52 protein-coding genes and 6 pseudogenes (2 of these 58 cut by a window edge) are annotated in these 55,450 nt (G+C 72.0%); 29 read left to right on the top strand and 29 right to left on the bottom strand.

Annotated features, from left to right (window positions below; translation table 11 throughout):
* The 4 genes from OG286_RS33735 to OG286_RS33720 form a co-directional block, all read right to left on the bottom strand.
* Positions 1-182, bottom strand: the 5' end (the start) of a protein-coding gene (locus OG286_RS33735) for an aldehyde dehydrogenase family protein (RefSeq protein ID WP_396321101.1). Its footprint begins 1,192 nt before the window's first position; 182 of the gene's 1,374 nt are visible here — the first part of the coding sequence; it begins with the start codon at positions 180-182; its stop codon lies beyond the left edge, outside the window.
* Positions 179-907: a gamma-glutamyl-gamma-aminobutyrate hydrolase family protein gene (locus OG286_RS33730; protein WP_396321099.1), complete on the bottom strand. Its 729-nt coding sequence runs from the start codon at positions 905-907 to the stop codon at positions 179-181. The genes OG286_RS33735 and OG286_RS33730 overlap by 4 nt, the downstream gene beginning before the upstream one ends.
* 62 nt (positions 908-969) lie before the next feature.
* Positions 970-2,328 carry a glutamine synthetase family protein gene (locus OG286_RS33725; RefSeq protein WP_405358911.1) on the bottom strand — a complete coding sequence of 453 codons (1,359 nt, stop codon included), beginning with the start codon at positions 2,326-2,328 and terminating at the stop codon, positions 970-972.
* Entirely contained in the window at positions 2,325-3,776 is a 1,452-nt protein-coding gene (locus tag OG286_RS33720) for an amino acid permease (protein ID WP_396321096.1), read from the bottom strand. The genes OG286_RS33725 and OG286_RS33720 overlap by 4 nt, the downstream gene beginning before the upstream one ends.
* A 334-nt stretch (positions 3,777-4,110) precedes the next feature.
* On the opposite strand from OG286_RS33720, the gene OG286_RS33715 reads away from it, so the two are divergent.
* The 4 genes from OG286_RS33715 to OG286_RS33700 all read left to right on the top strand — a co-directional run bounded on the left by OG286_RS33715 (position 4,111) and on the right by OG286_RS33700 (position 8,268).
* Positions 4,111-4,860 carry a FadR/GntR family transcriptional regulator gene (locus tag OG286_RS33715; RefSeq protein ID WP_396321095.1) on the top strand — a complete coding sequence of 250 codons (750 nt, stop codon included), beginning with the start codon at positions 4,111-4,113 and terminating at the stop codon, positions 4,858-4,860.
* Between the two features lie 102 nt (positions 4,861-4,962).
* Positions 4,963-5,322, top strand: a complete 360-nt coding sequence (locus OG286_RS33710; RefSeq protein WP_405358913.1) for a zinc ribbon domain-containing protein YjdM — start codon at positions 4,963-4,965, stop codon at positions 5,320-5,322.
* A 212-nt stretch (positions 5,323-5,534) separates the two neighbouring features.
* Positions 5,535-7,595, top strand: coding sequence for a discoidin domain-containing protein (locus OG286_RS33705; protein ID WP_396321093.1), 2,061 nt, complete (start codon positions 5,535-5,537; stop codon positions 7,593-7,595).
* Between the two features lie 82 nt (positions 7,596-7,677).
* Positions 7,678-8,268 carry a TetR/AcrR family transcriptional regulator gene (locus OG286_RS33700; RefSeq protein WP_396321092.1) on the top strand — a complete coding sequence of 197 codons (591 nt, stop codon included), beginning with the start codon at positions 7,678-7,680 and terminating at the stop codon, positions 8,266-8,268.
* A 131-nt stretch (positions 8,269-8,399) separates the two neighbouring features.
* Here OG286_RS33700 and OG286_RS33695 read toward each other — a convergent pair whose 3' ends face one another.
* A complete protein-coding gene (locus OG286_RS33695; RefSeq protein WP_396321091.1) occupies positions 8,400-9,920 on the bottom strand; it encodes an MFS transporter in 1,521 nt (506 codons plus the stop codon).
* Between the two features lie 711 nt (positions 9,921-10,631).
* On the opposite strand from OG286_RS33695, the gene OG286_RS33690 reads away from it, so the two are divergent.
* The 3 genes from OG286_RS33690 (at position 10,632) to OG286_RS33680 (ending at position 14,173) form a co-directional block, all read left to right on the top strand.
* Positions 10,632-11,198 (top strand): TetR/AcrR family transcriptional regulator, encoded by a 567-nt coding sequence (locus OG286_RS33690; protein ID WP_396321090.1) that lies wholly within the window; start codon positions 10,632-10,634, stop codon positions 11,196-11,198.
* A 100-nt stretch (positions 11,199-11,298) separates the two neighbouring features.
* The gene (locus OG286_RS33685) at positions 11,299-12,765 is read left to right on the top strand and encodes an MFS transporter (RefSeq protein ID WP_405358916.1); all 1,467 of its coding nucleotides are present in this window, start codon (positions 11,299-11,301) and stop codon (positions 12,763-12,765) included.
* Between the two features lie 55 nt (positions 12,766-12,820).
* A complete protein-coding gene (locus OG286_RS33680; RefSeq protein ID WP_405365981.1) occupies positions 12,821-14,173 on the top strand; it encodes a carotenoid oxygenase family protein in 1,353 nt (450 codons plus the stop codon).
* Positions 14,174-14,224: 51 nt separating this feature from the next.
* Here OG286_RS33680 and OG286_RS33675 read toward each other — a convergent pair whose 3' ends face one another.
* Positions 14,225-14,929 carry a TetR family transcriptional regulator gene (locus OG286_RS33675; protein ID WP_405363664.1) on the bottom strand — a complete coding sequence of 235 codons (705 nt, stop codon included), beginning with the start codon at positions 14,927-14,929 and terminating at the stop codon, positions 14,225-14,227.
* Between the two features lie 104 nt (positions 14,930-15,033).
* On the opposite strand from OG286_RS33675, the gene OG286_RS33670 reads away from it, so the two are divergent.
* Positions 15,034-15,969, top strand: a complete 936-nt coding sequence (locus tag OG286_RS33670) for an oxidoreductase (protein WP_396321087.1) — start codon at positions 15,034-15,036, stop codon at positions 15,967-15,969.
* A 131-nt stretch (positions 15,970-16,100) separates the two neighbouring features.
* On the opposite strand, the gene OG286_RS33665 is transcribed toward OG286_RS33670, so the two are convergent.
* Positions 16,101-16,622 carry a DinB family protein gene (locus OG286_RS33665; protein ID WP_396321086.1) on the bottom strand — a complete coding sequence of 174 codons (522 nt, stop codon included), beginning with the start codon at positions 16,620-16,622 and terminating at the stop codon, positions 16,101-16,103.
* A gap of 113 nt (positions 16,623-16,735) precedes the next feature.
* On the opposite strand from OG286_RS33665, the pseudogene OG286_RS33660 reads away from it, so the two are divergent.
* Positions 16,736-17,166: pseudogene (locus OG286_RS33660) on the top strand (sensor histidine kinase); the annotation flags it as partial.
* Positions 17,166-17,544, top strand: a pseudogene (locus tag OG286_RS33655) (response regulator transcription factor); the annotation flags it as partial. The pseudogenes OG286_RS33660 and OG286_RS33655, both read left to right, overlap by 1 nt.
* 324 nt (positions 17,545-17,868) lie before the next feature.
* On the opposite strand, the gene OG286_RS33650 reads toward OG286_RS33655, so the two are convergent.
* Positions 17,869-18,738 carry a nuclease gene (locus OG286_RS33650; RefSeq protein ID WP_396321084.1) on the bottom strand — a complete coding sequence of 290 codons (870 nt, stop codon included), beginning with the start codon at positions 18,736-18,738 and terminating at the stop codon, positions 17,869-17,871.
* Between the two features lie 750 nt (positions 18,739-19,488).
* Between OG286_RS33650 and OG286_RS33645 the strand changes: the two genes are divergently transcribed.
* Entirely contained in the window at positions 19,489-19,818 is a 330-nt protein-coding gene (locus OG286_RS33645) for a hypothetical protein (RefSeq protein WP_396321083.1), read from the top strand.
* An 802-nt stretch (positions 19,819-20,620) separates the two neighbouring features.
* On the opposite strand, the gene OG286_RS33640 is transcribed toward OG286_RS33645, so the two are convergent.
* Positions 20,621-20,953 (bottom strand): hypothetical protein, encoded by a 333-nt coding sequence (locus OG286_RS33640; RefSeq protein ID WP_396321082.1) that lies wholly within the window; start codon positions 20,951-20,953, stop codon positions 20,621-20,623.
* A gap of 175 nt (positions 20,954-21,128) precedes the next feature.
* Between OG286_RS33640 and OG286_RS33635 the strand changes: the two genes are divergently transcribed.
* Positions 21,129-21,422 (top strand): winged helix-turn-helix domain-containing protein, encoded by a 294-nt coding sequence (locus OG286_RS33635; RefSeq protein WP_209414818.1) that lies wholly within the window; start codon positions 21,129-21,131, stop codon positions 21,420-21,422.
* A gap of 22 nt (positions 21,423-21,444) precedes the next feature.
* On the opposite strand, the gene OG286_RS33630 is transcribed toward OG286_RS33635, so the two are convergent.
* Positions 21,445-22,800 carry a tetratricopeptide repeat protein gene (locus tag OG286_RS33630; RefSeq protein WP_396321081.1) on the bottom strand — a complete coding sequence of 452 codons (1,356 nt, stop codon included), beginning with the start codon at positions 22,798-22,800 and terminating at the stop codon, positions 21,445-21,447.
* Between the two features lie 244 nt (positions 22,801-23,044).
* Between OG286_RS33630 and OG286_RS33625 the strand changes: the two genes are divergently transcribed.
* The 3 genes and pseudogenes from OG286_RS33625 to OG286_RS33615 all read left to right on the top strand — a co-directional run.
* Positions 23,045-23,200 (top strand): hypothetical protein, encoded by a 156-nt coding sequence (locus OG286_RS33625; RefSeq protein WP_209414820.1) that lies wholly within the window; start codon positions 23,045-23,047, stop codon positions 23,198-23,200.
* A gap of 116 nt (positions 23,201-23,316) precedes the next feature.
* Entirely contained in the window at positions 23,317-24,243 is a 927-nt protein-coding gene (locus tag OG286_RS33620) for a hypothetical protein (protein ID WP_405358920.1), read from the top strand.
* Positions 24,244-24,317: 74 nt separating this feature from the next.
* A pseudogene (locus OG286_RS33615) lies at positions 24,318-24,683 on the top strand (tetratricopeptide repeat protein); the annotation flags it as partial.
* Positions 24,684-25,169: 486 nt separating this feature from the next.
* Here OG286_RS33615 and OG286_RS33610 read toward each other — a convergent pair.
* The 6 genes and pseudogenes from OG286_RS33610 to OG286_RS33585 all read right to left on the bottom strand — a co-directional run bounded on the left by OG286_RS33610 (position 25,170) and on the right by OG286_RS33585 (position 29,910).
* Entirely contained in the window at positions 25,170-26,996 is a 1,827-nt protein-coding gene (locus OG286_RS33610; RefSeq protein ID WP_396321080.1) for a recombinase family protein, read from the bottom strand.
* Between the two features lie 94 nt (positions 26,997-27,090).
* Positions 27,091-27,177 (bottom strand): annotated as a pseudogene (locus OG286_RS33605) (VOC family protein); the annotation flags it as partial.
* 12 nt (positions 27,178-27,189) lie between these two features.
* Positions 27,190-27,582: a hypothetical protein gene (locus OG286_RS33600; RefSeq protein WP_396321079.1), complete on the bottom strand. Its 393-nt coding sequence runs from the start codon at positions 27,580-27,582 to the stop codon at positions 27,190-27,192.
* Positions 27,575-28,438 (bottom strand): heavy metal-binding domain-containing protein, encoded by an 864-nt coding sequence (locus OG286_RS33595; protein WP_396321078.1) that lies wholly within the window; start codon positions 28,436-28,438, stop codon positions 27,575-27,577. Before OG286_RS33595 ends, OG286_RS33600 begins: the two co-directional genes overlap by 8 nt.
* A 1-nt stretch (position 28,439) precedes the next feature.
* Complete coding sequence (locus OG286_RS33590) at positions 28,440-29,312, bottom strand: heavy metal-binding domain-containing protein (protein WP_396321077.1); 873 nt, start codon at positions 29,310-29,312, stop codon at positions 28,440-28,442.
* Positions 29,313-29,547: 235 nt separating this feature from the next.
* Entirely contained in the window at positions 29,548-29,910 is a 363-nt protein-coding gene (locus tag OG286_RS33585) for a hypothetical protein (protein ID WP_396321076.1), read from the bottom strand.
* A 328-nt stretch (positions 29,911-30,238) separates the two neighbouring features.
* Between OG286_RS33585 and OG286_RS33580 the strand changes: the two genes are divergently transcribed.
* Positions 30,239-30,742: a hypothetical protein gene (locus OG286_RS33580; RefSeq protein WP_405358923.1), complete on the top strand. Its 504-nt coding sequence runs from the start codon at positions 30,239-30,241 to the stop codon at positions 30,740-30,742.
* 164 nt (positions 30,743-30,906) lie between these two features.
* Here OG286_RS33580 and OG286_RS33575 read toward each other — a convergent pair whose 3' ends face one another.
* Positions 30,907-31,434 carry a hypothetical protein gene (locus OG286_RS33575; protein ID WP_396321074.1) on the bottom strand — a complete coding sequence of 176 codons (528 nt, stop codon included), beginning with the start codon at positions 31,432-31,434 and terminating at the stop codon, positions 30,907-30,909.
* A gap of 69 nt (positions 31,435-31,503) precedes the next feature.
* The gene (locus OG286_RS33570) at positions 31,504-32,190 is read right to left on the bottom strand and encodes a hypothetical protein (protein WP_396321073.1); all 687 of its coding nucleotides are present in this window, start codon (positions 32,188-32,190) and stop codon (positions 31,504-31,506) included.
* Positions 32,191-32,439: 249 nt separating this feature from the next.
* Between OG286_RS33570 and OG286_RS33565 the strand changes: the two genes are divergently transcribed.
* Positions 32,440-32,967: a hypothetical protein gene (locus tag OG286_RS33565; protein WP_396321072.1), complete on the top strand. Its 528-nt coding sequence runs from the start codon at positions 32,440-32,442 to the stop codon at positions 32,965-32,967.
* A 144-nt stretch (positions 32,968-33,111) separates the two neighbouring features.
* On the opposite strand, the gene OG286_RS33560 is transcribed toward OG286_RS33565, so the two are convergent.
* From OG286_RS33560 to OG286_RS33545, 4 genes are all read right to left on the bottom strand, one after another.
* Positions 33,112-34,386, bottom strand: a complete 1,275-nt coding sequence (locus tag OG286_RS33560; RefSeq protein ID WP_405365980.1) for a cupin domain-containing protein — start codon at positions 34,384-34,386, stop codon at positions 33,112-33,114.
* A 28-nt stretch (positions 34,387-34,414) separates the two neighbouring features.
* Positions 34,415-35,995: a lanthionine synthetase C family protein gene (locus tag OG286_RS33555; protein ID WP_396321070.1), complete on the bottom strand. Its 1,581-nt coding sequence runs from the start codon at positions 35,993-35,995 to the stop codon at positions 34,415-34,417.
* Complete coding sequence (locus OG286_RS33550) at positions 35,992-39,165, bottom strand: lantibiotic dehydratase (protein WP_396321069.1); 3,174 nt, start codon at positions 39,163-39,165, stop codon at positions 35,992-35,994. The genes OG286_RS33555 and OG286_RS33550 overlap by 4 nt, the downstream gene beginning before the upstream one ends.
* Before the next feature lie 208 nt (positions 39,166-39,373).
* A complete protein-coding gene (locus tag OG286_RS33545; protein WP_396321068.1) occupies positions 39,374-39,484 on the bottom strand; it encodes an FDLD family class I lanthipeptide in 111 nt (36 codons plus the stop codon).
* A gap of 283 nt (positions 39,485-39,767) precedes the next feature.
* Between OG286_RS33545 and OG286_RS33540 the strand changes: the two genes are divergently transcribed.
* Complete coding sequence (locus OG286_RS33540) at positions 39,768-40,997, top strand: MFS transporter (RefSeq protein WP_396321067.1); 1,230 nt, start codon at positions 39,768-39,770, stop codon at positions 40,995-40,997.
* Positions 40,998-41,099: 102 nt separating this feature from the next.
* On the opposite strand, the gene OG286_RS33535 is transcribed toward OG286_RS33540, so the two are convergent.
* A complete protein-coding gene (locus tag OG286_RS33535; RefSeq protein ID WP_396321066.1) occupies positions 41,100-41,576 on the bottom strand; it encodes a rhodanese-like domain-containing protein in 477 nt (158 codons plus the stop codon).
* 135 nt (positions 41,577-41,711) lie between these two features.
* Positions 41,712-42,272 (bottom strand): hypothetical protein, encoded by a 561-nt coding sequence (locus OG286_RS33530; RefSeq protein WP_405358929.1) that lies wholly within the window; start codon positions 42,270-42,272, stop codon positions 41,712-41,714.
* 432 nt (positions 42,273-42,704) lie between these two features.
* Between OG286_RS33530 and OG286_RS33525 the strand changes: the two genes are divergently transcribed.
* Entirely contained in the window at positions 42,705-44,018 is a 1,314-nt protein-coding gene (locus OG286_RS33525; RefSeq protein WP_405358931.1) for a cytochrome P450, read from the top strand.
* 64 nt (positions 44,019-44,082) lie between these two features.
* Here the strand turns inward: OG286_RS33525 and OG286_RS33520 are convergent.
* A pseudogene (locus OG286_RS33520) lies at positions 44,083-44,288 on the bottom strand (coagulation factor 5/8 type domain-containing protein); the annotation flags it as partial.
* 199 nt (positions 44,289-44,487) lie between these two features.
* Positions 44,488-44,985, bottom strand: a complete 498-nt coding sequence (locus OG286_RS33515; RefSeq protein WP_405358933.1) for a MarR family winged helix-turn-helix transcriptional regulator — start codon at positions 44,983-44,985, stop codon at positions 44,488-44,490.
* A 111-nt stretch (positions 44,986-45,096) separates the two neighbouring features.
* On the opposite strand from OG286_RS33515, the gene OG286_RS33510 reads away from it, so the two are divergent.
* Complete coding sequence (locus tag OG286_RS33510) at positions 45,097-45,972, top strand: NAD(P)H-binding protein (protein WP_405358935.1); 876 nt, start codon at positions 45,097-45,099, stop codon at positions 45,970-45,972.
* A gap of 34 nt (positions 45,973-46,006) precedes the next feature.
* Positions 46,007-46,420: a MarR family winged helix-turn-helix transcriptional regulator gene (locus OG286_RS33505; protein WP_405358937.1), complete on the top strand. Its 414-nt coding sequence runs from the start codon at positions 46,007-46,009 to the stop codon at positions 46,418-46,420.
* Between the two features lie 85 nt (positions 46,421-46,505).
* Here OG286_RS33505 and OG286_RS33500 read toward each other — a convergent pair whose 3' ends face one another.
* Positions 46,506-48,074, bottom strand: a complete 1,569-nt coding sequence (locus tag OG286_RS33500; RefSeq protein ID WP_396321059.1) for an APC family permease — start codon at positions 48,072-48,074, stop codon at positions 46,506-46,508.
* A gap of 363 nt (positions 48,075-48,437) precedes the next feature.
* Between OG286_RS33500 and OG286_RS33495 the strand changes: the two are divergent.
* The 7 genes and pseudogenes from OG286_RS33495 to OG286_RS33465 all read left to right on the top strand — a co-directional run.
* Positions 48,438-48,704 (top strand): annotated as a pseudogene (locus OG286_RS33495) (muconolactone Delta-isomerase family protein); the annotation flags it as partial.
* A 33-nt stretch (positions 48,705-48,737) separates the two neighbouring features.
* Positions 48,738-49,097, top strand: a complete 360-nt coding sequence (locus OG286_RS33490; RefSeq protein WP_396321296.1) for an SgcJ/EcaC family oxidoreductase — start codon at positions 48,738-48,740, stop codon at positions 49,095-49,097.
* 75 nt (positions 49,098-49,172) lie between these two features.
* A complete protein-coding gene (locus tag OG286_RS33485; protein ID WP_396321058.1) occupies positions 49,173-49,679 on the top strand; it encodes a carboxymuconolactone decarboxylase family protein in 507 nt (168 codons plus the stop codon).
* 225 nt (positions 49,680-49,904) lie between these two features.
* Positions 49,905-51,014 carry a serine hydrolase domain-containing protein gene (locus tag OG286_RS33480; protein ID WP_405358940.1) on the top strand — a complete coding sequence of 370 codons (1,110 nt, stop codon included), beginning with the start codon at positions 49,905-49,907 and terminating at the stop codon, positions 51,012-51,014.
* Between the two features lie 100 nt (positions 51,015-51,114).
* Positions 51,115-51,717 (top strand): TetR/AcrR family transcriptional regulator, encoded by a 603-nt coding sequence (locus tag OG286_RS33475; RefSeq protein WP_405365979.1) that lies wholly within the window; start codon positions 51,115-51,117, stop codon positions 51,715-51,717.
* A 38-nt stretch (positions 51,718-51,755) separates the two neighbouring features.
* Positions 51,756-52,334: a dihydrofolate reductase family protein gene (locus OG286_RS33470; protein ID WP_405358944.1), complete on the top strand. Its 579-nt coding sequence runs from the start codon at positions 51,756-51,758 to the stop codon at positions 52,332-52,334.
* A gap of 330 nt (positions 52,335-52,664) precedes the next feature.
* Positions 52,665-53,438: a MerR family transcriptional regulator gene (locus OG286_RS33465; RefSeq protein ID WP_396321054.1), complete on the top strand. Its 774-nt coding sequence runs from the start codon at positions 52,665-52,667 to the stop codon at positions 53,436-53,438.
* 32 nt (positions 53,439-53,470) lie between these two features.
* Here the strand turns inward: OG286_RS33465 and OG286_RS33460 are convergent, their stop codons facing one another.
* Positions 53,471-53,974 (bottom strand): ATP-binding protein, encoded by a 504-nt coding sequence (locus OG286_RS33460; RefSeq protein ID WP_405358946.1) that lies wholly within the window; start codon positions 53,972-53,974, stop codon positions 53,471-53,473.
* Between the two features lie 202 nt (positions 53,975-54,176).
* On the opposite strand from OG286_RS33460, the gene OG286_RS33455 reads away from it, so the two are divergent.
* On the top strand, positions 54,177-55,445 hold the full coding sequence (locus OG286_RS33455) for a transcriptional regulator (protein WP_405358948.1): 1,269 nt from the start codon (positions 54,177-54,179) through the stop codon (positions 55,443-55,445).
* Here OG286_RS33455 and OG286_RS33450 read toward each other — a convergent pair.
* A protein-coding gene (locus OG286_RS33450) for an HAD family hydrolase (protein ID WP_405358950.1) crosses the window boundary here: on the bottom strand, positions 55,426-55,450 show its final stretch. 635 nt of this gene lie beyond the right edge of the window; the window shows 25 of its 660 coding nt (coding positions 636-660); its start codon lies off the right edge, out of view; its stop codon occupies positions 55,426-55,428. The two genes, OG286_RS33455 and OG286_RS33450, sit on opposite strands and share 20 nt — an antisense overlap.

Below are 55,450 nucleotides of genomic sequence, written 5' to 3'. Positions count from 1 at the left end.
GCGGAGGCGAAGGCCCGCAGCAGGCGGGCCCGGTCGGCGGGGGCGACCTTGCGCCAGGTGTCGAAGGCGGCCCGGGCGCGGGCGACGGCGGCGTCGGTCTCGGCGACACCGGCCAGTTCGACGGTGGTGATCACCTCCTCGGTGGCGGGGTTGACCACCGTGTAGAGGTCGGGGTCGGTCATCGGGTTGTCTCCCTGTCGCTGGCAGGAACGAAGCTGGCGTCGACGAGTGCGTGGAAGAGGCGGTGGTCGTCGGGGTCCGTCTCGGGGTGCCACTGCACGCCCAGCGCGAAGCGGTGGCCGGGCAGTTCGAGCGCCTCCACCGTCCCGTCGGCGGCCCAGGCGGTGGCGCGCAGCCCGGCTCCGATCCGGTCGGCGGCCTGGTGGTGGTAGCAGGAGACCTCGGCGGCGGGCCCGAGGACGGTGGCGAGCCGGCTGCCGTCGTGGACGCCGACCTGGTGGCGGACGAATTCGGCCGGGACGATCTGGTGGCTCCGCTCGGGCAGGTGCTGGCGCAGGGTGCCACCGAGGGCGACGTTCAGGAGTTGCATGCCGCGGCAGACGCCGAGCAGCGGCAGGTCACGGACGAGGGCTCCCCGTAGCAGCTCCAGCTCCCAGTCGTCGCGGGCGTGGTGCGGCGGGCCGGTGCGCGGGTCGGCGGCGGCCGCGTAGCGGGCCGGGTCGATGTCGGGGCCGCCGGACAGGACGAGGCCGTCCAGCGCGTCCAGCAGGTGGCCGACGCCGCCGGGCTGCGGCGGCAGCAGCACGGGCGTGCCGCCGGCCACCGCGACGGCGTCCACGTAGGTCTGCGGGACGAGCGAGGCGCGCTGGCGCCAGACGGACCAGGCGGCCTCGTCCTGGTAGCTGGTGATGCCGATCAGGGGGCGTCGGCGGTGGTCACGGGTCACGGTTGCTCTCTGGGTTCACGGTCACGGCAGGTCGGGCGTCGGTCGCGGAGTTCGTCGTGGCTTCACAGCCGTTCGAATCCGCGGCGCCGCTCCCAGTCGGTCACCGCCCGGTCGTAGGCGGCGAGTTCGACCCGGCCGGCGTGGGCGTAGTGGCGGACGACGTCCTTGCCGAAGGCCTCGCCTGCGGCAGCGCTCTGTTCGAAGGCGGTGACCGCGTCGCGCAGGGTGGCCGGCACCCGCGGGGCGTCGGAGGCGTAGGCGTTGCCGGTGAACTCCGGTTCGAGTTCGAGCTGTTGCTCGACGCCGTGCAGCCCGGCCGCGATCAGGGCGGCGACCGCGAGGTACGGGTTGACGTCGCCGCCGGGGACGCGGTTCTCGAAGCGCAGCGACGGGCCGTGGCCGACCACCCGCAGGGCGCAGGTGCGGTTGTCCCGCCCCCAGGCGATCGCGGTGGGCGCGAAGCTGCCGGGCACGTACCGCTTGTAGGAGTTGACGGTGGGGGCGAAGAACAGCGCGAAGTCGGCCAGGCAGGCGAGCTGTCCGGCCAGGAAGTGCTCCATGGTGCGGGAGAACCCGTGCGGGCGGTCCCCGGCGAACACCGGCGCGCCCTGCTCGTCACGGAGGCTGAGGTGGACGTGGCACGAGTTGCCCTCGCGTTCGTCGTACTTGGCCATGAAGGTGAGGCTGTAGCCCTCCTGCGCGGCGATCTCCTTGGCGCCGGTCTTGTACACGGAGTGGTCGTCGCAGGTGGTGAGGGCGTCGGCGTACTTGAAGGCGATCTCGTGCTGGCCGAGGTTGCACTCGCCCTTCGCCGACTCGACGGTGAGGCCGGCGCCGGCCATCCCGTTGCGCAGCCGGCGCAGCAGGGGTTCGATCCGGCCGGTGCCGAGGACGGAGTAGTCCACGTTGTACTGGTTGGCCGGGGTGAGCCGGGTGTAGTCCTTGTCCCAGGCCTGCTCGTAGGTGTCCCGGAAGACGATGAACTCCAGCTCGGTGGCGGCGTGGGCCTGCCAGCCGTACCCGGCCAGCCGCTCCAGCTGGCGGCGCAGGATCTGGCGCGGGGAGACGGCGACGGCGGTGCCGTCGTGGTGGGTGATGTCGCACTGGACCATGACGGTGGCCGGGTGCCAGGGCACGGTGCGCAGGGTGGCAAGGTCGGGGCGGAACACGAGGTCGCCGTAGCCGCCCTCCCAGGAGGAGATCTCGAAACCGTCCACGGTGTTCATGTCGACGTCGACGGCGAGCAGGTAGCCGCAGCCCTCGGCGGCGTTCGGGACGACGTCGGTGAGGAAGTACCCGGCGGCGACGCGTTTGCCCTGGAGGCGTCCCTGCATGTCGGTCATCGCGAGGACGACGGTGTCGACGGAGCCGTCGGCCACGCGGCTGCGCAGCTCGTCGAGGGTGAGCCTGGGGCTGTTCAACGGATCTCCAGTTCGGCGTCTTCGGCGTCCGGAGCGGCGGGCCCCGGCGGTGTCTCGTGGAGGCGGGGGCCGGTGAACCAGTGGCGGGCGGAGGCGAGCCACCAGATGCCGGCGAAGCCGACGACCACGGCGACGGCCACGGGCGTGTAGTTGAAGCTCTCGGCGGTGATCGGGTTGACGGTGGGGAGCATGAACAGGACGGTGATCACGGCCGTCCAGCCGACCGCGACGATGCCGATCATCCGGCTCCAGCGGCCCAGGTGCCAGGGGCCACGCGGGAAGGCCTCGCCCTGGCGCAGCCGCAGGTAGACCGGGATGACGTAGGAGATGTACAGGCCGATCACCGAGATCGAGGTGACGGCGGTGTACGCGGTGGAGTTCCACAGCGCGGGCAGGCCGAGCAGCAGGGCGCCGCCGGTGGCCAGCCAGACCGCGTTGGTGGGGGTCTGGGTGCGCGGGTCGATTCGGTGCCAGAGGGAGGACCCGGGCAGTGCGCCGTCCCGCGAGAAGGCGTAGATCATGCGGGAGTTGGCGGTGACGGAGGCCATGCCGCAGAAGAACTGGGCGCCGATGACGATCAGCAGGAGCAGTTCGGCGCCGTTGGTGCCGATGGCGTCGATGAAGATCTGCGCGGGCGGCACCTTGGTCTCGCTGTCGAGCGCGCCGTCGTAGTCGCGGATGGCGAAGGTGATGCCGAGCAGCAGGATCCAGCCGGCCACCAGGGAGACGGTGATGGCGTTGACGATGCCGCGCGGGCCGGAGCGGGCGGCGTCCTGGGTCTCCTCGGTCATGTGGGCGGAGGCGTCGTAGCCGGTGAGGGTGTACTGGGCCATGAGCAGGCCGAGCATGGCCACGTAGAGCTGGTTGTGGAAGCCGGTGTTGTTGACGAACTCGGTGAACACGAAGGAGGCGGAGGCGTGTTGGTCGGGCAGCAGGACGAGCGCGCCGACGATGACGGCGACGCCGACCAGGTGCCACCAGACGGACAGGTTGTTGAGGAAGGCGACCAGCCGTACGCCGCGGGTGTTGAGCAGCCCGTGCAGCGCCAGGATGACGGCGAAGATCTCCACGGTGTGCGCGGGGGTGGCCGCGAAGCCGAACTGGAGAGTGAGGAAGGCGTTGGCGAAGAAGGCGGCGCCGTAGTCGACGCCGGCGGTCACCGCGACCTGGCCCAGGAAGTTGAACCAGCCGGTGAACCAGCTCCAGGCAGGGCCGCGGCTGCGGGCCAGTTTGGCGGACCAGTAGTACAGGCCGCCCGCGGTCGGGTAGCTGGAGCAGATCTCGGCCATCGCCAGCCCGACGCAGAGCGTCAGCAGGCCGACCACCGGCCAGCCCCAGATGATCATCGCGGGCCCGCCGGCGTTCATCCCCGTCCCGTACAGGGTGAGACAGCCGGACAGGATCGAGACGATGGAGAAGGAGACGGCGAAGTTGGAGAAACCCGACATCGAACGGGCGAGCTCCTGGGTGTATCCCAGCTCGCGGAGCCGTTGTTCGTCGGCGGAAACGGGGGATGTGCCTACCGGAAACACCGGCGGGGAAGGGTGGTCGGGTGAGCGTTCGTCGGTCATGGGCACCCCTGGGGGTTGAGGTGTGCCGGGGCGGTGCGCGGCCACGTCGGTGTGGCGCGCCTCCCCGGCGGGCGAGACGGTCGGGCGGCTCTTCAATGGCCTGCATTCAGACCATTGGGGTGGTGAGCAGCATCGTTCACCCCCCGCCGGGGCCGCGTCAAGAGTGGTGCGGGGGGCGGTTGCGGGGAGCGCTCATAGGTACGATTCCGGCGTGGACGTCGACGAAGCACGCGAGCAGGCCCGCGTGGACTGGCAGGCCGGGGCGATCTTCCGGCCCGTGCGGACCGGCAACGCCTTCGAGGAGACCGTCGAGCGCCTCCTCCAGGCGATCAAACTGGGCGTCTTCGGCCACGGCGACCGCCTGCCCGCCGAACGCGACCTCGCCGCCCGGCTCGGGGTCAGCCGCGAGACCCTGCGCGAGGCGCTCCGCACGCTCCAGCAGGCCGGCTGCGTCGAGCCGCGCCGCGGCCGCTACGGCGGCACCTTCGTCACCTACCGGATGCCGCCGCCGGACGTCGCCGAGCTGCGCCGGGCCGCCCGCGACCTCGGCGGCGAGCTGGAGGACGCGCTGACCTACCGCCTGGTGCTGGAGACCGGCGCCGCCGAGGCCGCCGCCCGGCGCGCCCTCTCCCCCGACCAGCGCGCCTACCTGGAACGCCGGCTGGCCGACCTGGAGGGCGCGCCCGCGGAGCAGTACCGGCAGCTGGACTCGCGCTTCCACCTCGCGGTCGGCGAGCTGACCGGCTCGCGCACGCTGGCCGCCGGCATCGCCGAGGCCCGGATGCGCCTCAACGACCTGCTCAACGCCATCCCGATGCTGGACCGCAACATCGAGCACGCCGCCGACCAGCACCGGGCTATGGTCCGGGCGATCCTGGACGGCGACGGCGAGGCCGCCCGCCGCGCCACCGAGGAGCACCTCGCCGCGACGGCCGCACTGCTCCGGGGCTTCCTGGTCTGAGGTCTGCGCCGGAAGGTCCGGGGCGAACTCCGGCGCCACCACCCAGGGCGGCAGGATGACCACGGAGAGTGACTCGCACCCGCGTTCGGATATCCTGGCCGGGTGAGCGAGAACCTGCCCCCGTGTCCCCGGTGCTCCAGCGAGTACACCTACGAGATGAACGCCCTGATGGTCTGCCCCGAGTGCGGCAACGAGTGGGTGCCCGCCGAGGGTGCGGCCGAGGAGTCGGGTGCCGCCGTCGACCGGGTGGTCAAGGACTCGGTCGGCAACGTGCTGAGCGACGGCGACACCGTGACCGTCGTCAAGGCCCTCAAGGTCAAGGGCAGCCCCTCGGGGATCAAGGCGGGCACCAAGGTCCGCAACATCCGGCTGGTCGACGGGGTCGACGGCCACGACATCGACTGCAAGATCGACGGCTTCGGCCCCATGCAGCTCAAGTCGAGCGTGGTCAAGAAGGCCTGACCCGGGGAGTGGGCGCCCGCGTCGGACGGTCACGCCGGGCGGCCTTGACGTGTCATCAGGTCATCCGTCCCGGACTATTGACTCGGAGTCCAACAGTGGCGATTCTCGTCACACCGAGTACGCGGGACATGACAGTCGGCCGGACGGGCTGCGCCCCCGGACGATCCGGCTCTTCGACCGCGTCATCCGCTCATCGGACCCGAGTGGTGACCATGACTCAACTCCCCCACAGCAGGCTCAGACTCGTCACCCTCCTGGCCTCGCTCCTCGCCCTGATCGCCGTGGCGCTCGCCGCACCGGCCCCCGGGGCGGCGAGCGAGGCAGGCTGGTGGAACCCGACCGCACGGCCCTCGCCCGACTCGCAGATCAACGTCACGGGCGAGCCCTTCAGGGGCACCGACGCCCAGGGGAAGGTCCGCGGCTTCGTCGACGCGCACGACCACATCATGGCCAACGAGGCCTTCGGCGGCCGGCTCATCTGCGGGCAGTCCTTCTCCCCCGCCGGGGTCGCCGACGCGCTCAAGGACTGCCCGGAGCACTACCCTGATGGCTCGCTCGCCATCTTCGACTTCATCACCAAGGGCGGCGACGGCAAGCACGACCCCGTCGGCTGGCCGACCTTCGCGGACTGGCCCGCCCACGACTCGCTGACCCACCAGCAGAACTACTACGCCTGGATCGAACGGGCCTGGCGCGGCGGCCAGCGGGTGCTCGTCAACGACCTGGTCACCAACGGGGTGATCTGCTCGGTGTACTTCTTCAAGGACCGCAGCTGCGACGAGATGACCTCCATCCGCCTGCAGGCCCAGAAGACGTACGAGCTGCAGGCCTACATCGACACGATGTACGGCGGACCGGGCAAGGGCTGGTTCCGGATCGTCACCGACAGCGCGCAGGCCCGCGAGGTGGTCAAGCAGGGCAAGCTGGCCGTCGTCCTGGGCGTGGAGACCTCCGAACCCTTCGGCTGCAAGCAGATCCTGGACGTCCCGCAGTGCAGCCGGGCCGACATCGACCGCGGCCTCGACGAGCTCTACGGACTGGGCGTGCGCAGCATGTTCCTCTGCCACAAGTTCGACAACGCGCTGTGCGGGGTCCGCTTCGACGAGGGCGCCCTCGGTACGGCGATCAACGTCGGCCAGTTCCTGTCGACCGGCACCTTCTGGCAGACGGAGAAGTGCGCCGGGCCGCAGCACGACCACCCCATCGGCCTCGCCCCGGCGCCGGCCGCCCAGCAGCAACTGCCCCCGGGCGTCGCCGTCCCGTCCTACGCCACGGACGCCCAGTGCAACACCCGCGGGCTGACCGAGCTCGGCGAGTACGCCGTGCGCGGCATGATGAAACGCAAGATGATGCTCGAGGTCGACCACATGAGCGTCAAGGCGGCCGACCGTTCCTTCGACATTCTCGAATCCGAGTCGTACCCGGGCGTGATCTCCTCGCACAGCTGGATGGACCTCGACTGGACCGAGCGGGTCTACAAGCTCGGCGGCTTCGTCGCCCAGTACATGAACGGCGCCGAGGCGTTCAGCACGGAGGCGAAGCGCACCGACGCGCTGCGCGACCAGTACCACGTGGGCTACGGCTACGGCACCGACATGAACGGCGTCGGCGGCTGGCCCGGCCCGCGCGGCGCGGACACCGCCAACCCGGTGAAGTACCCGTTCCGCAGCGTGGACGGCGGCTCCGTCATCGACCGGCAGACCACCGGCTCCCGCACCTGGGACATCAACACCGACGGCGCCGCGCACTACGGCCTCGTCCCGGACTGGCTGGAGGACATCCGGCTGGTCGGCGGCCAGGACGTGGTGGACGACCTCTTCCGCGGCGCCGAGTCCTACCTCACCACCTGGGGGGCCTCCGAGCACCACCGGGCCGGGGTGAACCTGGCGGCGGGCTCGCCCGCCTCGGCCGCCTCCGCGGAGTGGAACCCGTTCACCAGCTACGCACCCGGCCGGGCCGTGGACGGCGACCCGGGCACCCGCTGGGCCAGCGACTGGAGCGACGACCAGTGGCTCCAGGTCGACCTCGGCGGCACCAGCCTGGTCGGGCGCGTCACCCTGGACTGGGAGCGCGCCTACGGAAAGGCCTACCGCATCGAGGTCTCCACCGACGGCACCACCTGGCAGTCCGTCTGGTCCACCACCACCGGTGACGGCGGCCTGGACACCGCACGGTTCACGGGCGTCCCGGCCCGGTACGTCCGCGTCCACGGGCTGCAGCGCGGCACCCAGTGGGGCTACTCGCTCCACGAAGTCGGCGTCTACAGCACCTGACGGGTCTCCCGGCCCCCGGCGGCCCCCGGTCCCTCGCGACCGGGGCGGCCGGGGGCCGGGGCCGCGACCGGGAGGAACCCCCATGACACGGATGCCGTCCGCCGAGCGGCGCCGGCAGCTCACCGAAGCCGCGATCCGGGCGATGACCCGCGACGGTGTCGCCGCCACCACGACCCGCTCGGTCACCGCCGAGGCGGGCGTGTCGCTGAGCGTCTTCCACTACTGCTTCGACTCCAAGCAGGCCCTGCTGGAGTCCGTCATCGCGACGATCACCGACCACTCCGTCACGGTGGTGCGGGAGGCGATCCGGCCCCGGGCCACCCTGCGGGAGACCGTCCGGGCCGGCTTCCAGGCCTACCGCGACCACGTGGCCGCCAACCCCGGCGAGCACATGCTCACCTACGAACTCACCCAGTACGCGCTGCGCCGGCCCGGATTCGAGCAGCTGGCACGGCGGCAGTACGAGCTGTACTCCGCCGCCTACACCGAACTCCTGGACCGGCTCCGCCGCGACGCGGGCTTCGAACTCCGCGTCCCCACCGACGTGCTGGCCCGCTACCTGGCCGCGGTGACGGACGGGCTGACGCTGAACCTGCTCGTGCTCGGCGACGAGGGCTCGGCGCAGATGCTCGACCTGATCGCCGACCACGTCGCCGGCCTGGCCCGGCAGTGAGAACCGCGACGGCGGCCGGTCTCGGGGAGACCGGCCGCCGTGTCACACCGCCGGCATCGGACGATGCCGGCGTTACCGCCGTGGGGCCCGGGCGCGGTGGCCCGCTGTCCGGGCACCCACGGCCGCGGGGTTCAGACGCCCCGCTCGGCCACCGGCTCGGCGGCCGGCGCCGTCTCCGCGGTCACCCGCGTGCCGGGGTGCATCAGCGCGCACAGGAACGCGACCCCGAGCGCCGCCGCCATGCCGTACAGCACGGGGCCGTTGGCCTCGGCGAAGGCCCCGCGGACGGCGTCGATCATCTCCGCGGAGGCCCCGGACGCGCCCTGGCCGCCCTCACCGTGGCCGGTGATGCTCTTGGTGATCTCCTCGGCGGTGCTGTGCGCGACCTCCGCCGGCACGCCGTGCGCCCGCAGGGCGTCCTGGACGTTGGCGGTGGTGCTGTGCAGCAGGACGGTGCCCAGCACGGCCAGGCCCAGGCTCGCCGAGTAGTTGCGCACGGTCTGGGTGATGCCGGTGACCTCGCCGTACGAGGCGCCGATCGCCCGGTTGACGGCGTCCGTCGAGGCGGGCGTCAGCAGCAGGCCGATGCCGGCGCCGGACATCACGATGTAGGGCCACTGGGCGCCCAGCGAGAGGTCCGTGATCTTGCCGGCCCAGAGCGCGAAGCCGACGGCGGCGAGCGCGGTGCCCACCAGCATCGGCGGGCGGGCGCCGACCCGGTCGAGGAGCCGGCCGCCGATCTGCGAGCCGGGGGCGAAGCCGGCGAAGAACACCAGCAGGTAGAGGCCCGCGTCGTTGGCCGACTGGCCGAGCGCCACCTGCGAGTAGACCGACGCGAAGAAGAACACCGGGACGAAGGCGATCATCGCGAAGAACAGCACCGCGTTGTCGGCCGCGAAGGCGCGGTCGGCGAAGACCCGCAGCTTGATCAGCGGGTCCCGGGTACGCAGCTCGAACAGGACGAACAGGACCAGCACCGCGAAGCCGCCGACGATGCAGAGCCAGGTGGCCGCGCTGTCCCAGCCCCAGGTCGCGGCCTGCTGGAGGCCGAGCACGCTCAGGGCCATGCCGACCGCCACCAGTGCGGCGCCCGCCCAGTCGATCGGCTCCCGGCGCGGCGTGTTGCGGATCTTCGCCATCAGCGTCAGGACGATCGCGATGAGGGCCATCGGCACGTTGACCCAGAAGATCGCCCGCCAGGTCCAGCTGGTCAGAAAGCCACCGAGGATCGGGCCGACCGCGGTGAGGCCGCCGGCCACACCGAAGAAGAGCGCCAGCGCGCGGCCGCGCCGCTGCACCGGGAAGACCTCCACCACCACGGCCAGCGCGGCCGGGAACATCAGCGCCGCGCCGACGCCCTGGAGCGCCCGGAAGGCGATCAGCCAGGTCTGCGCCGCGCCTCCGGTCGGCACCGCCCCGCACAGGGCCGAGGCGACGACGAAGGTCAGCGTGCCGACGATCGCCATCCGCTTGTGGCCGAGCACGTCGGCCAGACGCCCGCCGAGGGCGAAGAACGCCGCCAGCGCCAGCAGGTAGGCGTTGACCACCCACTGCATGCCGGCCGAGGAGAGGCCGAGTTCGTGGATGATGTCGGGCGCGGCGATGGAGACGATGGTCTGGTCGATGAAGGTCATCGAGACCGCGAAGAGCATGCCTGCCAGCGTCAATGACTGACTGGCGGCCACGGGTGTGGAGGTGGCCGGGGCGTTCTCGGACCGCACGGGATCCCGTCCCTTTCGTTCGATGGGTGAGGCGGCATGGCTTCGCCTCCGGTTCACCCCGTCCGGCCCCGCCCGTACCGCGAACTGACACGGCGTCCTACCGGTCAGCGGACACTATGTCACCCGAACGACTGCCCCGCACGCCGGCAAGGCGACTGTTCGACAGCGGTGTAGTTTACGGTCCCTCAGGCCTGCCGCAGCGCCGGGTTTCCGGCTTCCGTCACGAAGAACCCGGTGGTGGCGAGGGTGCCGCCACGGCGGGGGCTCGTACGTAGGCATCCTGTCCGTCCGGCCCGGCGGGCGCCGGCGCTGCCCGGGTGGGCGGGCCGGGGCCGCTCCGGCGGCAGTTCGAGGGCGGGGGCGTCGGCCGGCCGGTCGCGCCGGTAGGCGAGCGCGTCCCGTGCCTCCGGCCCGGCCGGTCACGCGCGTTCGGCGGCCGCGTGGGCGAGGCAGGAGGGTGGCGGCGGCAGGTCGAGCGGGCGGCCGGCCCGGTGGGCGGTCCGGGGCGGGATTCGGCACCCGGCCGCGGCGGCGCCGCCCGGGCGCGCGACTGACGGGGCGCACGGCCGATGAGGCGCGGCCGTCCGGGCGCGCGGCTGACGGGGCGTTGACACGAGAAAGTGTGAGTGATTGAGTACTCACATGAAGAACGAACGCCCCCGCCAGCTGTCCACAGCCGAAGAGCGCCGCGAGACGGTGCTCCGCACCGCGATCGGCACCTTCGCCTCGCGGGGGTACTTCGGCACCACGACCACCGAGGTCGGCCGGGCCGCCGGCATCTCGCAGGCCTACGTCTACCGGCTCTTCCCCAACAAGGAGTCCCTGTTCGTCGCCGTCGTCGAGCACTGCTTCACCCAGGTCCGGGGGAGCCTCGAGGGCGGCGCGGCGCAGGCCGCCGGCAGCACGCCGGAGGCCGTCCTGCACGCCATGGGCGACGCCTACGCCAAGCTGATCAGCGACAACGACCTCATGCTCGTCCAACTGCACGCCCAGGCCGCCGCGGTCTCCGAGCCCGCGATCCGGGAGGCGGTGCGGGCCGGGTACGCCCGACTGGTCGAGTACGTGCGGGGTGCCTCCGGGGGCGACGAGCGACAGATCCAGGAGTTCTTCGCCACCGGCATGCTCTGCCACCTGCTGGTGTCGATGGGCGCCGAGGAGGTCGACGCGCCCTGGACGCGCACCCTGACGGCGGGCATCACGCACTACTAGCAGGTACCGCCCTCCCGGCGGGACCGGGCCGCGACCCCGTGTGGCCCGCCCTCTTTTCGGCCCCATGAGTGAGTGGTCAACCACACATAGGAGTACAGTGGTGAACGGAAGCAGCAAGGGACGGGCCGTACGGCCGGGCGCCGCACTCGCGGTACTGGCCGGGGCGCAGTTCGCCGTCGTCCTCAGCACCTCGATCGTCAACGTCGCCCTCCCGGCCGTCCGCGACGGCATCGGCCTCTCCGACGCCGGCATGTCCTGGGTGGTCAACGCCTACGGACTCGCCTTCGGAGCCCTGCTCCTGCCCGGCGGACGGGCCGCCGACCTGTTCGGCCGCCGCCGCGTCCTGCTCGCCGGCCTCACCCTCTTCTCCGCCGCGGCCCTGGTCGCCGGACTGGCCACCGCACCCTGGCTGCTGATCACCGCCCGCACCCTCCAGGGGGCCGGGGCGGCGGCCGTCGCCCCGGCGGCGCTCGCCCTGGTCATGCAGCTCCACCCGCCGGGGCCCGGGCGGGGCAGGGCCCTCGGCGTGTGGGGAGCCGTCTCCGGCGCCGGCGGCGCGGCCGGGGTGCTGCTGGGCGGAGTGCTCACCGAGAGCCTCGGGTGGCCGTGGGTCTTCCACGCCTCGGCGGCCGGGGCGGCGCTGGTCCTCGGCGGCGCCGTCCTCCTCGTCCCCGACGCCGGTGCGCCCGCCGCGGGGGGCCGGCTGGACATCGGGGGTACCGTCACCGCCGCGCTCGGCCTGACCGCCCTCGTCCACGGCTTCACGGCCGCCGGGCGAAGCGGGTGGACCTCCCCCATGGCACTGGGCTCGTTCACGGCCGCCGCCGTCCTGCTCGCCTGCTTCCTGCTGCGGGAGCGGCGCCACCCCCACCCCCTGCTGCCGGCCCGCCTCTTCGCCGCCGGACCGGTGGCACCCGCCAACCTGGTGATGGCGCTGCTCGGTTCGGTCTGGGTCGGGCTGTTCTTCTTCCTGCCCCTCTACCAGCAACAGGTGCTCGGTGCCGGTCCGCTGGTCGCCGGCCTCTCCCAACTCCCCCTGGCCGCCGCCAACATGGCCGGCTCGGCCCTCGCCCCGCGGCTCGCCGCCCGGACCGGCCCGGCCGCCGCCCTCGCCACCGGACTCCTCGTCCTGGCCGGCGGACTGCTCTGGCTCTCCCGCATCTCCGCCGACGGCACCTTCGCCGCCGACCTGCTCGGCCCCACCCTGCTGGCCGGCCTCGGCCTGGGCATCGCGTTCGTCCAGCTCACCGCCGCCGCCGTCACCGGCGTCCCGGCCGCAGACGCGGGGCTGGCCGGCGGCCTGGTCAACACCAGCCGCCAGCTCGGCGGCGCGATCGGCCTGGCCGTCCTCGGCAGCCTCGCCGCCTCGGCGACCGCACGGTTCGCCGCCCACCACCCCCGTCCGGAGGCGCTCACCGAGGGGTACCGGACCGCCTTCCTGGCCTCCGCCCTCGTCCTCGCCGCCGCAACCGCACTGACGCCCTACCTGGCACGCCGCACCACCGCCGTCGCCGACGCCGCCCTCACCGGTGCCACCGGCCCGGCCACCACGCCGGCCGGCCGCTGAACCACCACCCGGCACCGCTTCGCCCGAACCGCCAACCATTCTTAGGGAACACGCCATGACCGCCACCAAGCCCCCCTACCTGACCGGCCACTACACCCCCGTCGCCGACGAGATCACCGCCACCGGGCTCACCGTCGAGGGCACCCTGCCGCCCGAACTGACCGGCCGGCTGATCCGCAACAGCCACAACCCCAAGCCCGGCATCACCCCCACCCACTGGTTCAAGGGCAGCGGCATGGTGCACGGCATCCGGCTGCGCGAGGGCCGCGCCGAGTGGTACCGCAACCGCTGGGTCCACACCCCGGCCCTGGACGGCGCCCCCTACATGACCGAACACGGCTCCGACCTGACCGCCTCCACCGCCGGCACGCACGTCATCGAGCACGGCGGACGGCTGCTCGCCCTCTGCGAGGCGAACCTCCCCTTCGAGCTGACACCCGAGCTGGAGACGGTCGGCGCCTTCGACTGGAACGGCAAGCTCACCTCGGCCATGACCGCCCACCCCAAGGAGGACCCTGCCACCGGCGAGCTGCACTTCTTCGCCTCCTCGCCCTTCCCGCCCTACCTGATCCACCACGTCTCCTCCCCCGACGGCACCGAGCTGACCAGCCAGGAGGTCCCGGGGGCGAGCGCGGCGCTCAAGCACGACTTCGCGATCACCGAGCAGTACGTGGTCTTCCTGGAGGGCTCCGTCACCCTCGACCTCTCCGACCACTCGGGCATCCCCTACGGCTGGAGCGACGCGCAGGCCTCCCGGATCGGGATCATGCCGCGGGGCGCCGGCGGCGCGGCCGAGGTCCGCTGGTACGAGATCGGCCAGGGCTACGCGATGCACCTCGCCAACGCCTACGAGGACGCCGCCGGCCGGATCGTCGTCGAGGGCCCGGCGGTGGGCCGGGACGGCTGGCAGCGCTCCTGGAACTGGTGGGTCGGCGCCCCCGACCGCGGCGCCGAGCCCAACTCCGGTGCCCATGGCCGCCGCTGGACGGTCGACCCGGCGTCGGGCACCGTCCGGGAGGAGCGGACCGACGACCTGACCGTCGAGTTCCCGACCATCAACGACGCGTACACCGGCCGCGAACACCGGTACCAGTACGCGCTCTCCTTCCCGGACGACCGCGGCATCGGCAACCACACGCTGGTGAAGTACGACCGCCGCACGGGCGCCCGGCAGCAGCTGCCGGTCGGGAACGGCCAACTGCCGAGCGAGGCCGTCTTCGTCCCGGCCCAGGGCGCGTCGGACGAGGACGCCGGCTACCTGCTGACCGTCGTCAGCGACCTCAACGCCGACGCGTCCAGGCTGCTGGTGCTCGACGCCTCCGACCTCTCCGTGCCGCCGGTCGCCACCGTCCACCTGCCGCGCCGGGTACCGGCGATGATCCACGGCTCGTGGATCCCGGACGCCTGACCCCGGTCGTGACCCGAGTCCGCCCCGGCCGTGCCGGCGGGGCGGACTCCGTCATGCCCGGGGAGCCCCGACGGTGTCGAGCGCCGGGGCGACGACGGCGAACGCCTCGTCGAGCAGTACGGCCGGGTCCTCGGCACCGTCGCTCTCGCTCCAGCGGCGCAGCGCTGTGTCGAACGCGGCCAGCGCCATCCCGGCGGCGAGCCGCGGGTACATCGCGGTGACGGGGTCGAGACCGTGGCGGTGCGCCAGCTCCGCCGCCAGCTCGTCGCGCCACTGCACCTGGCGTTCCAGGAACCGCCCCAGCAGGGCGGGCGTGCGGAGGATCAGCTGCACCACGCGCAGCGCCCGGCCGTCGTGACCGGACTGGTCGTCGCGGTGGGTGTGGCCGGTGCGACCGGACTGGCCGTCGCGGTGGGTGTGGCCGGTGTGACCGGAGTGGCCGTCGCGGCCGGCACCGTTCGAGCGTGCGGCGCAGGCCGCGAGCGAGACCCAGACGGCGTGCCGCAGCGCGACGGAGGGCCGCTCCCCGCCCGGCCGGGCGGCCAGCACGGCGCGCATCTCGGGGCCCAGGTCGGCCAGGACCTGGACGACCACGTCCTCCTTGGAGGCGAAGTACCGGAAGAACGTCCGCTTCGAGACGCCGGCGGCGCCCGCGATCTCGTCGATGGTGACGGCGTCGAACCCGTTCTCCGCCAGCAGTTGCAGCGCGGCCTCGGCCAGCTCGCCGGAGACGAGCCGCCGCTTTCGCTCGGCCATGGACAGTTCTGGGCGGGTGGTCACCGCGTCATGGTATCGCGATGCCTTGCGTGACACTCGGGGGCACCTTGACACTGAGTGACACGGAGGACAGCATGTGTCGCATGACAGAGCATCAGCGCTGGACCGCCGAGCGGATCCCGGATCAGACCGGGCGGGTCGTCGTCGTCACCGGGGCCAACAGCGGCCTCGGCCTCGCCACCACCCGGGCCCTGGCCCGCAGGGGCGCCCACGTGGTCCTCGCCGTCCGCGACGAGGAGAAGGGGCGCCGGGCGGTCGCGGAGCTGACCGTCGAGCAGCCGGCCGCCCGGCTGGAGGTGCGCCGGCTCGACCTGGCCGACCTCGACTCCGTCCGCACCTTCGCCCACGGCCTCCACGCCGACCACGACCGGCTGGACGTGCTGGTCAACAACGCCGGCGTGATGGCCCCGCCGCGGACGCTGAGCGCCCAGGGGCACGAGCTCCAGTTCGCCGCGCACCACCTCGGCCACTTCGCCCTCACCGGCCTGCTGCTCGACCTGCTGGCCGGGGGACGCGACCCGCGGGTGGTCACGGTGAGCTCGATCAACCACCGGCGCGGGCGGATCCGGTTCGACGACCTCGACGGCCGGCACGGGTACGCGCCGATGGCCTTCTACAACCAGTCCAAGCTGGCCAACGCCGTCTTCGGCCGTCAGTTGCACCTCCGGCTCACCGCCGCGGGCAGCCCCGTGCGCAGCCTGCTCGCCCACCCCGGCTACGCCGCCACCAACATCGTGACCGGCGCACCGACCGCCCTGTACCGGCTGCTCTTCGGCCACCTCGCCCGCCCGCTCGCCCAGACCCCCGCCCGGGGCGCCCTGCCGCAGCTCTACGCGGCGACCGAACCGGGTGTCCGGGGCGGCGAGTTCATCGGCCCGGACGGCTTCGCCGAGCTGCGCGGCGGGCCCGCCCGGGTGCGACTGTCGCCCTCGGCCGCCGACCCCGAGACCGGGCGCCGGCTCTGGGAGTTGTCGGAGGAGCTGACGGACGTCCGGTACGGCCTCCCGGCCGCCGCCTGACGCCGCCACCACCCCTGCACTGCGGCGCGGCGGCTTTGCGCGACTGTGGCGCGGCGGCCTGGCCACGGTGGCGGGCGCCTCGGCGCCGCCGGCCACCGGCGTCGAGGCGCGTCGCGTCACATCGCGGCGGGCTACTGTCCGACCACACCGTCGGCGAGCTCCCGGGCGATGTCGAGGTGCCCAGCGTGCCGCGCGTACTCCTGCATTACGTGGAAGAGGATCCAGCCGAGTGACGGCCTGACCTCCTGATCTCCTGCGGAGAACCGGCCGCCCTCGGCACTCTCCGCCGCCAGGGCCGCGCCCGTGACGATGGCGCGGGTCCGCTCGCCCCCGGCGTGCAGGGCCGCGATCAGCTCCCCGGCGGTCTCGTCCGGGCCGACGTGCCAGCGCCCGGACTCGTCCTTGTCCCCGTGCGGTTCCGGCACGGGCTCACCCTCGAAGATCCAGCGCAGCCACCGCCGTTCCATGAACACGAGATGCTTGAGCAGTTCCAGCGGGCTCCAGCCCGAGGGCAGCCGGCTGGAACGCTGCTCCTCCTCGGGCATGCCCTCGATCTTGGCGGTGACGGCCGAGCGGAGGAAGTCCAGGTAGCCGAGCAGCAGTTCCTGCGGATCGGACAGCTGACGGCTCGGTTCGGGCACGGAAGCTCTCATGGGCGCCGAGTCTGGCACCCGTGCGCGACGACATCAACGGGACCTCCACTACGGCCTGGTGACGGCACCTCAACGGCACCGCCATCCGCGGCCGCGGGCAGCGCCCGACCGGTCGGCCGAGCGCTCGGATACTCACTGTTCGTCAGCTCACGGTGGGCGAACTCACCGCCCGGCGAGCCGACGCCACGGTCGCGCAGGCCGCCGAGATCCGCCGGATCGAGCGGGACCTGCACGACGGGGCACAGGCCCGCCTGGTCGCGCTCGGGCTCTCCCTGACGACCCACGGAGAAGCTGATGGAGACCGACCCCGACCGGGGCCAGGGCGCTGATGCGGGAGGCACGAACCGGCGCCGCGACCTCACTCGCCGAGCTCCGCGAGCTGGTCAGGGGCATCAACCCGCCGGTGCTGACCGAGCGGGGGCTCGTCGACGCCGAACGCTCGCCGGCCCTTGAAAACCCGCTCGAAGTGGCCGTCAGCGCCGGCCCCCGACTCCTCCCGGACCCGCCGATCGAGTCCGCGCTGTACTTCGGGATCGCCGAACTGCCCGTGAGCTGTTGGCCGACGGCTCCGGCGGCGTCGGCTGCTTCCTCAAGAAGAGCGTGTTCGACGGCGATCAGTTCATCGGTGCGCTGGAGCGCGTCGCCGCCGGAGGGACCGCGATGGACCCGGCCGTCATCACCACCCTGCTCTCCGCCGGGCCCTCCAACCGGCGGCTCCAACGGCTCACGCCGCGCGGACACTCCGTGCTCGGCCTCATGGCCGAAGGACTGTGCAACCAGGCCATCGGCCGGCGGCTCTTCCTGAGCGAGAGCGCCATCAGCACGTACACCACCTCGATGTTCGTCAAACTCGGCCTCCGCGATGACGACGACAGCAACCCGCCGCGTCCGCGCCGTCCGCGCCTACCTGCACAAGCCGTGACGCGTCGGGGCGGGCGGAAGCGGGCGGGGTTTCAACGGCGGGGGCGGTCAACGGCGGGGGCGGTCAACGGCGGGAGCGGTCAAAGGCGGCGGGTACTCCGGCGGCTCCGGACGGGGCTCAACGGGCGCCGGACGGCTCAGCGGCTACGGACGGCTCAGCGGCTACGGACGGCTCAGCAACTGAGCGCGGGTGGCCGTCGCGGGGCCGGCGGAGCCGCCGCCCGTCGGGTCGGGTGCACTTCCCCGTCGGGGCCCGCCCCGTCCTGCTCGTGAACCGGTGCGTCCCGAGGGCGCCGCCGGGCGAGCACGGGCCGGACCTCACGGCTCACTTCTCGTCGAAGATCAGATCCTCCGCGGGGTGGGTCAGGCGCAGGGTCTGCCCGTCGGTGATTTCGAGAACGCGGTGCAGGCCTGAGCACTCCGTGCCGTCGGGGAGCGTGAAGACGTCGTTGGCCCCGGCCAGGAACGCGGGGAGGCAGTCCAGCGCGTTGTTGCCGAGGTCCAGGTAGTCCTTGAGCCGGCGGAAGAGCTTGGGGAGGATCACCGCGTCCGTGGTGATCGAGTTCATGTCGGCGACTTTCGCGCCCTTGACCGTCACGTCCTGCGACCAGAGGCCGTCGGCGGGGGGCGCGGCGGCGCGCACCTGGAGGACGAGGTCCTTCAGGATGCGGCGCAGATCACCGGGGAAGCCCTTGTAGAAGGTCGGGTACGCCAACCCCTTCGCCAGCAGGTGGTAGTTGGCGGTCCTCGCCAGCAGCTTGTCGTCCACGTTGATCTCGTAGCCGCTGGCGCCCGGCGTGCGGCCCCGGCCCACCAGCGCCACACAGCGGCCGAGGCTGTCGGTGCCGCGGGTGAGGATGTAGCCGGGCACCTGGTCGGGCGTGACGCTGACGGTCTCGTCGGCGTGGCGCTGGATGTCCACGAACCCGAGCCAGTCGAGCAGCTCGTCGGCGGCGGCGTGGGCGAACGCCGGTGGCTGGTGCTCGTCGTGCTTGTTGGCGCCCGGGTAGTGGGTCTCCAGGGCGTCGATGGCCTCCAGCCGGACGTTGACGTGGCCGTCGGGGCCGGGTTTGAGCTCGTTCCCGTGGACGAGCTTCCACTCCCCCACGTAGTCGGGGACGAACGCGATGGTGTCGCCGTCCGGCTTGGCCTTGGCGGAGACGTGGAACGAGCCCTTGATCAACAGCATCGACATGGTGACTCCCTGCTGCTCTGTCGGGGTGGCTGCCGGGTTGGAGTACGCGCCCGGCGAGTCCGGCCGGAGAGGCCGCCTCCTCGGGCGGACGCCTCCACGGGCCAACTCCCGCACCGTCCGCCTTGGCGCGGACGCTGCTCCGTTCGGGTGAAGGCCTGGACGGCACCCGCCGCGGAGTGCGGACATCGGGCGACGGGCGACCCGGGCGAGGCCCCGGCCGAGCCGGGCCCCGGGTGCCGGGACGCTGACCACATGCTCCGGCAGCTGCCGGACGCCCGCGAGCCGGCGAGGCTCTCCGCGGTCGCGCTGTCGCCCCCCGCCCGGCCCGCTCAGCGGCCTCCAGCCGACCCGCCTCCGACGCTGTTGCGCCGAGACGACCAACCCACCCCCCATGCGTCCACCGCACCCCGATGCCACACCCCAGGGGTCGAGACCGGCCGGCACCTGCGACGAGGCGAGTCCAACCTGGGCAATTCCTCCGAGCGGTTCGCTGCATTCCGGTTTCACATGGGAGTTTCCGGATTTCGGAGGCGCGATGATAGAGGGCCCTGCCTCGCACGCACACTCTTTTCATCGGGCTTTGCAGAATCATGCCATTCTCCCAGCCTGCTCCCCGGCGCCGCCGACCCGCGACCGTAAGGTCATCAAACGAGTTCGCCCACGCATTCGCCTTCCGACCGACCGGGCGAATTCCTTCCGGGAGTGGCGCGCCGCCATTCCCCCGAGAGCACGACACACAAGGAGAGACTCTTGAACAAGCTCGTCAAGATCGCCGCTCCGGCGCTGGGCGCAATAGCCCTGATCGCCGCGGTGCAGGGGACTGCACAGGCCTCGGCCCCGGCGACGACCCAGGCCGTGCCGAGCTGCGTCACGTACGTCAACGCCGACTACTGGCTCGACTACGCGAGGGCCAAGGTGACCAATGGTTGTTCGACGACCCAGAGCTTCAAGCTCATCTACGACAGCGTCAACAACTACAACCCCTATGGCTGCCTGACTCTCGCTCCCGGCGTGACCAAGGATCTGTTCGTCTTCAGCTTCGCGAACAAGCCGATGATCGACGGCCTCACCACCTGCTGACACGCAGGCATTTCTTTCCGCCACCAGTACGGCTCACCGCACCTGGCGGACTGACAACCCGGCAGCACACGCATTCTCCGGCCGCCCCGGCTCACCGCCGGGGCGGCCGGACGCGGAAACCCGGACGCCCGGGGGCAGCACAGCTGAGAGATCGACGCGCCCGGCGGCCGCGAGCCTTGACTCACCCGTGCCGCCGGAGAGGAGATCCCGGCTCTTTGTCGCCGACGGCGGCTACCCCGGGGCCGGCCTGGTCGGCCCGCACCGCATGCCGACGGGCGGTCAGCTCGCCCGATGGCAGGCCGGGCACGACCGCGCGCACAAGCACGGCCGGGCCCGCGTCAAGCACGTCCTCGCGCGGATGAAGACCTGGAAGACCCTTCGTGACTTCCATCCGCAAGGCGACCTCGTTGAACGGCCGTGCCCGGCATCGCCCGGCTGCACGACCTCGCCCGCCGCTCGGAGAATGCTCAGTCGATACAGAACTCGTTTCCCTCGATGTCTCCGGAGACACGGAACTAGCGGTTCTACGGCAGGGCCGAGAGTGCCCCGCCCGGATGGGTTCCGGACGGGGCGAGGGGGTTCTACTGCGCGCGGTGGTGCGGCACGGCCCAGCAGTCACGCGACCAGAACCGGGAAAGCCCGTCGGTCCACGGTCGGCAGTCGTTCGGCGTACGGGGGGCGTGGCGGACCGTGTAGCAGGCTCCGGCGAGGATCTGCCACCCGTCGCGCTCGCACTGCCGCAGGCCCTTCGTATTGCCCCGGCGGGTGCCGTCCGGAAGTCGCCTGATGAACGCCCGAGCCATCACGCCACCGCCCCGGCGAGGCACTGCGCACCCGGGTAGGTGTAGCCAGGATCGGGCTGTCCCTCGGCGACCGCCCGCAGGGCCTCGCGCCGCTCGTACTGGCGCTGCATCTCGTCAAGCTCGGCCCGCCACGCGGCGGGGTCGACGTATGGGCGGAACAGCGGTCCCCACTCCAACTCTTCGTCAGCGGGCTCCGGCGCGCTCTGGGCGGGGTCGGAGGTGACCGCCAGGGCGGCGGGCTCCGGCTCGGCTGGGACGGCGCGGTGCTGGCCCCGAGCCGGCAGGACCAGGCGCAGGGCGGCCCGTAGGGCACGAGCGATAAGGTGACGCATGTCGGCAGCTCCTCGAAAGCTGTTCGGCGGCCCCGGTGACTGGTCGCACAGTCCCGGGGCTCTTTGGTTGGTGGTGCGGATTTCGACCGTACCCAACTCCTATAGGTACGTCTAGGTACGTTCATGGTCGTAGCGAAACGCGCGAGGTCATTCGGGGCGTCCTACGCTTTTGGCTATGGACGTGACCCCCATTGACCCGGACGCCGAGGCGCACCCGTATCAGCAGATTGCGGCGGACATCATCCGGGCCATTCAGTCCGGGGAACTGCGGATCGGCGCCCGGGTGCCGTCCGAGGCTACGTTGATCCAGGCATACGGCGTTGCCCGGAATACAGCCCGCCACGCTGTCGAGTACCTGCGCACCCAAGGGTGGGTCCGGACCCTTCCGCAGCGCGGCACGTTCGTGGCGGACCGCACCAACCAGACCCCCGGAGACCAGCAGACCCCGCCCACCGGAGTTCACCAGTAGGACGGGGCCGGATAGGTGCCGGTCAGGCTCGGACGAGTTCCGCAGCGCGCTGCCCCAGGTCTGCGGCGCCGGGGATGCCGCGTCGGGCCCAACTAGTCATTGTGGTACGGACTTTGTGAAGGTCCTTCTTGTGCCGGTCCGAGACGACTCCGTCCATGAAATCCAGGGATTGACCCCAAATCCCCACAGCCTCGTCGTGGCGGCGCTGGGCAGCGACCGACCGGGCCAGGTTCCCGAGTGTCAGGGCGTGAATGCGCCGGAACGCCTCGGGGTCACGACCGGCGAGGGCGGCGCGGTGGTGGCGTTCGGCCGCCTGGTGGTCTTTCAGCTCGGCCAGGGTCTTGGCGGTGTGAGAGGCGACGGTTGCCGCTACCGGCCCGGTGGCGGCCGTAAAAGACGCTGGCGGAGCCGTGGTGTCAAGCATGGCGTCCTCGGCCGCCAGTAGCGCCGCTGCGGCCTTCTGTCCGCTCCCCACAGCTCCGTACGCCCTGGCGCTCGTGATCAGCAACAGGGCCTCGGTCTGCGGGTCCACCTTCCCACGTGCCCGCCGTAGGGACTCCTCCGCCAGTTCGACGCAGAACTCCGGTTGCTTGAGGTTGAGAGCCTGATGGGCGAGGGCACGCATCATCCAGGCTCCGTGTCCTGTCGGATCGCTCTCGCAGGCGAGTTGGTAGCCGAGAAGGTAGTACCGCTGCGCGGCGCCCTCCCGGCCCAGGTCGTGGTACTTCCACGCGGCGAGGTACGACAGTTCGGCCGCCACGCCGTAGGCGTCCCGGCGAATCGCCTCGGAGGGATACACGGCCTGGAGCATCGGCACCACCGTGTCAGTCAGGTAGGTGGTCACCGCACTCAGCCCGTGCCCACCGCCAAGACGCTCGTCAGCGGCAGTGAACACGCTGGTGATGTGCCGGACGGTGGCCACCTCGCCGACGCCCACCCGGCCGCCGGTCCTTCCCGCTCGCAGGGTGGCGGCGACCGCCTGGTGATCGTAGGTCAGCGGCAGTGCCACAGCGGCAGTGGCGAACGCACTGGCGAGGAAGTCACGGCGGGACTGCATCACGGCTCTCCCGAGGTCGGCGGCGGTGGCCAGCGGGTCGGCGCCCATAGCCTCCCCGATCGCCTCCGACCCTAGCCCGATCTCTGCCACGGTCACCTTGCGGCGCGTCTTCCGGGTAAGGGCCTCGGCGAGGTACAGCGGGGTGCGCCCCGTGGGGGTGCCGCCGGCTACCCAGTGGGCGATGGCTGATGGAGCCGTGGCCAAGTGCTCCCCCGCTTCGGAAGCGACTGCGCGCACTGTCGTCGCCAGTGCCTGGTACGTGCATCCGGACTCCGCGATGGCACGGGCCAGTGCCTGGTTTGGTGCCTTAGTGTCCGTCAACTGTCGCCCCTAATTGCGATCTTGAACGGGTTGAACGGGATCGGTGTGCTCACACCGTACCGCCGGAGCGTGACTGGCTGTTCACTGATTGCACCGACAGGCCAGGGGTTCCCGCCCGACTGGCACGGCAATCGCGACACCTGCCGCAAGCCACGCGGTGAGCCCGCCAGCGGTTCGCAGATTCCTCCCCGAACCTCGGGGAGGTGCACCAACCCGCAGCAGTACCCATGGAGGGAGCACAACCATGTCCGACAGCACCCAGGTCAGCAACCTGACGCGGCGCCTGGACCACTCGGTGCCGGACGGCGACTTCGCGCCGGTGGGCGTCGAGTCCCTGACGCGGCGGCTGGACCACTCGGTCCCGGACGGCGACTTCGCGCCCGTGGCCACCGAGGTCTGACAGCAACTCCGAACTGATGCCGAGTAGTTGACGGCATGGCGGGTCGGCTCGGATGACCACCCGGGTCGGCCCGCCGCGCGGCATCGCCACACAGTCCCAAGCAAGGAGAGTCCGCAGTGAACACCACCATCGCCACCAGCGTCCCGGCTGGCTCCTTCTTCGACCTCGGCCGGAAGGACCCGGAACTGCTCCGCCTGCGCGAGGAGGGCGCGGAGAGCGCTCTGCCGTTCGCCTTGATGGAACGCCTCATCAAGTCCGGCATCCCCTACGCGCAGCACGCCCGTTCCCTGCGCAGCGAGAACGTGACCGTGGCCGGAGTGGCCTTCGACTGGTTCGACGCCCAGCTTCCCGGCGAGATCGCCAACGAGATCAACCTGACGAACTACGAGATCGCCGAGCACACCGATGACCGCCGTGCAGCACTGTCCGAGGCGCTGGACCGCCTGTCGCTGGTCCACCCCGAGGGATTCGCCCGCGTGCGCGAGTTCGTTCGTGGGCTGCTGTGGGTCGGGCTCAAGCCCGGAGTCCGCGCTTCTTCGCTGACCAGTTCCAGTGACCCGGCGCTCCCGTACATCGTCGTGTTCTCCGACAAGGCCCGACACCACATCCCGCCGAACACGGTCAGCCCGGAGCCGTCTCCCCGCTTCCTGGCGGAGAACCTGCTCCACGAGGGAACGCACCAGTCGATCAGCTTCCACGTCCTTCAGCACCAGGTCTTCGCCGACGGGTACTCGTCCAAGGAGTCCCCGAAGATCGAGATCAAGTGGCGAGCGGGTCAGGGCGTCGCGCGCAACCAGTTCTGGGAGGTGGACCGGGCCTTCCACGCGACCGGTGTCTACAACCAGTTGCTGAGGTTCCGCCGCACCGAGCTGGACCGCGACGACCTGACCGCCAACGAGCGCGCATGCTTCGAGGCCGCCTACGACGAGGGCCTTCCCGCCGTCCGCTACCTCATGCGCGAACTCGAACTCCTGAGTGAAAACTTCACCCCGCACGGAGTGGAGCTGCTGGCCGACCTGCGCCAGCAGACCGACCAGCTGTAGTGCCACCCTGAGCAGAACCGAACGAGGAGGGTCCGGTGCTCCAGCACCTCATCACACAAGACGCCGGCCTGCGGATGATCCCGACCGACCGGGGCAAGTTGACGACTGCGATTGGCCAACTCCACGAAGATCTAAGGGCCTTGCCCGAAGGGGCCGACCCAGCTCGCGCCCGGGTCCTGACCAGATGGATCGGCGTCGGTCAGATGTGCTTGGGCCACCACGAGGAGGCCCTTTCGTTCCTGCGGCAGTCGCTCGACTTGGCCGCAGCGAGCGGCAACACCCGAGCGGTCGTCGCCACCGGGCTCAACCTCGGCGACGCCCACCGCTACGCCGGTGACATGCGGACCGCGGATGCGCTCTACCGCAGCGCCCTGGGCACCGCGCGGAGCCGACACCCGGAACTGGCGGACTTCGCGCTCCAGCACACCGGCAAGTATCTGATGGAGCGCGGTGACCTCGTGGGCGCCGAGGCCCACCTCCGGGAAGCGCTGCGACTGCGGATCGTCAAGGGGGACACGGAGCTGATCGGGTCCACACAGGCAGCACTCTCGCGGGTGGAACTGCTGATCGAGCAAGCCGCAGCGCCGGGGGCGGACAACGCCGGGCCCCGCCGGTGGAGCGGGCAGTGGACTTCGTGGCTCCAGTCCAACACCACGGCCCGGACTCCGGACCGGTGGGCAGAAGACTTCCCGGCCATCCGGAGCGCCGCGCGCGGGCTGACCGCGCATCAGCGAGTACACCCGCGCCACCTGCGCGACCAGCCGTTCCCGGTCGAGTTGATCACCGCTATGGCACAGGAGGCCGAAGAGGCCCTGACCGCCAACGGATACCTCCACAACGGCAAGTGGAACGCGGCCGTGGGCGACGCCGCGAACCGCTTCGCCGGGCAAGTAGATCTCGCCGCAGTCATCGCGGAGTCCACCGGCCTAGAGGTGGAGCAGCCGCACAACGGCGTCTATATCGCCTATCTGGAGGAGGGACAGTTCCTCGACTTCCACGTGGACGAGTTCGGGTTCGGTGAGGCCAATCTGATCCTGTGTCTCAAGCACGAGCATCCCGCCGCAGCTCCCACTGTGAGCACTACCGTCTTCATCGGCGCTGACGGCTACCGTGCGTGCGATCTCGCAGCCGGCGAGTGCGTTGTATTCGATGGGGCGATCACCCCGCACGGAAGGACTCCCCTCGGCGCCGGAGAGCGCGTGATCCTCATCAGCTTCGGATTCCGCGCGCGTGATGCGGCCAAGCGTTCGGCTGCTCACCTCCCGGCGGCCCCGCGCTGAGTACGGTGAGCGCCTGCGCTTTGCGTTGACGCCGGATCGATCTCCGTAAATGCAGAAAGGCCCCGCCCTGGTCTCCAGATCGGCAATCCGGGCGTCCAGTGCATCGGCGTGCGCCTGCCACTCGGCGGCAGCGTGCCGGGACTTCTGGCGCCCCTTCTGCTGCTGGTGCTCCCGGAACTCCGCCACGGTGGAGTTGAGTTCGGGCTCGGGGTCGTACCCGGGTATCTCGACAACGTGCGTCGTCGGGATGGCACCGACCAGGCGCAGGAACTCGGCGGACACGAAGTCGTCCACCCAGTCACCGCGCACGCTGGCGGGCAGCTCGCACAGGTCGCCCCGGGCATGGCTGTTGCACTTGTACGTCGGCGTCTTGCCCTCTTGCTTGTTGAGGTACATGCGCCCGCCGCACGCGTCGCAGTGGATCACGCGCAGTAGCAGCGCGTCAGTGTCGTGCCGGTCCCCGTTGTTGATGCTGCGGGAGTCCAGCAGCGCCCCGATCCGGTCGAACTCCTCGCGGGTCATGATCGGCTGTCGCGTCGCCGTGATCGGGTTGCCCTCGGCGTCCCGGACCGGCTTGCCCCGGTGCAGCTTCCAGCCGAGCAGCGTCTCACTCCGCAGCAGCCTGGTAATGACACTCGGGGTCCACTTGAAGGTGTCCCGGACGACGTGCTGTCCCTTGGCCCCGCCCGTCTTGCCGCCGCGCTCCCGGCCCATCTTGTCGGCCCAGTAGTCCCGCGGGCTCAGCACACCATCGGCGTTGAGTCCGGCAGCGACGGCCGAGACGGTGCGCTTGTCCAGCAACTCACGGACGATGCGCTCAATGACCCCGACCGCATCGGGGTCCGGTACCAGGGTCCAGCCGACCCCGCCGTGTTCCTTGGGCATCGGGGCGGGCATGTAGCCGTACGGCGGACGGCCCCCGCCGCGCCAGCGAAGCGGCATCTTGCGCATGGCGGCCATGGCGCCGGTTACGCGGTCGCTGATGGACTGTGACTCGACTTGTGCGGCGAATGCCAACATGAGCATCTGCAACTCGGCCATGGAGTCCATGGGGTTGCGGAAGTCGAAGACCAGCCGGCCACCGCCGATGCCCTCGGCGAAGACCAATACCTTTCGGTGCTCTCGCGCCCACTTGGCGAGTTCGTGCATGTGGGCCATGGACCGGATAGCGCGGTCGAACCGCCACCACACAAGGGCGTCGAAGCTGTCCGGGTTGCTCACCCACCGGCCGAGCTGCGGGCGGTCAAAGGGGCCGGTCTTGCTCGCCGACACGTCAAGGTCGACGGCTTCGCGGAGTTGGTCACCCTCGCCGAAGTCGATCCCGAGCGCCGCGGCAACGATGTCGTCGGCTTCGCGCAGTCGCTCGGGGCTGGTCGTCTCGTCGGTGAGCACGGACAACCGGATTGCTCGGACGCCTCGCAGCGTCCTGGTAAAGACGGTGCCCTCGGTGCCGGGCAGGCTGCCAGTAGTCATGTCCTCCGGAGAGGGGGACGAATTCCGCTGGACACGGGTAAGGGTGGCGGTCGACACCGGGGGTCACTCCAGACTGGTAGTCCGGAGTGTTGGGGTCCTGCATCGGGATGCACGAGTCATTTCCGTCATACAGCGTTTGCACGTGGACCGCGCCGAGCGGGACCAATCGCGCGCATTCGGCGGTCGGCGACGGTCAGGCCAGGAAGCGCTCGATGGCCTCGCGGGCACGGGCATTCGACGCCGCAGCGTCGGCCAGGGACTGGGCCAGGGCACCGATCCACTCGTCCAGGCCGACTTGGCGCCGCGACAGCACGATGCCCCGCACCTCGTGGCAGATCTCCCCGGCCACCCGGCCCCGATCCAGCCGCAGCGAGAGCCGCTGCTCCCCGAGCGCGACGTCCAGCTCGGTGACCGAACCCTCGCGCCCGGCCACCCGTTCCGTGACGGAACGCCTGCGCTTGACCCGCACGGCGCCGGGCGGCAGCGAGTCCGCCAAGTTCGCTGACAGCACTGTGGCGTAGAGGTTCAGGTCCGTGCTGTCCTGGCGCAGCGCCGCGGCCAGCAGCTCGACTTCCATCTCAGGCATCGAGGCTCAGCACCATGGTCGGTCGGTCGATGACGTGGTCGTCGCGAAGCGGGCGCACCGCCGTCCCGATGGCGAAGAACTCGGTGGTGTGCGACCCCCAGGTATGCGAGTGCTGCCGCAGCTGGACCGCCACGATCCCCTCGGCGTCCAGGGCCTTCCCCTCCGCCTGCATGCGGCTCATCGCCAGCTCGCGTGCGTCGTAGAGCGCCTGGGTGAACGGCTCGATCTCGACGTTGCGGCCCGTGGTGCTCAGCGCCTGGCCGAGGCGCTGGTGCGCCACGTGGTAGACGCACGACCCCATGACCATGTCCAGGGGTGCGTATCCGGCGCGGATCAGTGTCCAGAAATCCTGGCCGGAGAGGTCCGAGGTGAACGGCTTGCCCTTGTTGTTGAGCCAGGTCCCGCCCGCTCCCGGGTCCGCACCGTCCGCCTTCACCGCCGTGCCGACCGCGATGAACTCGGCGATGTCCGAGCCGAACTCCTTGAACTCGATGTCCAGCCGCACCCCCACGATCCCGTCCGCCCCCAGAGCGCTCGCCTCCGCCTCCATCCGGCTCATCGCCAGCTCGCGCGCGTGGTACATGGCCTGTGACAGCTTGGTCAGCTCCTGGTTCTTCGTCCACCGGCCGAGCTGGATGCCGACGTGGTAGACCGAGGAGCCGAGGACCAGGCCGAGCGGGCGGAAGCCGGCCTCGCGCACCAGCAGGAACTCGTTCACCGTCAGGTCCGACGTGAAGAGCGAGCCCTTCTCCCCCGGCTGGAGCTGCGCAAGCCGCCGCATCGCGTCCTCGGGCACGCCCTCCGCAGCCGGCTGCGCGGGTTCCCCGGCCGGTTCCTGCCCCGTTCGTTCGGTCATGTCAGTGCTCGCGCTCCAGTCTCATGATGGTCAGTGGCCTGGGCCCGGCGGGCCGCCTGGAGCGGCCGAACCGGGCGATGGAAGTGCCGACGAGGACCGCCTCCGCGGTGAAGTCGCCTGAGTACCCGAACGAGGGGCACTCGCTCTCGCTCACCGTCAACTGCACGTCGTCCAGCACCACACCGTCGCCGCCGTGCTTCGCCGCATCGAGGGCCAGCTGGTTCCGGGCGTCGTGGCGGACGTGGTTGATCAGCTGGGTGTAGCCGTCGACCTCCTGGTTCCCGGCGGTCCAGCGGACCCGGCGGGAGGTGCGCCAGTCGTCGTGCCGAATCGCGATGGCGATGCCGAAGGCGAGGCCGGTGGGAACCCATCCGGTGTGTACGAGCTTGGCGAAGTCCTGGCCGCTCAGGTGCGAGGTGAAGGGCAGGCGCGGCCGGATCCGCGAGCGGGCCCGGACGGCGGTGCCCAACGCGGTGAACTCCAGACCCCCCGCCGGGAACTCCTCGACCCGCAGCTCGACCCCGACGATCCCGTCGCCGCCGAGCGCGCGGCACTCGGCGACCGCGCGGGACAGCGCCAGCCTGCGCGCCGCGTACATCGTCCTCACCAACAACGAGTAGGACGACGCCCACGCCGAGGACGGCGCCTTCGCACCGTCGGTGACCGACCACGCGCCGGGGCAGCCCCAGAGGCCGGTGTACCCGATGTTGAAGACGGCCGTGCCGAGTACCTGCCCGACCGGATCGAACCCGGCACCCTTGATCGCCGCGAACTCCTCGGACGACAGCGCCGAGTCCCAGGTGTTGCCGGCCCGGGGCTCTGACGTCGCGTCGGCAGTGGACCCCGGCGGGCCGGCGTCTCGTCGGTGTGTCATCGGCTCCTGTGCCATCGACCTCTCGGCTCACCGCGCGGTTCGCGGCGCCGTTCGGCAGCTTATGTCATCGGAGGGATCACCGATATCGTGATCACGCTCTCCAACGGATCTTCCCGGCCCGGCTGTTGGGCGGGTGCGACCTCCGAAGGCGCCGAACCCCCCGACCTGCCCGACATCCGCTGGTGGGACAGGGTGTGACGGAGCTGCGGGTCGTCCGGGCGCGGGCGGGCGGCGGTCACTCCGGAATCCCCTGGACCCTGCGGATGAGGACCGCGAACCGGTGGAAGCCGCCCTGGACGAGGACCTCGTCCCGGTAGCCGCCGGCCTCGGAATGAATGTCGTCCGGGCTGGGGCAGAGGAAGCCGAAGAGCCAGATGTGGGCTTCCTTGTCGCGTTCCTCGATGGTGCTCCAGTCACTTCCGCAGGCCGTGGCCAACGCACCCACGCAGGCGGCGATGGCGCGGTACTCGCTCCCGCCCCACTCCTTGACCATCCACTGCCGGAAGTTCGCCTTGGCCTGCTCGATGTCGCGGCTCGTTCCGCTTCCCCGGAGAACCCTGTTGACGATCAAGGCCTGTGGTTCGGGTTTCTTCGCCATGGCGTCATGATTTCGGCCCTCCGCACTCAGGGCAATGGGCCCGGCGCCGCAGTCGCCGGACCGTGCCGCGGTCGTCGGACCGTGCCGCGGTCGTCGGACCGGGCGGTGGTCGTCGGACCGGGCGAGCCGCCGGCCGACGCACTGTCCGGAGCTCTCCCTCCGGCCCGCGTGGTCACCCACGGAGGGCGGCCGGGCTCACCGCCCTCCGTGGCACTACGCTCTGCTGATCAAGAACCGAGAGTGGGGGCCGAGCAGGGTGACAGGTGACCGGGTGAGGCGCGGGCGGGTACGCCGGGGCTGGGTGGTCGGTGGGGCGGCGGTCGTGGGCGTGGCCACTGCCGCGGTGGTCGGCACCTTCGTGGTCGGTGCGCGGGAGCCCGCGTTGAGGCAGACGCTCTGCGGGCTGCCGCGGGCGGGCGGGACCGCGCTCGGCGTCATGCTGCCCGCGGGGCGGCCTGGGGTCGAGGAGCGCAATGTCTCGCCGGACGGTGCCATGGGGGGCCACCCACAGCTCTCCTGTGTGATCTCGGTGGACGGTCACGCGATGGTCCGTGTCCTGATGTCCGGCCAGGACCCGGACCGGCCGAGCGGAACCGACGCCACCGCCCCCTCCGTCGGGGGCCTGGTCGAGCGGGGTGTGGTGGCCGGCCTGGGCAGTGCCTCGGTGGCGGGCTTCTGCCCCGGCACCCGCGACCTGGCGACGGTGGTCTCCGTCAGGTCCGACCCCAGCATCTGGCCGAAGGCCCCCACCGACCAGGACAACCACATACGCGCACTGGCATCGCTCGCCCAGACCGTCCTCGCCGAGCAGCAGCACACCGTCTGCCAGTGACGGGAGCAGGGACCCGGGCCGGCCACAGCCCACAGCCGGGCTGCGGCACCTGACCGCCGGCCCGGGCCCTCCGCCCTCGCCGGACCTGGCCCGGCCGGTCCGGGCCACGCTGACCTCGACGGGAGCCGTCGGAGCGGGGGCCGGGCAGGGGCGGGGCCGGACCATCAGCCGATGCGGCGGCGCCGGCCGTAGGCATAGGCGAGGGCCAGCACGATCGGGCCCCACAGCATCACCGGGCCAACGCACACATGGGCCAGCGCCCTCCACCACCCGTTGCTGTAGGGCACCTCGTGGAAGCCCAGCACACCGAACCAGGCGAGCGGCATGGGGTCCCAGAGTGCGACCAGGCCCAGGCCGCCCAGGGTGGCCGGGACGATCGCGGCAGCCGGCCGGATCCGCCTGCCGCCGACCAACGGCAGCCAGGCCGGGACGGTCTCACCCCACCCGCTGACCAGGCCGGTGCAGAGCAGGGCCAGCGCCTCGGTGAGCAGGCTCAGCCCGAAGACGTAGTACGCGCCCCACCATGGGAGGGGCGGCGCCGACGGATCGACCGTCCCCATCTCGAAGTCGAAGGCGAACGGCAGCCGCCACAGGCAGTGCGGCAGGACCACGAACGGAAGGAGCTTCGCGAGACGGAGCGCCCACGGCTGGACCGGCCGCTCGGTTTCGCCCGAAGAGAGGTTGATCGGCATGACTTCACTGTCGCCGGGCCCGGCCGATGCCGCGTCAGCCGGCCGCACGATCCACCTCCCCCGCCGGAGCTACCTCTCAACACCCTGGGTGGCAGGCAGCGGGGCAAGCTCGGCCGGGCGGACGGTCAGGCCGCCGGATATGACCGGGGCGAACGGGGCCGGGGCCATACAGGTGCCGGCCTTGCCCTCGGCCGGCCCGCCGGCGGGGTCGGTGTCCAGGTTCGCCACACCCCAGGAGAAGCCGACGCGGTCGGGGTGTCGGGGCGAGGTGCCGTCGAGGACGCTGAAGCCTCGGCGCTGACCGACCGTGTCGGCCACCTCGGGGTCGGCCCGGGTGATGACGGCGGTGAACGAGGCCGTCCGATCCCCCGTCACCAGACAGTCCACGGCGGCCTCCGAGGTCACGGTGTGGTTCAGCGCCGCGACGTGGTGGGAGATCCGCACGGTGCCGCGCGCGTCCGTCGGCAGGCCCTGCGGCAGCCCCGGCAGCGGCCGGGTGAACGGCGCGGCCTCGACGTCGAAGGTGAAGCGGATGTCGTCGTCGGGCGAGTAGGCGTAGGCGATCCGCACCGACCCGCTCACCGCCGCCTTCGCCGCCTTTGCCGCCTTCGCCGCCGCGCCGGACGGCTTGGGGGCGGGCGCGGTGCCGGCGGCGGAGGCGGAGGCCCCTGCGCCGCCTCCCACGGCGACCAGCAGCGCAGTGGCGGCGAGCGCCCCGAAGGCCTTCGCGCGGGCGGTGGTGAGAAGGACGGACATGGCGAACTTCCTTGCCTGCTGGGCCCGCCGGCCGGCGGCCGGGGCGTCTTCCTGGTGACGGGTCCAGCCTCCCGCCCGGCCCGCTGCCCGGTCCATGTGCCGTCCGGCAGGTCTTCGGCGCCTCCTCGGCCCCGACCCCTGCCATTCGGCAGGGGTCGGCCCGCGGCCCACGCGTCCGGTCGGCACATCTGCGAAAGCACTCGGGAACTTTTGTTACCAATACCAGCCTTCGTTAACTATAGTTGTCGCATGACAGTGCCCGAGATCACCCCCGAAGAGCAGATCGAGCTCGACAGGGCCCTCCTCGATGCCCTCAATCCCCTCGCGTCGGCGATCCGGTCCCGGCTGACCGGCCTCCCCGAGAGCCGCATGTGGGAGGCGGACCCGGCCGAGGTGGCCGTGACCGTCCTCTCCACCTGGAAGGTCGTGGACGCGGAGGTCAAACGACTGGCGGCGATCGCCGCGGCAACCGCCGGCTCGTACGGCGCGAGCTACGAGCAACTGGGGGCGGCCTGGGGCATCACCCGGCAGGGCGCCCGCAAGAAGTGGCCCGACGCCGTCGGCCGCCCCTCGGCCGCGACGTCAACCACCCTGGGACTGTTCGGCGGTGAGGCCGAACTGACACAGGAGCCGTCGTCCGGCGACTGGACGTGGACAGGCCGGGGCGCCGACGGATCGCAGGGCACGGCCGGCGACGACACCTGGTACGGGACCAAGGAGGAGGCCGCCGCCTACGCGGGCGCCTTCCTGCGGGAGCACGCCGCAGGAAGGCCGTAGACTCCCTGTCCCTCGCGCCGTCCGCAGGCCCCGGCACAGGGAAGCGGCAGGCCGGACGCGGCCCGGCGGGTCCGCCGGTGCGCACGGCCGGGCCGCCGTCCGGGGCCCCCCGGACGGCGGGACATGAGGGCCGATCAGAAGTGTTCAGGAATGCGCGATTCGGAGGATCCCCTCCTGGAGGAGCCGGCGCAGCAACGCGTCGGCGTTCTTCTCCGAGAGGGACGGCAGGTCCTGCGCGCGCACCGGCTCGCCGCCGAGCAGGACGCGCACGTCCTCGGCGACGGCGGCGGGCAGCCTGATGTCCTTGTCGTCGACCGAGACGACGTAGTGGTCACCGCTGAGGCGCGCCCTCACGACGATGCCCGGGGCCCTGCGCACCGGGGTGGCCCGGCCGGCGCCGGTGTCCGTTCCGCCCGGGGTGGCGGAGATCATCGACAGCAGACGCCCGGCGTGCGAGGAGCGGTACTCGTGGCGCCAGAAACGTTCCTGCGCCCACGCGACCATCTCCTCGTACGGGGGCACCTCGGTGATCTCGGGCAACGCCTGCCGGTCCGTCGCACCGGGGCGGGCGAAGCCGGCGGGCAGCACCCGCCGCCAGGGCAGGTGCTGCTGTTCCGCGTAGCTGCGCACCGCCGAGGTGAGCGCGTCCTTCCAGGTGACGGCTTCGATGCCCAGGGTGATGTGCAGGCTGGTGTCGGTGCGGCTGCTGACCGTGTGGAGGTGGCCGCGGGGCAGGTACATCGACGTTCCCGCGCGGAGCACGCCGTCGAAGTGGACGGTGGAGGGGCCGAGCCGTTCGGGGGTGTTGTGCTGGCTGCTCAACGGCAGCGGGACGGTCGGGTCCTCGATGCGCCAGTGCTTCGATCCGGCGATCTGCAGCGTGAACAGGTCATGGGTGTCGTAGTGCCTCAGGTGTCCGGTCTGTCCCGGCGGGGTCAGGTAGGCGTCGGCCACGACCCGGTGGCTCAGCACCGAGGACAGCTCCTGGCAGATCCGGCGCAGCGGCGGCCACCAGCGGTGCAGGCCGTGCAGGACGAGCGTGGCTCCGGCGGCGAACGCGTCCAGGACCTTGCCGGGATCGGCGAGCGGGCCCCCGCCGTTCCCCCGGTAGTGCACGAGCTGCTCGGCCGGGAGCGCCCGGCTGGCGTTGACCGCGTGGAGGGTCTGCACAGCGACGGGGCCCTCGGTGAGGATGCGGTCGAAGTCCTGAAGGGTCATCAGGTCGGCGAAGGCGTCCGCGGGGCGGTCGGTGACGATGACGGGTGTTCGCTCCCAGTGCTGCCCGAAGAAGGTGTCCGTCGGTCCGACCAGGCGGGTCAGGCTCTGTTGGCCGGCCGCGAGCAACTCGTCCAGGCCGAACCATTCGGTGCCGTCCCCAGGGGTGGCCTCGGTTGCCGGGCCGGCGGCGGAGGTGTCCATGCGTGTCTTCCTCGTACGGTGGGCGGGATCAGTCGATGAGCAGCGCCGCGTCCCAGCCGGTGGCCGGGCGGGTGCCGACGGTGTGCCGGGCGTCGTCGCTGCGCCGGATGTAGGCGTGCAGTGCCAGGGCGGTTCCGGCGGCTCCCTCCAGGAAGCCGGCCCGGTCCGCCGCCAGGTGTGCCTCACCGGGGGCGCGGAGGGCGTAGCCGAAGGGGGTCTCCGGCCGGAACCGTCGCACGACGGCGTCGGCCAGCACGTCCAGGTAGCTGTCCGGGCGGCTGTCCGACTGGATGTCCGGGCGGCCGTGCCGGGCCGGCGTGGCGGTGTCCCGGATCAGGAGCTGGGTGGTGCGCAGCAGTCCGGCCCAGCCGTGGCACAGGCCGCTGTTGTCCATGGGCTGTGCTCCCAGGGCCCGGAGGAGCGCCGCGGTGTGGGCTTCCAGGGCCGCCTGCGACCATGCGGGCCGGCCGAAGGCGCGTCCGGCCAGGTGCAGCGCGCGGGCGATGCCGGCCGAGCCGTGGCACCAGCCGGCCCGGGGCCGCGGCCGGTGGTCCAGCCGGCCCGTCAGCTGCTCGTTCAGGGTGACGGTGCTGGGCCAGAACGTCCCCGTGCCGTCCTCCTCCCGCCAGGCGAGGAGCCACTCGGCCATCCGTTCGGCCGCCTGCTGCGTTCCGGGGACGCGTACGCCGTGGAGGCCGGCCAGTGCGAGCAGAGCGAGGGGGCCGGCGACGCCGTGGGCCATGCCGAGACCGACGTGGCCGCGGAAGCCGGCCTGCCGGTGGCCGGCGGGTCGGTCGGCGGGCCCGGCGGCGGCCCACCATCCGGGAAGGTCGGCGCCGTGGACGCGGACGGGCTCGCTGAGCCGGACCAGGCAGCGCAGCGTTCCTTCGAGTGCGGCGCGGTGGTCCGGGAGGCAGGCGAGCAAGTACCGGCCGAGGCCGCTCAGACCGCCCAGGACCTCGTACGGCGCGACCTCGTGCGGAACGGCCTCGGACGGGACGGGTGGCACCGGCGGGACGGGTGTCACCGGCTGGACGCCCGTGGCGGCCGGGCCCGGACCTTCGGCGCCGTCGCCGGGCAGCGCCTGCGTACCGCCGGGCAGCGCGCGCGTACGGTCGAGCAGCGCGTGCGTACCGGCAAGCAGCGCCTGCGTACGGGTGAGGACGACCTGGTCGAGGCCGGTCAGCAACGTGGCGTAGTCGGACGGGCCGTGCGCGGCGGCGCGGGCGGCGAACGCGAGGGCGGCCGGACCGCCGTACAGGCCGGTGGGCCGCTGCGACGACCACGGCTGCGCCCCGGCGGCGGCCAGGTGGGCGTGGGCGCGTACCCGTGCGCCGGGGTCGGTGCGGCCCAGTTCGGCGTGGAGCAGGGCGACGCCGGGAAAGCCCTCGATCAGCGACTGCGGTTCCCAGGGCGGCCGCGGTGCGAGGCCCTGGTAGCTGTCGAGGTTCCCGGGTGCGGTGGCGATGCGCCGGACGGTCTCCGGGTCGGCGAGCCGCCCGGCCACCGCGGCCACGACCTCGGCGGCCACGACCTCGGCGGCGTCGGGCGTCGACGGCGTCGCCCCGGCCCGAGCGGCCGGGCCGGCGGGGTGGGGCCGGGCGTTCACCGGGCGAACCGCCGCTTGTCCAGGACCGCCTGCACGGCGCCGCGCGCCACGGCGTGGCTGCGCTGCTCGGCTTCGCGGTCGATGCCGACGAGCCGGTTGTGGTGCATGTGCAGCACGCTGCTCAGGATCATCTCGGTGGGCGGCGGGAACGCGAAGTCCGCCGTCGGCCGGCCGAGGTGCCCCCCGTAACGCGTCAGGGCCCCGGCGCGCCGGGCCCAGCTGTCGACCACTGCCCGGCCGCCGGGCAGGGCGGCCAGGGCCTCCCACCGGCCGTCCAGATCGGCGAGGCCGACGGCGGCCTGCCGGTGGGACCGGAAGACCGCCCGGTCCGCGTGGGTGGGCCGGGTCTCCAGCAGCCACGCCGGCCCGTCGCCGCCGTGGGCCGCGGCGTTCACGTGGCACAGGATGTCGAGGTAGTTCAGGGCGGTCAGCAGCAGCGGGTCCACGTCGACGGGCCGTTCCTGACGCGCCCGCAGCTGGGCGAGGACGGACTCACTGTCCGCCTGGAAGACCTCCTCGGCGAGGGCGACCGCTTCGGGCCCGCCGTACCGCTCCACCTCCGGGTCGTAGGTGTCCAGCGTCATGCGGCCGGACAGCCCGGCGGTGCGAAGTTCCTCCGCCCATACGCCGAGCGCCGGCAGCAGCTGCCCGGCCTGCTCCGGCTCACCGGCGTACAGCCGCAGCCGCAGGTGCGGCGCCGGGTCGCGGTAGCGGACGAAGAACCAGCGCTTCACCCGGGGGCCGAGACCTTCCAGCAGGCGGGGCAGGTGCCGGGTGAGGATCTCGTCCTGGCGCTGCTCGGTGCTGTACACCTTGGCGTAGAGCCATCCGCTGCCGGGAGGGCGGGGCGCGAAGGACGCACCGCGCGGGGTGCGCGGCAGCCGGCGGGCCGCGACGCCGGCGGGTGCGTCCGTGGTGCCGGCCCGCGGTGTACGGACCGCCAGCGGGAAGACGACCTCGTGGCTGTGGGCGCCCTCGTCGCCCGCCAGCCAGCCCGTGGCGGCGGTGCCGCCGGGCACCTCGGACAGGACGGCCTCGGAACGACCGCGTTCCTGCCGCAGGATCCTGGCGTGTGCCGCGCTGGAGAGGTCGAGTTGCAGGTACCGGTCGCCGTCGGCCAGCAGCACGTGGTCCGGGACGTTCCACTGGTGCCGCCACGCGTCGAGGGCCTGCCGCCACCGGGCGTCGCCGAGCCGGGCGTCGTCGAAGAACGGCTCGTCCGTCCGCCAGCGGGCCGGAGCGAGGACGGTCCGTCCGTGGCGGACCCTCGGGAGGGCGGGCAGCACGTCCAGCCGGCCCCAGCCCCAGGGCTCCCAGGACCGGTACCCGCTCAGCGCCACGTCCTGCAGGAACCTGGCGAGGTTCGGCGCGTGGGCCCGCATGTTGAGCATGTGGAAGGTGGCGGGGGTGATCTCCCTGCCCAGGGCGACGCTGACCAGTCCCAGCCGGTCCGGCCACGCGCACACCGCCAGGTCCGCCGTCCCGATGACCCGCGGGTCGCCGCGGTCGGCGAACCCGCCGACCACGATGCGGTGGTCCAGCCACGCCGGCACCTGGGTGAGGTTGCCCGCCCGCAGCCATGCGCCCTGCAGGCTCAGCTGCGCCGTGAGCGGGGCGTCGGGGCCTGCCGCGCGGGCGGCGCGCAGCCGGGCGGCGTCCGGTCCGAGCAGGTGGGCGAAGCGGCCCGACATGGCGCCGGCCAGGCGGGAGCCGCTGGTCTCCGACAGCCAGAGGGTGAACTCCCCGGCGGCCAGCGCGCTCGTGCTGTCGGCGACGATCCGGCCGCACAGTTCCATCGACGGCAGTGGCGGCTTGTCCGAGGACGGCCGCATCCGCTCGACCGCGGCGTCGTCGAGAACGAGCTCCGGTGCCCCCTCCCGGCCGGCCCGCGCCACCAGGGCCGCGAGCACCCGGTCCCGCCGGCGCCCGGCGTCCGCGGGCTCGGGGTGGACCACCCGGCCGCTGCGCGGGTGCCGGTATCCGGCGGGAGCGCCCAGGCCGACGTCCGGATCGAGCAGTTCCTTCAGCGGCACCAGACGCCCGACGCCGTAGCGTTCGAGGAATTCGGCGTGGTACTGGCGCAGATGGGCCGGTTCTCCCGTGCCCGGCGCCAGCCGCCAGAGCAGATCGGCCGCGCGCTCGGCCTCCCGGGCCACCTCCGTGGGGAGCCGGACCCGCGCGTCGACGGCGAGGTCGACGTGCACGGGCCGGTCCGCCGCCTGCAAGGTCCGCATCCGGTCGACGGCCGAGCGAAGGGCGTCGGCGTCCTCCCCCGGCGCCGCGGCGCCATAGGCCCGCAGGGCATCGCGCACGGCGGCCAGCGCGGGCAGCTCCGCGAAGCCCGGCACCGCCTGCAGACGCGTGATGACGTGGGTGAGCGGATCCGGGTCCGAGTCCGGGGGCCGCAGGTCGGTCAGCAGGATGTCGTGGGCGACGAGCTGCCCGATCAGTCCGTCCACCGCCGACCGCGGCGCCTGGGGGAAGGCGTCCGCCAGGTGGGCGGCCAGCGCCGACCCGGGCACCGGGTGCTCCGCGTGTCGCAGGGCCGCTGCAACCGCAGGAGTGTGACGCAGCGTCAGTTCGGTGACGCCCTCGGTCGGCGCCCGGGCGCCGGTGACGTCGGGCACGTAGGGCAGCACGAGGCGGTCCCCGCGCACGAAGCAGAGGTCGTTGACCGTGAGCCGCAGGTGCCGCCAGACGTCCGGCCGGCGTTCCCAGCGGGCCAGTACGGGCACGAGCCAGGCCGTGTCGGGGCGCACGGCCTTGCGGTGACGCCGGCCCAGGTGCGCCGTCGGCTCGTCGTCGAACCGGGCCAGGGCGACCCCGGCCATCAGGCCGAAGGGGGTGGGGCGGGTGGACATCCGGATCAGGTAGCGGCTCAGCGACCCGGCGACGCGGCGCAGGCGCGCCTCGTCGATGTCCTGTCCGGCTGCCGTGCGGTCCGCGGCCGCTGCCAGGGATGCGCTGGCGGCGGCCACCGCGCCGCGCACGCGCGGATCGGCGACGATCCCGCTCACGTAGGCACGCACGTCGGCCGCGTCGGAGTCCGGGTCGGCGTCGGGGGAGCGCCGCGTGATGTCCGCCGCGCTCGCCGGAAGGGCGGAGGCCCGCAGGAGGACCGTGTCGTTGCAGGAGTAGACCGGGGGATGCCCGGTACCGCCGTGCGTCATGTCGTGCCCTTCCCGCCGTGCACTGACCGGCCGCATCGACCGACCGGCCTCCCTGCCCATCCGACCGCGGCCCGTCCGATCGCGAACCGTCCGACCGCGGCCCTTCCGACCGCGCCCCGTCCGCCCGGCCACGAGGGAATCCCGGGGAGTCTCCGGGATTCTCCGAACGTGTCCGGGCGGACGGAAACGGCTAATTGAGCCGCTGTGTTCAGCGCTCGACGCAACGCTCGAAGATCGACGAGGTGCCGTTGGCCTCGGCGGCCGTCTCCTCGTCGAGGGTGACGGTGACAACCTGGATGTCGAGGTCGAACTCGGACATGATTCCTCCTGAAAATGTAGGGAACTTCCGACAACGGCGGACGGAACCCTGCGGAGGGATTGTGCAATTACCGTCCGCAGGGCCGACCGTCCGTCGTAGAAGAGAACGGAGGGAGAAGCGCGGATGGTTCAGACGGGTTCCGAGGCCTGGTTTTCGTCCCATTTGGCAGGTTCTACCGCACTATGACGAGGCGTCATCAGTGCAGTACGGAGGGCACGCACCGAGGGCGGCCCGGTAGTACAGTGCCCCGGAACGTTTCTTCCGGACACCGTCGAGAGATCTCATGTCGAGAGTTTCTTCGAGCACCATCCAGCTGCTTCGCGAGAAGCGGTTCGCCCTGCTCCTCGGGGCCCGGTTCACCTCCATCACGGGAAATTCTCTCGGCCGCATAGCCCTGACGTTCGGCGTTCTCTCGATCCCCGGGACGAAGCCTCAGGACGTGGCCACGGTCCTGCTTTTCCAGATCGGCGCGCAGATCACCCTCGTGCTGTTCGGCGGAGTGCTCGCGGACCGCCTTCCGAGAGCCCGCCTCATGGTGTGCGCGGATCTCGTCTCCGCGCTGGCCTACGGCTTTCTCACCGTGGCGATGACAGCAGGGCTTCCGGTTTTCGTGCTGGCCCTCGGCGCCGTTCCGGCCGGTGCCGCGGGCGCCCTGTTCGCCCCCGCGATGAGCGGCCTGCTGCCCGAGTGCGTGCCGCCCGAGGCGCTCCAACCGGCCAATGCCCTCATGCTCGTCACCCGGCGCGGGGCGGACCTCCTCGGCACCGCGCTCGGCGGCGTCCTGGTCGCGCTCCTCGGTGCGCCGGCGGTACTCGCGCTGAACGCGGCGTCCTTCCTCGCGAGCGCCGCCATGACCGGAGCCATGCGGCTGCCCGCCGACGGCAGGGCCACGGCCGGCACCGTCCTGGCCGATCTGCGGTCCGGCTGGCGCGACTTCACGTCACGCCCGTGGATCTGGTCCACCGTGACCGCGTTCTCCGTCGCCACCGCCGCGCTCGGCCTCGGGCAGAGCGCGCTCGGGCCCGCGCTGGCCCGTGAGCGGTGGGACGGCGCGCAGGCGTGGTCCCTGGTGCTGGCCGCCCACGCGATCGGCATGATCTGCGGAACGGGCGTGTCCGTGCGGATCAGATCCCGCCACCCGCTCCGGACCGGCCTCCTCTTCTCGCTCGGCCTGGCCCTGCCCGCGGCGGCGCTCGGCACGGGTGCGCCGCTGTGGGCCACCGTCCTGGCCGCCCTGCTCGCGGGAGTCTGCACCGACGTCTTCGGGGTGCTGTGGACCACCACCCTCCAGCAGGAGGTCCCCGCCGACTCCCTCTCCAGGATCAGCTCCTACGACTGGCTGGGGAGCATGGCGATGGCCCCCGCCGGCCTGGTGCTGGCCGGGCCGCTCACCTCCCTGCTGGGGATCGAGACGACGACGCTGCTGTGCGCGGCGGCGATCCTCCTGTCCTCGATCGCCTCGCTGCTCGTGCCCGAGACCTGGCGCCTGACGGCACCGCAGCGTTCGCTCTGAGCTGCGTGCCGGCCGCCGGCGAGGCCGGCAGGTAAGGGCGGCCGGCCGGAAGGTCAGACGGGCCGCCAGGTCAACAGGGCCGCCAGGTCGGCAGCCGCCACGTCAGCAGGCGCAGGAGATTCCCGAGCGGGGCGCGGTGAGGTCGTCGACGGGCCGCTGCCCGGTGCCGTGGTCGGTGTCGTAGGCGAAGCCCTCGCGGGCCCAGTACTCGAAGCCGCCGAGCATCTCCTTGACCGCGTAGCCGAGCCGGGCGAAGGCGAGGGCGGCCCGGGTGGCGCCGTTGCAGCCGGGGCCCCAGCAGTACGTGACCACGGTCGTGCCGGGGGCGATCAGCCGCGGCGCGAGTTCGGCGATCCGCGCGGTGGGGATGTGCACGGCCCCGGGGATGCGGCCCTGCGCCCAGGCGGTGTCGCTGCGGGAGTCGACCACCACCACGCCGGGGACGCCCGCGGCCAGGTCGGCGTGCACGTCGGAGACGTCGGCCTCGAAGGACAGCCGGGCGAGGTAGTGGGCGGCGGCGACGGCGGGGTCGGCGGCGGGGACGCCGAGAACGGCGCTGGTGGTCGTCCGGCTGGTCATCGGGGTACTCCTCGGCTCGGGCGCGGGCGAAGTCCCACCGGGGCGAACCCGCCCCGGGGCCCGCCCTGTTCGGCGGTGGTTCGATCCTCGCCGGTCCGGACCGGACCCCGCGAGCGGCGCGATCGCCCACAACCGTCAAGATCCCGCCAGCCCGACGGCGGCCGGCCGGGCCCGCAGCCCCCGCAACTCGTGACGGGCGAGGGTGGGGAGCGCGGCGGCGTCGTCCAGCAGCGGGGCGAGCAGCACGACGGCGGCCTGCGGGTCGTGCGCGCAGAGGTGGCAGTCGGCGATCCGGATGGTGAAGAGCACCCAGGTGGTGGGGAGTTGACCGGAGCCCAGGAGCCGGAGCGCGGTCTCGGCGGCGTCGACGGCCCGCAGCGCGAGCCGGGGGTCGTCGACGGCCGCGGCGGCGTCGCGCAGGGTGGCGGCGCCGGACTCGACCCGCAGCCGCATCGAGGCGATGGTGAGCCAGGGTGCGTCGGGCTCGTCGGACTCACCGATGTGGTCGAGGTGGAGCCGGGCGCGGGCGATGTGCCGGACGGTCGCGCGGACGTCGCCGGCCAGGGCGTGTGCGCGGGCCTGGCCGACCTGGGACATCTCCCCGGCCCAGTGCCGGCGGGGTGCGGCGCGGGCGATCTCGCGGACGTAGCCGAGGGCGGCGGCCGGGTCGCCGTCGAGACGGGCCAGGGTGCTCATGTCGCTGAGTGCGGCGACCTGGGTGGCCGGGTCGTCGGCCAGTTCGGACCAGCGAGCGCCCGGTCGAAGCAGGCCATCGCGGTGGCGTTGCGGTGCCGAGCGCCGCCCGCTCGCCGGTGAGCGGGTAGGGGGCGCCGATGGTGCGGACGGCGAGCAGCCGGGCCAGCACGACCACGGACGGCCGGCGCGCCGTCCGCCGGGCCCGCCGGTGGGCGAGCAGCGGTGAGGGGCCGGGGCGGCCTCGCCGAACGGTACCCGTTCGCACACGTCGTGGCTGTCCGCCGCCCGGGTGGCATTGCCCCACCCCGCCCCCCGACCGGAGCAGCGGTGCGTCCCGGGACGCGGCCTGACCGGCGACCATGCGTTGACGTACAGTCAGGTGCGCGCAGCACCCGTCCGAGTGGTCGGTCCATTCGCCAGAGGAGACCCCCCGTGGCCACGGAAGCCCACCCCGCCCCCGTCCCGCCGCCCACCACCGGCCTGGCCCCGCCCGTCCCCGAGTTGGCGCCCGAGGCCGTCGCGCAGTGGCGGGACGAGCGGGCCGACCTGGTCGAGCTGCTGGCCCGCGCGCACCGGCAGCTGGGCGGTGTCGCCGCGTTCCGGCTCGGACCGGAGCCGACCGTCGTGGTCACCGACCCGGAGGCCGTCCAGCACGTGCTCGGCCGCCACCCCGACCGCTACGTGAAGCGCTCGCACCGGGCCCGGATGCTGGCCGGCGAGGGTGTCCTCTCCGCGACCGGCGACGCCTGGAGGCGCCAACGGCGCATGCTGCAGTCGCAGTTCACCGGCACCGGGATGCGCCGCTACGAGCAGCGGATCGCCGAGGCCGCCCGCCACGCCGCCGACCGCTGGGCCGGGTACGCGCGTACCGGGGAGCAGTTCGACGTGGGCGAGGAGATGCGGCACTTCGCGCTGGACACCATCTGGCGCGCCCTCACCGGCCGCCCGCTGGACGACCGGACCGACCGCGAACTCGCCTCCGTGGCCCGGGTGGTGGCCGCGCTGCCGACGCTGCCCGCGGACGGCGGCGACGCCCGGGACGCGGTCGCCGAGGACCTGACCCGGATCGACAGCGTCGCGCACGCCGCGATCGACGCCGCCCGCCGCGACCCGGACGGCGACGGCCTCCTGCGCGTGCTGCTGGACGCCGGCGAGGAGCGCCCCGAGTACACCGACACACTGATCCGGGACGAGCTGGTCACCCTGCTGGTGGCCGGGCACGAGACCACCGCCACCACGCTGACCTGGCTCTTCCTCCTCCTCGACCGCCACCCCGAGGCCCGCACCCGGGCGCTGGCGGCCGGCCCCGAGGGCTCGCCCGAGCGGCGGGAGGCGATCCAGGCGCTGGTCAGCGAGACGCTCCGGCTCTACCCGTCCGCCTGGATCCTCCCCCGGCACGCCACCGAGGCCGACACCCTGGCCGGCCACCGCATCGAGGCCGGCACCGACCTGCTGGTCTCCCCCTACCTCACCCACCGCGACCCGACGCTCTGGCCCGACCCCGAGCGCTTCGACCCCGCCCGCTTCACCACCCCCGGCGCCCGCCCGGCGCACCTCGGCGCCTACTACCCCTTCGGCCTCGGCGCCCGCGCCTGCCTGGGCACCCAGTTCGCCGTGCGCGAGACCACGGCCGTGCTGGAGCTCCTACTGCCGGCGTACGCGCCGCGCTTCCTGAGCGTCCCCGCCGGCGCCGCCTACAGCATCACCGTCCGCCCGGACGGGCCGACCCCTGCGGTGCTGACCTGAGCAGAGCCCCGGCCGTCCCCGTCCACCGTGGTCGCCTTCCCCTGACCCCGGTCCGTGACACCGCCCCGGCCGTGCCCACCCGGATGCCGTTGACCACGTGCTCGAACCGGCCGTTGCCGCCCAGGGAGACCACCAGCAGGTCGTGGAACCTCACCCCCGGCCGGACGGGGGCCTCGAAGCCGTGGTCCATCCGGATGGTCGGGTCACGTTGAAGTAGCAGTAGCTGCCGAGGCCCCAGCCCTCGTGGGTGGTCACGGTGTCGTCGACCTTGCACACGGTGCCGTCGGACAACACGGCGTAGGTGGTCAGCCCGAGGCCGGTCCCTACCCCGTCCACGTCGACCACGCCACCCAGCGCCGCACGGTGAAGACCAGCGGCCGGCGCTACGCAGGACTCATCGCCGCCCACCGAGGGCGGTGAGTCCCGGCCGCCCCGGCCCCCGGCCCTGCCCCGCCGGGTCCCGGGCGGCTCAGCGACCGGCGTCCCGGCCGCCCGGGGCCCGGTGGCGCAGGCCCTCCTGGGCGGCGACGTACTTGAGCATGAGCCGGGCGAACTCCAGGCGCTCCCGCTCGGTCCACCCGTCGGTGACCTGCTCGAAGGCGGCGCGCTGGTGCCGGCGGAAGCGGGCCATCAGCTCCCGGCCGGCGGGGCTGAGGTGGAGGACGGTGCGGCGGCCGTCCTGCTGGGAGGCGGCGCGGATCAGGTAGCCGGCGGTGATGGAGTCGGTCACCATGCGGCTGGCCACCGACGGGTCGACGCCGAGGTACTCGGCCACCCCGCCGACGGTGACCTCACGGGCCTCGTCCTGCTCGGCCTCCAGGACGATGTTCAGCACCAGGGTGCGGCTGAGGTCCTTCTGGGAGATCGGGTTCTCGACCTCCAGGAGGGAGGAGCGCCGCAGCTTCCCGAACGCGGGGCCGACGGCGTCGAGCAGTTCGTCGGCCGTCTTCGGTTCGTGCTTCGTCATGCCCCCATCGTATCCGGATGGATGACCCGTCGAAGACATGTGTTGACATGAAATTGCATGCATGTCAGCATGCATATGTCTACAGCACTGAACGAACCAAGTGGAGCCCCCATGACCGTCCTCATCACCGGCGCCCGCGGCAAGGTCGGCCAGGCCGTCCTCGACCGCCTGCACGCCGCCGGCCACACCGTCCGCGCCGCCAGCGCCAACCCCGCCGACCTGACCGTCCCGGCCGGCGTCGAGGTCGCCGAACTCGCCCTCGACCGGCCCGACACCTTCTCCTCCGCCCTGCGCGACGTCCGCCAGGTCTTCCTCTACCCGCAGCCCGCCGGCATCCACGAGCTGATCGAGGCCGCCGAGGCCGCCGGCGTCGAGCACGTCGTGCTGCTCTCCTCGTCCTCCGTCCTCGGCCCCGACGCCGAGAACGACCCGCTGGCGAGCCACAGCCTCGAGGTCGAGCGCGCCCTCGCCGGCTCCGGCCTCACCTGCACCTTCCTGCGCCCGGACGCCTTCGCCAGCAACTCCCTCGGCTGGGCCAGGTTCATCGGCAACGCGATGCCCGTCCAGCTCGCCTACCCCGACGCGCACATCGCGCCCATCCACCCCGAGGACATCGCCGACATCGCCGTCGCCGCCCTGACCGGCGCCTCCCCCGCCGACGGCTCCCTGGCCGGCGACCCCCTCACCGGCCGCGCCGTCACCCTCACCGGCGCCGAGTCACTCACCTTCCGCGAGCAGCTCGCCGTCCTCGCCGACACCCTCGGCCGCGAGATCCCGGTCGAGCGGATCACCCGCGCCGAGGCGGAGCAGCAGATGGGCCGCCACATGCCCGCCCCGATGGTCTCCTCGCTGCTCGACCTCTGGCAGGCCGCCGACCACGGGCCCGCCGCCATCGCCGACACCACCGAGACCCTCCTCGGCCGCCCCGCCCGCACCTACCGCCAGTGGGCGCGCGAGAACGCCGCGGCCTTCACCGCCGCGCACTGAACCGACCCGCCCCGGCCCCGTCAGGAGCAAGCGCATGAAGCCCATCGGCTACTGGCTCAACCGCACCGACCAGGCCCTCACCGGCCACATGAACGCCATGCTGGCCGAGTTCGGCCTCACCCGGCTCGCCTGGCAGGTCCTCAACGTCGTCGAGGACGACCCGCAGGCCACCGATGCCGACGTCCTCACCGTGCTCGCCGCCAACGCCGGCGCCGACGCCCTGACCGCCGCCGTCGAACAGGTCCTCGCCGACGGCTGGGCGGCCCGCCCGGAACCGGCCCGGATCGCCCTGACCGCCGACGGCCGCGCCCGCCTCACCGAGGTCGCCGCACGCGTCGACGCCTTCCGCACCCGCTCGACGGCCGGCATCTCCCCGGAGGAGTACCGCACCGCCGTCACCGTCCTGGAGCGGATGACCCACAACCTGGACACCGGGGCGCAGCGGTAGGGCGGCCGGCGCTGCCTGCGGTAGGCCGGCGCTTCGGGGTGCGTCGGCGCTGCGCGGTTGTGCGGCGCTGTACGGCGCTCCGGCCCTACGGTGCGTCGGCCGGGTCGGCGGCGCTCACCGGGACGTCGGGGTGGCGGAACCAGGAGCCCTGGACGGCCCACTGGACGAGCATCAGCACGGCGCCCAGCACCAGGGCACCGATGCCGATGACGGTCACGCCGCCGGTGTTCCCGATCAGCGGCAGATCGATCGAGGTCGCGCCGTAGTCAGGGTCCGCGTAGACGTCGAAGGCCCCGTAGCAGAAGAAGTAGAGCAGCATCACGCCGCCGAGGAACGGGAAGATCCCCTTGAGGACGAAGTCCTTGACGCTCCTGGTCAGGACCCGCCGGTAGTACCAGACGCAGGCGAACCCGGTCAGGCCGTAGTAGAAGGCGATGCCGAGCCCCACCGAGGCGATGGAGTCGGCCAGTACGTTGCCGCTGATCGCGGTCAGCAGGACGTAGAAGGCGATCGACGCCAGGCCCATGCCCACGGTCGACCAGGTCGGGGTGAGGTGGCGGGGGTGCACGCGGCCGAACTGCTCCGGGATGGCCTTGTGCGTGGCCATCGAGAACGTGGTGCGGGCCGTGGGCAGGATGGTGGTCTGGGTGGAGGCGGCGGCGGAGGTCAGCACCATGAAGATCAGCAGCTTGCTGAGGAACCCGCCGAACCCCGCCGTCCCGAAGACCGCATCACCGAGGCCGGACAGCACGTCGCCGGAGTTTTCCTCGTTGCCCAGCCCGATGCCCTCCGTGCCGACGCCGGCGAACGCCAGCGCCGAGGTGGACACCAGGGTGTAGATGAGCAGGAGCAGCACCGTGGAGATGACCGCCGCACGCCCGGGCGTGCGCTTCGCGTCGGCGGTCTCCTCGTTCACCGAGACGGCCGTGTCCCAGCCCCAGTAGATGAACACCGCGGCGAGCATGCCGGCGGTGAACGCACCGGTCGAGGCCACGTTGAACGGGTTGAACCAGGAGGCGCTGACATGGGTCGCCGTGGCGGGCGCACTGCTGCCGTAGGACTTGACCAGGGCGGTGATCGACAGCACGACCAGCATCACCACCTCCACGGAGAGCAGCCAGCGCTGCAGGGCCGCGGAGAGCTCGATGCCCACGTAGCAGATCGCCGTCATCACGATGATCCAGACGACGCCCGCGATCGAGGTCCACAGGGTGCTGTCGGCCAGCGAGTCCAGGCCGACCAACCGGAACCCGTAGACGCCGGCGATCTGGGCCAGGTTGGCCATGACGATGATGTCGGCGATGACGATGCCCCAGCCGCCCATCCACCCGGTCCGCGGCCCGAAGGCCCGGGCTGCCCAGGTGAAGGTGGTGCCGCAGTCCGGGTCGGAGGCGTTGAGCTCCTTGTAGGCGTAGGCGATCAGCAGCATCGGGACGAACGCCAGGATGGTGATGATCGGGGCCTGGAGCCCCACGCCGACCACGATGATGCCGAGCGTCGCGGCAAGGCTGTAGGCGGGGGCTGTCGAGGCCAGGCCGATGGCCACCGAGGAGACCAGACCGAGCGCACCGGTCTTGAGCCCCTTCTCGCCCGCGCCCGAGCCGGTCGCACCAGGCGCGACCGGCGGGGCCGGGCTGTTGGAGGAGTGCGCCACCGATCCCACCTCCTCCCCCTGACGCAACCCGGGGAGCCGGATGCAGTCATGGGGCCGAGACGATTCCCGATGCAACCGACGATACTGCCGGCGACGCCCACGGGCTCACCCAGCACACTGCGTGAGCCGGCGCGGCAGCCCGTAGTCGCACCGCCCGGCCCCGGACGGTGACGGCCGGCGGCCGCCCCACGCCGACGGTTCGGCGCCCCGGAGCCGATCGAGACCGTCCGCCGGACCGGCTGCCGACTGCACAGGCCCGGTTGACGAGCTCGCCCCACGCCGCCCCGCAGTGAGCGGCGCGCCGTTCCGGCTCCGTTCGCCGGGGCCGCCGATACTCCGAGTCACACGAACGAAAGGATCCCCATGGAGTTCCTGGTCGACATGGTGACCACCGTCCCCGACGGCACATCGGCGGAGGCGGTGACGGACATCCGGGCCCGGGAGGCCGCCCGGGCAGGCGAACTGGCCGACCAGGGAAGTCTGTTGCGGCTCTGGCGGCCTCCCCTGGCACCCGGCGAGTGGCGCACGTGGGGGCTGTTCAGCGCACCCGACGCGGAGCGTCTGGAGCAGGTACTCGCGTCGATGCCGCTGCGGGTGTGGCGGCACGACACCGTCACCCCGTTGGCGCCGCACCCGAACGACCCTCGGCGCGAGAGGGACCCGATGAGCGACGAAGCCGTCCTGCGCGAGGTGCTGGACGCCTGGGAAGCCGCAGTCGACGCGCACGAGCCCGAGCAGGTCGCGGCCTGTTTCAGCGAGGACGCGATCTTCCAGGGTCTGCACCCGTACAGCGTCGGACGGCCGGGCATCGCCGAGTACTACGACTCCCAGCCCCTCGGGATGACGGCCGCCTACCGCATCCTGGAAACCCGCCGGCTCGCCCCCGACCTCCTCCTCGGGTACCTGAGCGTCGACTTCGCCTTCACCGACCGCCCCACTCTCACCGTCCATCTCAGCACCCTGCTACGCCGCTCCACCGACGGCTGGTCCATCGCCCACTACCAGGTGTCACACATTCCGTGACCGCCGCCGTCACAATCCATCGCAGCGATCCGTCGGACCGGTGACAGCAACGTGAAACCCGAGAGGAACACGGCGATGGAAACCCGTTCGATCACCACCGAGATCCCGATGCGCCCGCGGCAGGAGCAGGACCCCGTCCAGCTCGTGCCCGAGCTGGCCGAGGTCTCGGCGGCCCTGTTCAAGGCCACCGGCAACGGCTCGGTGCCGCGCACCACGATCAGCCTGGTCCAGCTGCGGGCCGGCCAGATCGCCGGTAGCACCTACCTGACCGTCCTGCACACCGGTTTCCTCCGCAAGGCCGGGGAGACGGAGGAGCGGATCACCTCGGTGTCGTCCTGGCAGGACTCGCCGTACTTCACCGGCCCCGAGCGCGCAGCCCTGGCCCTGGTGGAGGCCGTCCTCCAGCCGTCGGCACACGGTGAGCGGGTGTCCGACGAGCTGTACGCGCAGGTCGCCGAGCACTACGACCCGACGGCGCTGACCACCCTGACCGTCGCCATCGGCCAGGTCAACTTCTTCACCGCCATCGCCCTCATCGCCAAGCCGGTCCCCGGCCGGTCGTTCACCGACCCCTGGGCGTGACGCACACCGCGAACTCCGCCGGCCCGCCGAGCAACCTGCTCGGCGGGCCGGCCGGCCACGTCTGTCGCCGGCCGGCGGCGGTCACGGCGCCTCCCACCGCTCACGCCGAAGGCCCCTCCCGAAGGCTGTGATCCGGAGCACGGTTGAGGTTGACCCTGGGTCAGGGTGAAAGCTCGTCGCAACGGCCCGACGCCGAGTCGGGCACGACAGATGCGAGGGAGCACCATGTCCATCACCTCTTCCGACCACGGCCAGGATCGTCCGGAGCTGCAGCGGGCGATCGAGGAGATCGTCGAGTCCGGCTTCGTCGGGGTACAGCTGCGGGTGAACGACGAGCGGGGCGAGTGGGTCGGCAGCGCCGGGGCGCGCGAGCTGGGCGGGAGCGCCGAGCCGCTGACCGACGGTCACTTCCGCACCGGCAGCACCACCAAGAACTTCATCGCGACCTCGGTGCTCATGCTGGTGGCCGAGGGCAGGATCGGCCTGGACACCCCGGCCGACGACTACCTGCCCGGGTTCGGGCTCGACCGTCGGATCACCGTGCGGATGCTGCTGCAGCACACCAGCGGGATCTTCAACCACACCGGCGAGCTCCACGAGGACGGGACGTTCACGCCGGGGGTTCCCTGGCGGGGCGAGGAGTGGGTGGACAACCGGTTCAAGACCTACCTGCCCGAGGAGCTGGTACGGCTGTCGCTGTCCAAGCCGGCGCGCTTCGCGCCGGGGGCGGGCTGGAGCTACGCCAACACCAACTACGTGCTGGCCCGGCTGGTGGTCGAGAAGGCCACCGGCCGCTCGTTCGCCGAGGAGCTGCAGCGGCTGGTCCTGGGGCCGCTGGGGATGACCGGCACCGTGGCACCGGGCACCTCGCCGGAGGTCCCCGAGCCGCACCACCGCAGCTACTACCGCTACGAGGACGCCGGGCAGGAGAGGACGATCGACGTCACCCGCCACAACCCCTCCTGGGTCGGGGGCGGTGGTGACATGATCTCCACCACCAAGGACCTGCACACGTACTTCTCCGCGCTGATGGGCGGCAGGCTCCTGCCGGCCGAGCTGCTGGCCGAGATGCGCACGCCGGAGGCGACGATCGGCTACGGCCTGGGCGTGTTCGCGCAGGACACGGGCCCCGGCGGCACCGTCTTCCACCACAACGGTGCCACCATCGGCTCGGCATCGCTGATGTACGGCACCGCCGACGGCAGCACGACCCTCACCGCCGGGCTGAACTACGTGGACGACGCCGACGTGTCCATAGCGGCAGCGTTCCAGAACGCCCAACGGCGGCTCGTCGACGAGGTGTTCTGCGGCGGGCAGGCCGGGCCGGCCTGGTAGTGCCTCGTCAGCCCCGCCCCGACAGAGCACCACTGGCTGATGGCTTGACATGCGTACACCTCCCCACTTCAATAAATGAACAGACATTTATTAATCGGAGGTGCAGACGGTGGCAGGGCGCCCGAGAGGTATCGATGACGCGGCGATCTTGCGCGCAGCGGTGGACGTGATGGGCCGCACGGGTCCGGCAAAGCTGACACTGGCCCTGCTGGCGCGGGAGGTCGGGTTGGTGCCGGGCACGTTGGTGCAGCGGTTCGGGTCCAAGCGCGGTCTGCTGCTGGCGCTGGCCGCGCACACGGCGAACGATGCCAACGCGCTGTACGAGGGCGTTCGCGCCGAACACGACTCCCCGCTGGCGGCGCTGACGGCACTGGTCACCGGCACCTGGGCGCCGGCCACCAGCCCCGAGGCGTTCACCAACCATCTCGCTTTCCTGTGCGCGGATCTGGATGACCCGCAGTTCCGTGACTGCGCACTCTCCTCCCAGCAGACGCAGTCCCACTGGATCGGCGAGCTGCTGGATCACGCCAAGGACGCGCGCGAACTGCGGCCGGACACGGACACCACCACCCTGGCCGCGACGGTGCACACCACGACGATGGGCGTCGCCGTGCTCTGGGCGGTCGACCGACAGGGCGCCCTCGCCGAACGGCAGCGCGCCGCCCTGGACGCCGTTCTCGCCCCCCACCGCCTCACCCGATGACCTCCGTTCCCTCTTCTTCGGCAAGGAGCCAGGCCCTCATGACTGCAAGCACCACTCCCGAAGCCCCTGAGCGCGCCTTCCGCACCCTGGTCTACATCGGCACAAGCCTGGACGGGTTCATCGCCCGCCCGGATGGCGACATCGACTGGCTCAACGAACGCGGCGCGCAAGCCGGTGACATGGGGTACGAGGCGTTCATGGCCGACATCGACACATTGGTGATGGGCCGCCACACCTACGAGAAGATCCTCACCTTCGGCTTCTGGCCCTACGAAGGCAAGCGTGTGGCCGTCCTGAGCAGCCGGCTGACGACGCAGGACGCGAATGTCACCGTCCACCGCAGCCTGGACGCACTCCTGAAAAGCCTGACCGCCGAGGGCGCGAAGAACGTGTACGTGGACGGCGGACAGATGGTCCAGACGTTCCTGCGCGAAGGCATCCTCGACGAACTCATCATCACCACCGCCCCGGTACTCCTGGGCGCGGGCATTCCCCTGTTCGGCCACCTGGACCACGACATCGACCTCACCCACCGCGAGACCCGCGCTCTCGGCGCCGGCTTCGTGCAGACGACCTACGCCGTCGACAAGGGGCCTACAGCCGCAAACCGGGGCTGAGACCGGAGCACCCGCGGGCAGCCGCGAAGCCCGGTCCGCGACTGGCTCCAGCGAACTCGTGGAGCGAGTCGACGTATTCCTGCGATGCGACTTGGTCCGCTGTCCGAGCGGATGGACAACAACCGAAGAGCTTCGGTGCGCTGGAGGCAACCTACGACAAGCGTGTCCACGGCCTCCTCGGCGTGAGCCACGGCAGCCGCGCTGGTCATCTGGCTCCGCTCGTGATCGACCGGACAGAACCTGGCCAGCGGACTGAGTACCCGTCATGCGGCAGACAGGAGGAGCCCCGGGGCCGCGCCGAGCTCGAACACAAGGCAGGCTGAGCGGACGATGAACGGAGTCACGATCGGGCAGGCGGCGGCATTCACCGGCGTCACGGTGAAGACGGTGCGGCACTACCATCGGCTCGGCCTGGTCAAGGAGCCGGACCGCGACAGCTCCGGCTACCGGCGCTACGGATCGGACCAGCTGCTTCGGCTGGTGCAGGTCCGGACGATGGCCGCCGCCGGCGTGCCGCTGGCCGAGATCGGGCCCCTCCTCGACGCCGAAGCCGAGCAGTTCACCGCCACCCTCGCCGACGTCGAACGGCGACTGACCGAGCGGATCGCAGAACTGACCGCGCGCCGCGACATGCTGCACCGGCTCGCCGAGGGCGACCGGGCCCTGCTGCCCGACCGCGCCTGCGCGATCCTGGACCGGATGCCCGGCCTCGGCTTCGGCCCCGACTACGTGGCCGCGCAACGCGAGGCCCTGGTGCTCGCCCGGGCACTGGTGCCGGAGGGCTTCGACGGCTTCCTCACCCAGCTCGAACACCGGCTCGACGACCCCGAGTCCGTCGAGCTGACCAAGCGGGGCTGGGAGGCCGAGACCTGGGATCCGGACGACCCGAGGATCGAAGAACTCGCGACCGCCATGGCCGACCACTACCTCGCCAACCCCGCACTGCTGGGCGATCCCACCAGCCTGCGGGCCTGGAGCAGGGCCTCCGCCCAGTACAAGCTGATCAACAACCACCGCGAGGACCAGGCGCCGGTCTCGGCCCGCCTGACCGCCCTCACCGAGGCCAAACTCCGCGCCGCCGGCTTCTCCATGCCGCATCGATGACGGGCGGCGTGGACCGGGCGGTCCCGGGCCCGTCACGCCACCGACCGCAGGGAGCGGAGGTCCTGCGCCGTGCCCCACCCATGCGTGGGGCACGGCGCCTCGCGGGATTCCAGGAATTCGAACCACACGACCTTGCCTGCCTGAGCCGGGCGCCAGCCCCAGGCGTCGGCCAGCGCCTCGACCAGGATCAGCCCACGTCCGCTCGTCGATTCCACGTCCGCTCCGCAACGTTCAAACGCGGGGCTGGGATCCGCCACCTCGACGCGCAGCCGCTCGCCCACCCGGCGAACGGTCACCGTGCAGCGGGCCTTCCCGTGCTCCATCGCATTCGCGATCACCTCGCTCGCACAGAGCTCCAACTCCTCCAGCGTTTCGCTGGAGAGCGGCACATCCCAGGCGCGGACGATCTCCACCAGCAACCTCCGAGCCGGCGGGACCGCCGCCCCGTCCAGCGGGACACCCCAGTCCAGAGGTACTGGAAAGCGAGCTGTCCTGAGCGGGCTGACGACAAGCCCCGCGTTTGCCACTTCAGACATGCGATCCCACAGTCAGTAGCCGTTCGACACCAGGCGGTGACGTAGGAAATCGTCGGCCCTGCGGCGGGGCATCCTGAACCCCCTCAATGGGACGTTCAAGAGCCTTTCAAGGGCCCTTTGTTATGTCCGATCCGAGCAAGAGTCCTGGAAATGTCCCTGCGAGCCCTATGGTTGATGCAGCATCGGCAGTTCGGAGGACATCATGCCCCGATCCATCGGCAACACCGCACTCAAAGCCGCCCGGCAGGCTCGCGGCCTGTCCAGCCAGCAAGCACTCGCAGCCGCACTACGCGATGCAGCCCGCCAACTCGGATTGGGGGAGATCGTCGTCAGCCGCAAGCAGATCGGGCGGTGGGAGTCTCCCAACCCGCCCTGGCCCCGGGATGATCACCAGCAGCTCCTCACGTACGTCCTCCGCCTGCCGATCGAGGAACTCGGATTCCGTGCGCCGTGGGACGACAGCACTCGGCCAGTCCCGGACAAGGTCGCGCCCACGAGCCGTCACCCCTCAACTCCCCCTGCACTGCCGAGGCCAGTGGCGGCGGCCGCGACACAGCCGACCACCGTAGGTGCGGACTTCGCGACGGTGACCGAAGCCCATCGACGGCTCTACTGGAGCGTTTCGCCTGCCACGTTGCATCAGGCGGTTGCCGAGCACGCCAACTTGGGCACGGCCTTGTTGGGCGAAACAGACGGGGTTGCCCGAAGGGTGCTGGCGTCCGCCCTCGCCGAGAGCCTCCTCCTGGCCGGCCGAATCCAGTTCTTCGACCTCCGCCAACCAGAGGCGGCCGATGCCACATTCGTACGCGCGTTGCAGGCAGCCGGGGAAGCTGACGACTCCCTACTAGGTGCTGCGGTCCTCGGGCACTCCGTATTCGTCCCGGGCTGGGCCGGGCGACGCGAGGACGCGGCCGAGCGGATGCGGGCTGCGCGGACGTACGCCAGACGGGGGTCTGCCTCATCGGAGGTGCTGGCGTGGCTCGACGCCGTCGAGGCCGAGTGCCTGACCCGCTGCGGCGACCATCGGCAGGCGCTCGACCTCCTCCGCCGGGCCGAGGAGGTCCTGAAAGCCGATGGCGAGCACCGCAGCCCGGATTGGTTCACCTGGTTCTCTGCCGCCCGCCTCGCCGCCTTCAAGGGCAACACCGAACTGGCCGCCGGACTCATCCCACAGGCCCGAACCACGCTGGAAGCGGTGCTCGCGGATCTGCCAGAGACCGACGGAAAGCAGAGAGTCGTCGTCCTCGGCGACCTCGCGGCTGTCGAGGCCGCCGCTGGACGGCCGGACCCGGCGTGTGCGCTGCTAGGACAGGCACTCAACCAGCTGAGCATTACCTGGTACGCCACCGGTATGGAGCGCATCCGTGAGGCCCGCCGGGCGCTTACTCCCTGGCAGGACTCGGACGCAGTCCAACGGATCGATGACCGCCTCTACTCCTGGTCCGCGACGCTCAGTTCGCTCCAGCGTTAGCCTTC

The sequence above is a fragment of the Kitasatospora sp. NBC_00039 genome (assembly GCF_045160625.1).
Lineage (GTDB): Bacteria > Actinomycetota > Actinomycetes > Streptomycetales > Streptomycetaceae > Kitasatospora.
Note: the sequence above shows the minus strand (reverse complement) of the source record. Positions and strands in the feature narration are given on the sequence as shown.

Excerpts from the sequence above, each read along its gene's own strand:
- OG286_RS33510 (WP_405358935.1), top strand. The coding sequence starts at position 45,097 with ATGACCGTCCTCATCACCGGCGCCCGCGGCAAGGTCGGCCAGGCCGTC.
- OG286_RS33695 (WP_396321091.1), bottom strand. The coding sequence starts at position 9,920 with ATGCTCTTCGCGGTCTCGATGACCTTCATCGACCAGACCATCGTCTCC.
- OG286_RS33540 (WP_396321067.1), top strand. The coding sequence starts at position 39,768 with ATGTCGAGAGTTTCTTCGAGCACCATCCAGCTGCTTCGCGAGAAGCGG.
- OG286_RS33535 (WP_396321066.1), bottom strand. The coding sequence starts at position 41,576 with ATGACCAGCCGGACGACCACCAGCGCCGTTCTCGGCGTCCCCGCCGCC.
- OG286_RS33460 (WP_405358946.1), bottom strand. The coding sequence starts at position 53,974 with ATGTCTGAAGTGGCAAACGCGGGGCTTGTCGTCAGCCCGCTCAGGACA.
- OG286_RS33490 (WP_396321296.1), top strand. The coding sequence starts at position 48,738 with ATGAGCGACGAAGCCGTCCTGCGCGAGGTGCTGGACGCCTGGGAAGCC.
- OG286_RS33550 (WP_396321069.1), bottom strand. The coding sequence starts at position 39,165 with ATGACGCACGGCGGTACCGGGCATCCCCCGGTCTACTCCTGCAACGAC.
- OG286_RS33575 (WP_396321074.1), bottom strand. The coding sequence starts at position 31,434 with ATGCCGATCAACCTCTCTTCGGGCGAAACCGAGCGGCCGGTCCAGCCG.
- OG286_RS33670 (WP_396321087.1), top strand. The coding sequence starts at position 15,034 with ATGACAGAGCATCAGCGCTGGACCGCCGAGCGGATCCCGGATCAGACC.
- OG286_RS33705 (WP_396321093.1), top strand. The coding sequence starts at position 5,535 with ATGACTCAACTCCCCCACAGCAGGCTCAGACTCGTCACCCTCCTGGCC.
- OG286_RS33690 (WP_396321090.1), top strand. The coding sequence starts at position 10,632 with ATGAAGAACGAACGCCCCCGCCAGCTGTCCACAGCCGAAGAGCGCCGC.
- OG286_RS33625 (WP_209414820.1), top strand. The coding sequence starts at position 23,045 with ATGTCCGACAGCACCCAGGTCAGCAACCTGACGCGGCGCCTGGACCAC.
- OG286_RS33515 (WP_405358933.1), bottom strand. The coding sequence starts at position 44,985 with ATGACGAAGCACGAACCGAAGACGGCCGACGAACTGCTCGACGCCGTC.
- OG286_RS33675 (WP_405363664.1), bottom strand. The coding sequence starts at position 14,929 with ATGGCCGAGCGAAAGCGGCGGCTCGTCTCCGGCGAGCTGGCCGAGGCC.
- OG286_RS33560 (WP_405365980.1), bottom strand. The coding sequence starts at position 34,386 with ATGGACACCTCCGCCGCCGGCCCGGCAACCGAGGCCACCCCTGGGGAC.
- OG286_RS33485 (WP_396321058.1), top strand. The coding sequence starts at position 49,173 with ATGGAAACCCGTTCGATCACCACCGAGATCCCGATGCGCCCGCGGCAG.
- OG286_RS33545 (WP_396321068.1), bottom strand. The coding sequence starts at position 39,484 with ATGTCCGAGTTCGACCTCGACATCCAGGTTGTCACCGTCACCCTCGAC.
- OG286_RS33700 (WP_396321092.1), top strand. The coding sequence starts at position 7,678 with ATGACACGGATGCCGTCCGCCGAGCGGCGCCGGCAGCTCACCGAAGCC.
- OG286_RS33455 (WP_405358948.1), top strand. The coding sequence starts at position 54,177 with ATGCCCCGATCCATCGGCAACACCGCACTCAAAGCCGCCCGGCAGGCT.
- OG286_RS33465 (WP_396321054.1), top strand. The coding sequence starts at position 52,665 with ATGAACGGAGTCACGATCGGGCAGGCGGCGGCATTCACCGGCGTCACG.
- OG286_RS33585 (WP_396321076.1), bottom strand. The coding sequence starts at position 29,910 with ATGGCGAAGAAACCCGAACCACAGGCCTTGATCGTCAACAGGGTTCTC.
- OG286_RS33470 (WP_405358944.1), top strand. The coding sequence starts at position 51,756 with ATGACTGCAAGCACCACTCCCGAAGCCCCTGAGCGCGCCTTCCGCACC.
- OG286_RS33600 (WP_396321079.1), bottom strand. The coding sequence starts at position 27,582 with ATGCCTGAGATGGAAGTCGAGCTGCTGGCCGCGGCGCTGCGCCAGGAC.
- OG286_RS33640 (WP_396321082.1), bottom strand. The coding sequence starts at position 20,953 with ATGCGTCACCTTATCGCTCGTGCCCTACGGGCCGCCCTGCGCCTGGTC.
- OG286_RS33650 (WP_396321084.1), bottom strand. The coding sequence starts at position 18,738 with ATGTCGATGCTGTTGATCAAGGGCTCGTTCCACGTCTCCGCCAAGGCC.
- OG286_RS33570 (WP_396321073.1), bottom strand. The coding sequence starts at position 32,190 with ATGTCCGTCCTTCTCACCACCGCCCGCGCGAAGGCCTTCGGGGCGCTC.
- OG286_RS33635 (WP_209414818.1), top strand. The coding sequence starts at position 21,129 with ATGGACGTGACCCCCATTGACCCGGACGCCGAGGCGCACCCGTATCAG.
- OG286_RS33530 (WP_405358929.1), bottom strand. The coding sequence starts at position 42,272 with ATGAGCACCCTGGCCCGTCTCGACGGCGACCCGGCCGCCGCCCTCGGC.
- OG286_RS33610 (WP_396321080.1), bottom strand. The coding sequence starts at position 26,996 with ATGACTACTGGCAGCCTGCCCGGCACCGAGGGCACCGTCTTTACCAGG.
- OG286_RS33595 (WP_396321078.1), bottom strand. The coding sequence starts at position 28,438 with ATGACCGAACGAACGGGGCAGGAACCGGCCGGGGAACCCGCGCAGCCG.
- OG286_RS33505 (WP_405358937.1), top strand. The coding sequence starts at position 46,007 with ATGAAGCCCATCGGCTACTGGCTCAACCGCACCGACCAGGCCCTCACC.
- OG286_RS33590 (WP_396321077.1), bottom strand. The coding sequence starts at position 29,312 with ATGACACACCGACGAGACGCCGGCCCGCCGGGGTCCACTGCCGACGCG.
- OG286_RS33565 (WP_396321072.1), top strand. The coding sequence starts at position 32,440 with ATGACAGTGCCCGAGATCACCCCCGAAGAGCAGATCGAGCTCGACAGG.
- OG286_RS33720 (WP_396321096.1), bottom strand. The coding sequence starts at position 3,776 with ATGTCGGGTTTCTCCAACTTCGCCGTCTCCTTCTCCATCGTCTCGATC.
- OG286_RS33680 (WP_405365981.1), top strand. The coding sequence starts at position 12,821 with ATGACCGCCACCAAGCCCCCCTACCTGACCGGCCACTACACCCCCGTC.
- OG286_RS33665 (WP_396321086.1), bottom strand. The coding sequence starts at position 16,622 with ATGAGAGCTTCCGTGCCCGAACCGAGCCGTCAGCTGTCCGATCCGCAG.
- OG286_RS33480 (WP_405358940.1), top strand. The coding sequence starts at position 49,905 with ATGTCCATCACCTCTTCCGACCACGGCCAGGATCGTCCGGAGCTGCAG.